Annotated in this window: 57 protein-coding genes and 1 riboswitch; of the genes, 42 read left to right on the forward strand and 15 right to left on the reverse strand. The window is 37.8% G+C overall.

The features are described from left to right. Positions 1 to 306: 306 nt before the first annotated feature. The 3 genes from ABH966_RS20445 to ABH966_RS20455 all read left to right on the forward strand — a co-directional run bounded on the left by ABH966_RS20445 (position 307) and on the right by ABH966_RS20455 (position 3,423). Complete coding sequence (locus ABH966_RS20445; protein WP_370081628.1) at positions 307 to 501, forward strand: hypothetical protein; 195 nt, start codon at positions 307 to 309, stop codon at positions 499 to 501. A gap of 632 nt (positions 502 to 1,133) precedes the next feature. Continuing rightward, the gene (locus ABH966_RS20450) at positions 1,134 to 2,705 is read left to right on the forward strand and encodes a flagellar assembly protein A (RefSeq protein WP_370081630.1); all 1,572 of its coding nucleotides are present in this window, start codon (positions 1,134 to 1,136) and stop codon (positions 2,703 to 2,705) included. Beyond that, a complete protein-coding gene (locus ABH966_RS20455) occupies positions 2,698 to 3,423 on the forward strand; it encodes a glycerophosphodiester phosphodiesterase (RefSeq protein WP_370081632.1) in 726 nt (241 codons plus the stop codon). Before ABH966_RS20450 ends, ABH966_RS20455 begins: the two co-directional genes overlap by 8 nt. A gap of 68 nt (positions 3,424 to 3,491) precedes the next feature. Here ABH966_RS20455 and ABH966_RS20460 read toward each other — a convergent pair whose 3' ends face one another. Then, complete coding sequence (locus ABH966_RS20460) at positions 3,492 to 3,728, reverse strand: DUF2627 domain-containing protein (RefSeq protein WP_132356638.1); 237 nt, start codon at positions 3,726 to 3,728, stop codon at positions 3,492 to 3,494. Between the two features lie 301 nt (positions 3,729 to 4,029). Between ABH966_RS20460 and ABH966_RS20465 the strand changes: the two genes are divergently transcribed. The 10 genes from ABH966_RS20465 to ABH966_RS20510 all read left to right on the forward strand — a co-directional run bounded on the left by ABH966_RS20465 (position 4,030) and on the right by ABH966_RS20510 (position 17,676). Continuing rightward, positions 4,030 to 5,124, forward strand: a complete 1,095-nt coding sequence (locus tag ABH966_RS20465; protein ID WP_370081748.1) for a Leu/Phe/Val dehydrogenase — start codon at positions 4,030 to 4,032, stop codon at positions 5,122 to 5,124. A 167-nt stretch (positions 5,125 to 5,291) separates the two neighbouring features. Further along, positions 5,292 to 6,719, forward strand: a complete 1,428-nt coding sequence (gene lpdA / locus ABH966_RS20470; RefSeq protein ID WP_370081634.1) for a dihydrolipoyl dehydrogenase — start codon at positions 5,292 to 5,294, stop codon at positions 6,717 to 6,719. Positions 6,720 to 6,765: 46 nt separating this feature from the next. Continuing rightward, complete coding sequence (locus ABH966_RS20475; protein WP_370081636.1) at positions 6,766 to 7,782, forward strand: thiamine pyrophosphate-dependent dehydrogenase E1 component subunit alpha; 1,017 nt, start codon at positions 6,766 to 6,768, stop codon at positions 7,780 to 7,782. Then, positions 7,782 to 8,765, forward strand: a complete 984-nt coding sequence (locus ABH966_RS20480; RefSeq protein ID WP_142507157.1) for an alpha-ketoacid dehydrogenase subunit beta — start codon at positions 7,782 to 7,784, stop codon at positions 8,763 to 8,765. Before ABH966_RS20475 ends, ABH966_RS20480 begins: the two co-directional genes overlap by 1 nt. Positions 8,766 to 9,142: 377 nt before the next feature. Further along, positions 9,143 to 10,486 (forward strand): dihydrolipoamide acetyltransferase family protein, encoded by a 1,344-nt coding sequence (locus tag ABH966_RS20485; protein WP_370081638.1) that lies wholly within the window; start codon positions 9,143 to 9,145, stop codon positions 10,484 to 10,486. 132 nt (positions 10,487 to 10,618) lie between these two features. Beyond that, entirely contained in the window at positions 10,619 to 12,316 is a 1,698-nt protein-coding gene (locus ABH966_RS20490) for a methylmalonyl-CoA mutase family protein (RefSeq protein ID WP_370081639.1), read from the forward strand. Continuing rightward, positions 12,313 to 14,466, forward strand: a complete 2,154-nt coding sequence (gene scpA, locus ABH966_RS20495; protein WP_370081641.1) for a methylmalonyl-CoA mutase — start codon at positions 12,313 to 12,315, stop codon at positions 14,464 to 14,466. Before ABH966_RS20490 ends, scpA begins: the two co-directional genes overlap by 4 nt. Beyond that, positions 14,466 to 15,563, forward strand: a complete 1,098-nt coding sequence (meaB, locus tag ABH966_RS20500; protein WP_370081643.1) for a methylmalonyl Co-A mutase-associated GTPase MeaB — start codon at positions 14,466 to 14,468, stop codon at positions 15,561 to 15,563. The genes scpA and meaB overlap by 1 nt, the downstream gene beginning before the upstream one ends. A 190-nt stretch (positions 15,564 to 15,753) precedes the next feature. After that, on the forward strand, positions 15,754 to 16,194 hold the full coding sequence (locus ABH966_RS20505) for a BrxA/BrxB family bacilliredoxin (RefSeq protein WP_370081645.1): 441 nt from the start codon (positions 15,754 to 15,756) through the stop codon (positions 16,192 to 16,194). 504 nt (positions 16,195 to 16,698) lie between these two features. Continuing rightward, positions 16,699 to 17,676 (forward strand): aromatic acid exporter family protein, encoded by a 978-nt coding sequence (locus tag ABH966_RS20510; RefSeq protein ID WP_370081647.1) that lies wholly within the window; start codon positions 16,699 to 16,701, stop codon positions 17,674 to 17,676. A 20-nt stretch (positions 17,677 to 17,696) separates the two neighbouring features. Here ABH966_RS20510 and prli42 read toward each other — a convergent pair whose 3' ends face one another. Continuing rightward, positions 17,697 to 17,792: a stressosome-associated protein Prli42 gene (prli42, locus tag ABH966_RS20515; RefSeq protein ID WP_370081649.1), complete on the reverse strand. Its 96-nt coding sequence runs from the start codon at positions 17,790 to 17,792 to the stop codon at positions 17,697 to 17,699. A 125-nt stretch (positions 17,793 to 17,917) separates the two neighbouring features. On the opposite strand from prli42, the gene mce reads away from it, so the two are divergent. From mce to ABH966_RS20530, 3 genes are all read left to right on the forward strand, one after another. Beyond that, positions 17,918 to 18,331: a methylmalonyl-CoA epimerase gene (gene mce / locus ABH966_RS20520; protein WP_337989624.1), complete on the forward strand. Its 414-nt coding sequence runs from the start codon at positions 17,918 to 17,920 to the stop codon at positions 18,329 to 18,331. 5 nt (positions 18,332 to 18,336) lie between these two features. Further along, positions 18,337 to 19,884, forward strand: coding sequence for an acyl-CoA carboxylase subunit beta (locus ABH966_RS20525; protein WP_370081651.1), 1,548 nt, complete (start codon positions 18,337 to 18,339; stop codon positions 19,882 to 19,884). Between the two features lie 150 nt (positions 19,885 to 20,034). Beyond that, the gene (locus ABH966_RS20530) at positions 20,035 to 21,000 is read left to right on the forward strand and encodes a hypothetical protein (RefSeq protein ID WP_370081653.1); all 966 of its coding nucleotides are present in this window, start codon (positions 20,035 to 20,037) and stop codon (positions 20,998 to 21,000) included. A 112-nt stretch (positions 21,001 to 21,112) separates the two neighbouring features. On the opposite strand, the gene ABH966_RS20535 is transcribed toward ABH966_RS20530, so the two are convergent. The 5 genes from ABH966_RS20535 to ABH966_RS20555 form a co-directional block, all read right to left on the reverse strand. Continuing rightward, a complete protein-coding gene (locus ABH966_RS20535; RefSeq protein WP_370081655.1) occupies positions 21,113 to 21,418 on the reverse strand; it encodes a hypothetical protein in 306 nt (101 codons plus the stop codon). 280 nt (positions 21,419 to 21,698) lie between these two features. Beyond that, positions 21,699 to 22,457 (reverse strand): amino acid ABC transporter ATP-binding protein, encoded by a 759-nt coding sequence (locus ABH966_RS20540; protein ID WP_370081657.1) that lies wholly within the window; start codon positions 22,455 to 22,457, stop codon positions 21,699 to 21,701. Continuing rightward, positions 22,454 to 23,131, reverse strand: coding sequence for an amino acid ABC transporter permease (locus tag ABH966_RS20545; RefSeq protein WP_370081659.1), 678 nt, complete (start codon positions 23,129 to 23,131; stop codon positions 22,454 to 22,456). Before ABH966_RS20545 ends, ABH966_RS20540 begins: the two co-directional genes overlap by 4 nt. Positions 23,132 to 23,154: 23 nt before the next feature. Beyond that, positions 23,155 to 23,940, reverse strand: a complete 786-nt coding sequence (locus ABH966_RS20550; protein WP_370081661.1) for a transporter substrate-binding domain-containing protein — start codon at positions 23,938 to 23,940, stop codon at positions 23,155 to 23,157. Between the two features lie 37 nt (positions 23,941 to 23,977). Then, positions 23,978 to 24,835 (reverse strand): MurR/RpiR family transcriptional regulator, encoded by an 858-nt coding sequence (locus ABH966_RS20555; protein WP_370081663.1) that lies wholly within the window; start codon positions 24,833 to 24,835, stop codon positions 23,978 to 23,980. Positions 24,836 to 25,396: 561 nt separating this feature from the next. Between ABH966_RS20555 and ABH966_RS20560 the strand changes: the two genes are divergently transcribed. The 4 genes from ABH966_RS20560 to ABH966_RS20575 all read left to right on the forward strand — a co-directional run bounded on the left by ABH966_RS20560 (position 25,397) and on the right by ABH966_RS20575 (position 28,733). After that, a complete protein-coding gene (locus ABH966_RS20560; protein WP_370081665.1) occupies positions 25,397 to 26,512 on the forward strand; it encodes a M20/M25/M40 family metallo-hydrolase in 1,116 nt (371 codons plus the stop codon). Between the two features lie 25 nt (positions 26,513 to 26,537). Beyond that, positions 26,538 to 27,026 carry a chemotaxis protein CheW gene (locus ABH966_RS20565; RefSeq protein ID WP_053483746.1) on the forward strand — a complete coding sequence of 163 codons (489 nt, stop codon included), beginning with the start codon at positions 26,538 to 26,540 and terminating at the stop codon, positions 27,024 to 27,026. A 266-nt stretch (positions 27,027 to 27,292) separates the two neighbouring features. Further along, positions 27,293 to 27,499, forward strand: coding sequence for a DUF6366 family protein (locus tag ABH966_RS20570; protein WP_370081667.1), 207 nt, complete (start codon positions 27,293 to 27,295; stop codon positions 27,497 to 27,499). Positions 27,500 to 27,716: 217 nt separating this feature from the next. Then, positions 27,717 to 27,805: riboswitch (cyclic di-GMP riboswitch) on the forward strand. Positions 27,806 to 27,848: 43 nt separating this feature from the next. Continuing rightward, positions 27,849 to 28,733, forward strand: a complete 885-nt coding sequence (locus ABH966_RS20575) for an amidase (RefSeq protein ID WP_370081669.1) — start codon at positions 27,849 to 27,851, stop codon at positions 28,731 to 28,733. A gap of 44 nt (positions 28,734 to 28,777) precedes the next feature. Here ABH966_RS20575 and nspC read toward each other — a convergent pair whose 3' ends face one another. The 3 genes from nspC to ABH966_RS20590 all read right to left on the reverse strand — a co-directional run bounded on the left by nspC (position 28,778) and on the right by ABH966_RS20590 (position 31,630). After that, on the reverse strand, positions 28,778 to 29,917 hold the full coding sequence (nspC, locus tag ABH966_RS20580) for a carboxynorspermidine decarboxylase (RefSeq protein ID WP_370081671.1): 1,140 nt from the start codon (positions 29,915 to 29,917) through the stop codon (positions 28,778 to 28,780). Continuing rightward, on the reverse strand, positions 29,914 to 31,143 hold the full coding sequence (locus ABH966_RS20585) for a saccharopine dehydrogenase family protein (protein WP_370081673.1): 1,230 nt from the start codon (positions 31,141 to 31,143) through the stop codon (positions 29,914 to 29,916). Before ABH966_RS20585 ends, nspC begins: the two co-directional genes overlap by 4 nt. Positions 31,144 to 31,423: 280 nt before the next feature. After that, on the reverse strand, positions 31,424 to 31,630 hold the full coding sequence (locus tag ABH966_RS20590; protein WP_370081675.1) for a hypothetical protein: 207 nt from the start codon (positions 31,628 to 31,630) through the stop codon (positions 31,424 to 31,426). A gap of 978 nt (positions 31,631 to 32,608) precedes the next feature. Here ABH966_RS20590 and ABH966_RS20595 point away from each other — a divergent pair. The 19 genes from ABH966_RS20595 to ABH966_RS20685 all read left to right on the forward strand — a co-directional run bounded on the left by ABH966_RS20595 (position 32,609) and on the right by ABH966_RS20685 (position 49,666). After that, positions 32,609 to 33,349, forward strand: a complete 741-nt coding sequence (locus tag ABH966_RS20595) for a tetratricopeptide repeat protein (RefSeq protein WP_370081677.1) — start codon at positions 32,609 to 32,611, stop codon at positions 33,347 to 33,349. Positions 33,350 to 33,834: 485 nt separating this feature from the next. After that, a complete protein-coding gene (locus ABH966_RS20600) occupies positions 33,835 to 34,305 on the forward strand; it encodes a flavin reductase family protein (protein ID WP_370081678.1) in 471 nt (156 codons plus the stop codon). 27 nt (positions 34,306 to 34,332) lie between these two features. Beyond that, complete coding sequence (locus ABH966_RS20605) at positions 34,333 to 35,811, forward strand: 4-hydroxyphenylacetate 3-hydroxylase family protein (RefSeq protein WP_370081680.1); 1,479 nt, start codon at positions 34,333 to 34,335, stop codon at positions 35,809 to 35,811. 22 nt (positions 35,812 to 35,833) lie between these two features. Next, entirely contained in the window at positions 35,834 to 36,589 is a 756-nt protein-coding gene (locus ABH966_RS20610) for an IclR family transcriptional regulator (protein WP_370081682.1), read from the forward strand. Positions 36,590 to 36,615: 26 nt separating this feature from the next. After that, positions 36,616 to 37,176, forward strand: a complete 561-nt coding sequence (locus tag ABH966_RS20615; RefSeq protein ID WP_370081684.1) for a 3-hydroxyanthranilate 3,4-dioxygenase — start codon at positions 36,616 to 36,618, stop codon at positions 37,174 to 37,176. Next, a complete protein-coding gene (locus ABH966_RS20620; protein ID WP_370081686.1) occupies positions 37,161 to 38,192 on the forward strand; it encodes an amidohydrolase family protein in 1,032 nt (343 codons plus the stop codon). Before ABH966_RS20615 ends, ABH966_RS20620 begins: the two co-directional genes overlap by 16 nt. Further along, the gene (locus tag ABH966_RS20625) at positions 38,167 to 38,628 is read left to right on the forward strand and encodes a RidA family protein (RefSeq protein WP_370081688.1); all 462 of its coding nucleotides are present in this window, start codon (positions 38,167 to 38,169) and stop codon (positions 38,626 to 38,628) included. Before ABH966_RS20620 ends, ABH966_RS20625 begins: the two co-directional genes overlap by 26 nt. An 80-nt stretch (positions 38,629 to 38,708) precedes the next feature. Continuing rightward, on the forward strand, positions 38,709 to 40,175 hold the full coding sequence (locus tag ABH966_RS20630; RefSeq protein WP_370081750.1) for an aldehyde dehydrogenase: 1,467 nt from the start codon (positions 38,709 to 38,711) through the stop codon (positions 40,173 to 40,175). A gap of 14 nt (positions 40,176 to 40,189) precedes the next feature. After that, positions 40,190 to 40,969 (forward strand): 2-keto-4-pentenoate hydratase, encoded by a 780-nt coding sequence (locus tag ABH966_RS20635; RefSeq protein ID WP_370081690.1) that lies wholly within the window; start codon positions 40,190 to 40,192, stop codon positions 40,967 to 40,969. 17 nt (positions 40,970 to 40,986) lie between these two features. Next, a complete protein-coding gene (locus ABH966_RS20640; protein ID WP_370081692.1) occupies positions 40,987 to 41,877 on the forward strand; it encodes an acetaldehyde dehydrogenase (acetylating) in 891 nt (296 codons plus the stop codon). Next, positions 41,870 to 42,883: a 4-hydroxy-2-oxovalerate aldolase gene (dmpG, locus tag ABH966_RS20645; RefSeq protein WP_370081694.1), complete on the forward strand. Its 1,014-nt coding sequence runs from the start codon at positions 41,870 to 41,872 to the stop codon at positions 42,881 to 42,883. The genes ABH966_RS20640 and dmpG overlap by 8 nt, the downstream gene beginning before the upstream one ends. Beyond that, positions 42,883 to 43,653: a 2-keto-4-pentenoate hydratase gene (locus ABH966_RS20650; protein ID WP_370081696.1), complete on the forward strand. Its 771-nt coding sequence runs from the start codon at positions 42,883 to 42,885 to the stop codon at positions 43,651 to 43,653. The genes dmpG and ABH966_RS20650 overlap by 1 nt, the downstream gene beginning before the upstream one ends. Before the next feature lie 12 nt (positions 43,654 to 43,665). Continuing rightward, entirely contained in the window at positions 43,666 to 43,851 is a 186-nt protein-coding gene (locus ABH966_RS20655) for a 2-hydroxymuconate tautomerase (protein ID WP_370081698.1), read from the forward strand. 43 nt (positions 43,852 to 43,894) lie between these two features. After that, positions 43,895 to 44,941 carry a TRAP transporter substrate-binding protein gene (locus tag ABH966_RS20660; protein WP_370081700.1) on the forward strand — a complete coding sequence of 349 codons (1,047 nt, stop codon included), beginning with the start codon at positions 43,895 to 43,897 and terminating at the stop codon, positions 44,939 to 44,941. A gap of 18 nt (positions 44,942 to 44,959) precedes the next feature. After that, complete coding sequence (locus ABH966_RS20665; RefSeq protein ID WP_370081702.1) at positions 44,960 to 45,445, forward strand: TRAP transporter small permease; 486 nt, start codon at positions 44,960 to 44,962, stop codon at positions 45,443 to 45,445. Continuing rightward, positions 45,442 to 46,722: a TRAP transporter large permease gene (locus ABH966_RS20670; RefSeq protein WP_370081704.1), complete on the forward strand. Its 1,281-nt coding sequence runs from the start codon at positions 45,442 to 45,444 to the stop codon at positions 46,720 to 46,722. Before ABH966_RS20665 ends, ABH966_RS20670 begins: the two co-directional genes overlap by 4 nt. A 169-nt stretch (positions 46,723 to 46,891) precedes the next feature. Further along, positions 46,892 to 48,088 (forward strand): MFS transporter, encoded by a 1,197-nt coding sequence (locus tag ABH966_RS20675; protein WP_370081706.1) that lies wholly within the window; start codon positions 46,892 to 46,894, stop codon positions 48,086 to 48,088. Between the two features lie 265 nt (positions 48,089 to 48,353). Further along, positions 48,354 to 48,986 (forward strand): LysE family transporter, encoded by a 633-nt coding sequence (locus tag ABH966_RS20680; RefSeq protein ID WP_370081708.1) that lies wholly within the window; start codon positions 48,354 to 48,356, stop codon positions 48,984 to 48,986. Between the two features lie 257 nt (positions 48,987 to 49,243). Next, positions 49,244 to 49,666 (forward strand): hypothetical protein, encoded by a 423-nt coding sequence (locus ABH966_RS20685; protein WP_370081710.1) that lies wholly within the window; start codon positions 49,244 to 49,246, stop codon positions 49,664 to 49,666. Positions 49,667 to 49,826: 160 nt separating this feature from the next. Here the strand turns inward: ABH966_RS20685 and ABH966_RS20690 are convergent, their stop codons facing one another. Continuing rightward, entirely contained in the window at positions 49,827 to 50,873 is a 1,047-nt protein-coding gene (locus ABH966_RS20690) for a Cj0069 family protein (RefSeq protein WP_370081712.1), read from the reverse strand. Between the two features lie 152 nt (positions 50,874 to 51,025). Next, entirely contained in the window at positions 51,026 to 51,952 is a 927-nt protein-coding gene (locus tag ABH966_RS20695) for an EamA family transporter (RefSeq protein ID WP_370081714.1), read from the reverse strand. A 110-nt stretch (positions 51,953 to 52,062) separates the two neighbouring features. Here ABH966_RS20695 and ABH966_RS20700 point away from each other — a divergent pair, with 110 nt between their 5' ends. From ABH966_RS20700 to ABH966_RS20710, 3 genes are all read left to right on the forward strand, one after another. Then, positions 52,063 to 52,950 (forward strand): AraC family transcriptional regulator, encoded by an 888-nt coding sequence (locus ABH966_RS20700; RefSeq protein ID WP_370081716.1) that lies wholly within the window; start codon positions 52,063 to 52,065, stop codon positions 52,948 to 52,950. A 658-nt stretch (positions 52,951 to 53,608) separates the two neighbouring features. Further along, the gene (locus ABH966_RS20705; protein ID WP_370081718.1) at positions 53,609 to 54,091 is read left to right on the forward strand and encodes a MarR family winged helix-turn-helix transcriptional regulator; all 483 of its coding nucleotides are present in this window, start codon (positions 53,609 to 53,611) and stop codon (positions 54,089 to 54,091) included. A 1-nt stretch (position 54,092) separates the two neighbouring features. Beyond that, complete coding sequence (locus ABH966_RS20710) at positions 54,093 to 55,130, forward strand: beta-carotene 15,15'-monooxygenase (protein ID WP_370081720.1); 1,038 nt, start codon at positions 54,093 to 54,095, stop codon at positions 55,128 to 55,130. Between the two features lie 121 nt (positions 55,131 to 55,251). Here ABH966_RS20710 and ABH966_RS20715 read toward each other — a convergent pair whose 3' ends face one another. The 3 genes from ABH966_RS20715 to ABH966_RS20725 all read right to left on the reverse strand — a co-directional run bounded on the left by ABH966_RS20715 (position 55,252) and on the right by ABH966_RS20725 (position 57,666). Next, positions 55,252 to 56,364, reverse strand: a complete 1,113-nt coding sequence (locus tag ABH966_RS20715) for an ABC transporter permease (protein WP_370081722.1) — start codon at positions 56,362 to 56,364, stop codon at positions 55,252 to 55,254. Continuing rightward, entirely contained in the window at positions 56,357 to 57,055 is a 699-nt protein-coding gene (locus ABH966_RS20720) for an ABC transporter ATP-binding protein (protein WP_370081724.1), read from the reverse strand. The genes ABH966_RS20715 and ABH966_RS20720 overlap by 8 nt, the downstream gene beginning before the upstream one ends. A gap of 146 nt (positions 57,056 to 57,201) precedes the next feature. Then, a complete protein-coding gene (locus tag ABH966_RS20725) occupies positions 57,202 to 57,666 on the reverse strand; it encodes a hypothetical protein (protein WP_370081726.1) in 465 nt (154 codons plus the stop codon). Between the last annotated feature and the right edge of the window lie 5 nt (positions 57,667 to 57,671).

The following is a 57,671-nucleotide window of genomic DNA, read 5'->3' on the forward strand; positions in this document are numbered from 1 at the left end:
GGCAGTTACAATTGTTTTGTGTAACGAAAGCGAAGCGGCAGTTACAAATGTTTTGTGTAACGTAAGTGAAACGGCAGTTACAAATGTTTTGTGTAGCGAAAGCGAAGAATCAGCAACAACACACGACTGAGTGATCAACATTTTGCTGCTGCCGCTACGTTAGCACTACGCTTTCGCGCAAAAAACATTTGCAGAGCACAAAGCCGATTCCATACCCAATTATGCCGAGGTATAATTGATCGGTCAACAATACTGTTGATCGTTTATCTTTGCTTAAACGTATATAATTATATTGGGTGATAACATATGAAAAGCGTAAACTTACAGCTTGACGAAAATAATTCGTTAGAAATAACGCAGATAGAAGAAAATTTATTTGAGGTGCGACTTGGAATTAATGGAAGCATTAGTGTGTACTATATGACACGTGAACAACTCCTTAATTTTGATCAATTAGGCGCTCATATTCGCATTGAGGTTATTCTAGAGGATGATCTGTAAACATATTTCAACTCTATTCGAAACCTATATTAGTAGTTGATAAATGTTTTACAAGACATATTCACAGAAGTGAGCTTCAGGAAGCCCACTTCTTCAGAGGTGGGAGGAATGAAGTGCTTTAGGTAGCGCTACCTGCCTTCGTTAAAACTTATTGCCAACACAACATCGGTTGTGTAAATAAGAAAGTCTTATGGAACGGAAGATAAATCAAAGATGTTGTACACAGGACATGGCAACACCATCTGTGGAGAGCTTTGTAACGCTTCTCTTAAGTACATAAGAACCCCACTGCTTTAGCTGTGGGAGTAGTCAGTTAGTATTGAAGGCCTAATGTATGTTTGTGAAAATTATGACAGATACATTATGTATTATTTTAATTTATTAAAGATTTTGTGAATTTCCTGATTAATAACAGTGGGATTTGTCCGATTAATGAAGGTAGATTTTCGAATCTGAGTAAAAACATACCTTTCTATAGTATAAATCGACTAATTTTGATGTGAAAATTAAAAGAAAATATGAATGTATTGCTTACAAAGTATGGGTAAAATCTTTCTTGGTAGTGACAATTGTCTCTAAACAAATGTAAATAGATTGTATATACTTACAGTTAGAGGGAAGGAGGAGGTAACTTGATTCTAGTTCGTAATGATAAATTCGAAATAACCGAAGAAAATGGCAAGGTCTATATGCTTACTTACAGTGCCGGTTATCCATTAAAAGAATTTGATAGTATTTTACGTAGTCATCCCCGACTTAAATTATCAAATTTTTCAATATTAAAAAATGTCTTAGCAACAGAAAATACTAGCCCTGTTGAAATTGGACGCTGGCTTCCAAATGTTGAAGCAGAAATTGCACGAGATAAAATGTCTGCCTCAATATTTGTATACGAAACACACGATTATATACTAGAGAATAAAGAGAAATTAACTCAACAAATTCTGGAAACAATCGAGAACGAAGGAATTGATCATGGAATATTAGATTTTGATATTTCTAAAATTGATCCAGGAAAAGCATTTTTAATTGCACAAGGAACACCACCTGTAGCAGGAACAGATGCACAAATTACATACTTACCTAAACCAGAGAGAAAGCCAGTAATTCGCGAAGATGGGAAAGCTGATTATTATGACATGAACTTTATTTCTGAAATTTCAGAAGGTTCTTGGCTAGGTGAAAAAGTCCCTGCGACATTAGGTAAACCAGGAAAAAATGTACTAGGCGACATTATGGCTGCTGTACCAGGTCGTGATTCTCCTATACGATACGATAAAAAATCAGCTTATGAAGTGGAAGAGGATGGGAAAACTGTCATCCGTTCTAAAATAGCTGGTGTATTAGATGATGTCAAAGGCATGATCGGTGTTAATAGACATTTGCCAATTAATGGGGACGTTGGCGTTGAAACAGGGAATCTCGAATTTAATGGCTCATTAAGCATTAAAGGAACAGTTACATCAGGCTATACAGTCATTGCTACTGGAGATATTTCCATCGAGGGTGCTGAAGGTGTAAGCGGTGCCAAACTTATTAAATCCATTGAAGGCGACGTTTATATTCGTGGAGGGATTTTTGGTTTAGGCTCAACTATTGTAGAAGCAGGCGGCAATATTTTCGTTAAGCATGTCAATGAAGCAAATCTAGTTGCAGCTGACAGCATTCATATAGGATTTTATTCATTAGGATCACAGCTCTCTGCGCATTCGATTTTTGTGGACGAACGAAAAGGGAAAATTATTGGGGGCCGTGCAGTAGCTAAGAATACAATAGTCACTGCCATCTCAGGAAATCGTTTAGAGCGTCGAACGGACTTAATCATTGAAAGCGTTAATAAACAGGAAAGATACTCTATTATGCAAGAGAGGGCTGCACAGCTTAAGTCGCTACAATCAGAAATCTCTGAGCACGAGGGAAAAATTAAAAGCATATTGCCTTTCCTTGATAAAATGTCTAAGGAACAGATAGCTACATTTGAGGAAACAAAACAAAGCTTAACAAAATTGAAAGCGGATGCAGTAGCAATCGATCGTGAGGTTAAGCTAATAATGGATGAAATGCGTCATGCTGGAAAAGAAGAAATTATTGTGACGAAGGAAGCTCATCCTGGTACCTATATTCAAATTGGCAAAAAATCATCCTTATTAAGTAAGATGACAAACGGTAAATTTCTTATTGAATTTGGTGAGTTAAATGTCTAGGGAATCGTTCATTCCTGTATTTGCACATCGTGGGGCTTCAGCGTATACACTTGAAAATACTTTGAAGGCTTTTGAAAAGGCTTTAGAGCTAGGAGCAGATGGGATCGAATTAGATATCCAGCTTTCAAAAGAAGGTATTCCGGTTGTGTATCATGATCCACAGCTGTCAAGATTGGTTGGCATCAATAAGCATGTGAACGAATGTACGGTAGAGGAGCTAGTAAGCTTTAAACTTGGGAAGCCTTGGAGGCGATTATTTTCAACGTATAAAATCCCGACGTTTGACGTAGTTTTAGCTTGGGCAAATTCACAACAGCTACCCCTTAATATCGAATTAAAATCAACAATTCTAGATAATAAAAGCGCACTTATTCAAATGCTTCAAGGGCTTACTTTGCCAGTTGGCAGTCATTTTTCATCGTTTCACTATGAGCTTCTGGAGATTGTGAAACAATCTAAGCCGGACTATGAAACAGCACTTATAGCAACAAAAAAATTAAAATGGGATTTGCTTAGTGATTACAAAGCTATTGACAGTGTTCATATGCATAAAAGGTATTATAAACCAAGATATTTAGAGGCCTGTGTAGCGAGTAATAAAGCATGTCGTTTTTATGCAATAGATGGGGATGAAACATTTTTATTGAATCCGCATCCTTCTGTAATTGGTTGGATTACTGATTTTCCTGATAAAGTAATTGCGAAACAGCAACGTTAATCATTCTGATGAATGAAGATAAAAATAGCTATCCAATAAGTCTTTTGGACTTAAAAGGATAGCTATTTTTATTTTTTTTGGAAGCGTGGAGCCACTTTTCCATTTTTTCGATCGCGGTGGAGTAAGAATCCTGCGAAAAAGCCAAAGCCTATAACAAAGAGAATAATGCCAACGACGAATTGTAGCCATAAAAATGGGAAAGGTGAGATGAGCTTTCCAAATAATGTATCACGCATAAATTTAATGCCACCTGCAGCCATAAGACCTGGAATAAGCATTACAATAAATGCAGCTAAACGAGCCATGCATGTCCCCCCTTATTCCTAATTTTAATTGTACCTGTGGATATTGGAATGTCAAGGAAGCTATGTAACTGGAGTACCCAACAACTAGTAAAGACATACTAGATCAGTTGTAACTGAATGTTTAGAAAATTCTTAATTAAACAAGAAAGTGTAATAATAGTTGATAAATTGTGAAATTGTGAGTATTGTAAAAATAAATGGAGCATTATTATCCATTGTTAAACAATTTTTGAACATTTATTATACTGAATTGGAATGGGCATTTGGGGATGCACTTTCTAAAGCAAAGGGGCGAGTTTTCATGGAAATCTTCAAGTATATGGAAAAGTATGATTATGAACAATTGGTATTTTGCCAAGATGAAGCATCAGGGTTAAAAGCGATTATCGCTATCCATGACACAACACTTGGGCCAGCACTAGGCGGGGCACGTATGTGGACATATGCATCAGAAGAAAATGCGATCGAGGATGCATTACGTTTAGCACGAGGGATGACCTATAAAAATGCTGCAGCTGGTTTAAACCTAGGCGGAGGAAAAACGGTCATTATCGGTGACCCATTTAAAGATAAAAATGAAGAAATGTTCCGTGCACTAGGACGTTTCATCCAAGGGCTTAATGGTCGCTATATTACGGCAGAAGACGTTGGTACAACAGTGACAGATATGGATTTAATGCATGAGGAAACAAATTATGTAACGGGAATATCTCCGGCTTTTGGTTCATCAGGAAACCCATCTCCAGTAACTGCTTACGGGGTATACCGTGGTATAAAAGCATCGGCAAAAGAAGCGTTTGGATCTGATTCACTAGAGGGGCGTACTATTTCTGTACAAGGTCTGGGCAATGTAGCCTACAAGCTTTGCGAATATTTACATAATGAAGGTGCAAAACTTGTTGTTACAGATATTAACCAAGCGGCAATTGATCGAGTTGTGAATGATTTTGGTGCGACTGCTGTGGCACCAGAGGAAATCTATTCACAGGAAGTTGATATTTTCTCACCTTGTGCATTAGGAGCGATTTTAAATGATGAAACGATTCCGCAACTAAAAGCAAAGGTTGTCGCAGGTTCTGCTAATAACCAGCTACAAGATTCTCGCCATGGTGATTATTTACATGAATTAGGGATAGTGTACGCACCTGATTATGTGATTAATGCAGGTGGAGTAATAAATGTAGCTGATGAATTATACGGATATAACCGTGAGCGTGCGATGAAGCGTGTTGAAGGCATTTATGATAGTATCGAAAAAATCTTCGAGATTTCTAAACGTGATGGTATACCGACATATGTTGCAGCTAATCGTTTAGCAGAAGAACGTATCGCTCGAGTATCGAAGTCTCGTAGCCAATTCTTAAAAAATGAAAAAAATATTTTACACGGTCGTTAAGAACCGATTATTCGTTGAGAGAAGTCGCATTGTCGACTTCTTCTAACTTTATAGTAAATTAATAGATTTAATAGTTTAAATGAATTTAAACGGCAAGGACAGATCACTTATCTTAGGTACCAAAGGGACAAGATGCTTTAGCATTTTTCTCATAAGGGGGAATCCATATGGCTCAAAATTATGATGTTGTCATTTTAGGCGGAGGTACAGGTGGCTATGTTGCAGCAATTCGAGCTGCACAGCTGGGCTTAAAAACAGCTATTGTTGAACGTGAGCGCCTAGGTGGAACATGCTTGCATAAAGGCTGTATACCGAGTAAGGCCTTACTTCGAAGTGCAGAAGTGTATCGTATGGCAAATAAAACAGCTGCTGAATATGGTGTTGATATTGAAGGCGTTACATTGCAATTCGACAAAGTGCAGGCGAGAAAGCAAACGATTGTTGAGCAATTGAGCCAAGGTGTGAATACACTGATGAAAAAGGGCAAAATAGACGTTTATCAGGGAACAGGGCGAATTTTAGGACCTTCTATTTTCTCACCAATGCCTGGCACTATTTCAGTTGAAATGAATAATGGCGATGAAAATGAAATGCTAGTTCCAACAAATGTGGTCATTGCCACCGGGTCAAAGCCAAGAGGAATGGCCGGACTAACGGTTGATGGTAAATATGTGATGAACTCTGATCATGCGTTGGAAATGGAAAATTTGCCAAAGTCATTGTTAATTGTCGGCGGAGGAGTTATTGGAATTGAATGGGCCTCGATGCTTTGTGATTTTGGGGTTTACGTAACGGTCATTGAATATGGGCCATCCATTTTACCAGCAGAGGATGCAGACATTGTAAAAGAAGTAACCAAGCAGCTTGAAAAAAGAGGCGTCCGCATTGTGACTAACGCCCGCTTAGATACGGGGACCTTTAAAATTGAAAATGATAACGTTTTCATTTCTGCAAAAGTCGATGATAAGGATGAATTATTTGAGGCTGATAAAGTATTGCTTTGTGTTGGACGTGAAGCAAATACACAAGGTATCGGATTAGAAAATACTGAAATAGAAGTTGAAAATGGGTTTATCAAAGTCAAGGATTCGTATCAAACGAAGGAATCACATATGTATGCCATAGGGGATGTTATCGGTGGCTTACAATTAGCTCATGTTGCTTCGCATGAAGGGGTATCTGCGATTGAGCATATTGCAACGGGTAAAACAGAGGCACTTGATGTTCTAAATGTACCAAAATGCGTTTATTCTTATCCTGAGGTTGCAAGTATTGGCTTAACAGAGAGTGCTGCTCGAGAGCAAGGTTATTCATTGAAGGTTGGTAAGTTTCCATTCAAGGCGATTGGAAAAGCGCTAGTTAATGGAGAGACAGATGGCTTTGTGAAAATGATTGCCGATGAAGAAACGAATGATATATTGGGTATTCATATGGTAGGACCACATGTGACAGATTTAATTGGAGAAGCATCGCTTGCTAAATTATTGGATGCAACGCCGTGGGAAATTAGTCAGGCCATTCATCCACATCCGTCACTAAATGAGGTACTAGCGGAATCAGCGTTAGCAGTGGATAATCGCGCCATTCATTTTTAATTTCTCTTTTGGTAGCGAAAGTGAAACGTCGGGAAGGGGTGTTCGTATGCAAGGTGTTCAAATTAAGCATGAGGATTTAGGTTTATCAAAAGAAGATGTACTTGCAATGTTCGAAACGATGTTAATGGCGAGAAGACTAGATGAACGTATGTGGTTATTAAACCGTTCTGGTAAAATTCCGTTTGTTATTTCTTGTCAGGGACAGGAGGCAGCACAAGTAGGGGCAGCCTTTGCTCTTGATCATAATAGAGATTATATTGCACCTTACTATCGAGATATGGGAGTTGTTTTACATTTTGGCATGACACCAAGAGAATTGATGTTATCCGCATTTGCTAAAGCAGAGGATCCAAACTCGGGTGGGCGTCAAATGCCAGGTCACTTCGGACATAAGAAAAATCGTATTCTAACAGGCTCTTCGCCAGTTACTACACAAGTTCCACATGCGGTGGGAGTTGCTCTAGCAGGTCGTCTACAAAAAGAAGATTTTATTACTTTTGTTACGCTTGGTGAAGGTTCTTCTAACCAAGGTGATTTCCATGAAGGTGCGAATTTCGCAGGCGTGCATAAGCTGCCAGTAATTATAATGGTAGAAAATAATCAATATGCAATTTCTGTGCCTGTAGAACGTCAATTAGGCTGTGCAAAAGTATCAGATCGCGGTATTGGCTATGGTATGCCAGGTGTTACGGTTGATGGAAAATGTCCGTTACAAGTTTATAAGGTTGTGAAAGAAGCAGCTGATCGCGCACGTAGTGGTGAAGGTCCAAGTTTAATAGAAACAGTGACTTATCGCTTAACGGCTCATTCTTCGGATGATGATGATCGTCAATATCGAACTGCCGAGGATATAGCAGAAGGAAAGGCAAAGGATCCAATTTTGTTGTTTGAAAAGTACCTTATGGATGCAGGAGTTATGACAGAAAAACTACGTGCTGAAATAGAAGAACGTGTCATGGCAGAGGTGAATGAAGCAACAGATTATGCAGAAGCTGCTCCGTATGCAACAGCAGAGCATGCTTTGAAATACGTATATGCACCAGTGGACGGAGGTGATGTGTAATGGCAGTGATGTCTTATATTGATGCGATTACATTAGCGATGAAGGAAGAGATGGAACGTGATGAGCGTGTTTTCATTTTAGGAGAGGACGTTGGTCGCAAAGGCGGGGTTTTCAAAGCAACAGCAGGTCTTTACGAGCAATTTGGTGAACATCGTGTACTTGACACGCCACTTGCTGAGAGTGCAATTGCAGGTGTTGGTATTGGTGCTGCAATGTATGGGATGCGCCCGATTGCCGAGATGCAATTCGCTGATTTCATCATGCCTGCCGTTAATCAAATTGTTTCTGAAGCAGCAAAAATCCGCTATCGTTCAAATAATGACTGGTCTTGCCCAATGGTTATACGAGCACCATTTGGCGGCGGTATTCACGGAGCGCTCTATCATTCGCAGTCTGTAGAGGCACTTTTTGCAGGAACACCAGGATTGAAAATTGTTATACCATCAACACCGTATGATGCAAAAGGCTTGTTAAAAGCAGCGATCCGAGATGAGGATCCAGTACTGTTTTTTGAGCATAAGCGTGCATATCGACTCATTAAAGGTGAAGTTCCTGTCGACGATTATACATTGCCCATTGGTAAGGCAGATGTTAAGCGGGAAGGGGAAGACGTTACTGTCATTACGTATGGTTTAGCTGTCCATTTTGCATTACAAGCGGCAGAGCGCCTAGCAGCAGATGGTATTTCAGCGCATATTCTTGACCTACGCACGGTATATCCACTTGATAAAGAAGCGATCATTGAAGCGGCTAGTAAAACAGGTAAAGTTTTACTAGTTACCGAGGATAATAAAGAAGGTAGCATTATGAGTGAGGTTGCAGCAATTATTGCAGAGCATTGTTTATTTGAGCTCGATGCACCAATTCAGCGCCTTGCAGGACCAGATGTTCCAGCTATGCCGTATGCACCAACGATGGAAAAATATTTTATGATCAACCCTGATAAAGTAGAGCGTGCGATGCGAGAACTTGCAGCATTCTAATATAGAAGAGCTTAAAAGTTTATACCTCTGGCGGATCTACAAAATTTGACTGGAAGTAAAACGTTATCTACTCATTGTAGTAAATAGAAGCTTATGAAAAGTTAAAATCCGTGTGATTGTTTATCTACGCGTCATAGCCTAAAGCTTATAAATATCACAGGTATTTTAAGACTCTTCATAGAAAGTTTGGGATGACATTTCTTAGAACGTTATGTCATGTATATAACTTGATTGGAGTGGAGACTGGACGCCCCCAGGAAAGCGTCCGGTCGGAACGGAAATCAACCCCCACTTTATTGTGATGAGTTTATTATAAATATGATAGTAATTTGATAGATACAAATACACCTAGGCATAATTGATGGGGGGAATAGATGATGGCTATTCAAAATATTACAATGCCACAGCTCGGCGAAAGTGTAACAGAAGGTACGATTGAAAAATGGCTTGTCAAGCCAGGTGATACGGTAAAAAAATATGATCCATTAGCAGAAGTTGTAACAGATAAAGTTAATGCAGAAATCCCGTCTTCTTTTGAAGGAGTCATTACAGAGCTACTTGCAGAGGAAGGGCAAACGTTACCAGTTGGTGCAGTCGTTTGTTCCGTTGAAATAGCAGGCGACAGTGAGTTACCACCTCCGCCTCCGCCGAAAAAATCAGCGGTAAGTACAGCAATTTTAAATGCAGGTGTACAAAAGAAACAGGAGGCTCAGCAGCCAACTACAGCAACAGTAGCCCCACAAAAAACAGTTCGACAGGATAAAGTGCGTTATTCACCAGCTGTTCTTCGACTTGCACAAGAGTATGAAATTGCACTTGATCAAATCACAGGTACTGGTGAAGGGGGACGTATAACAAGAAAAGACTTAATGAAACTGATTGAAGCAGGAAATGTGCCAACTTCTCTAGTGGAAACACCGCCTGCAATCGATTCAGCCGTTCCGCAGTCAGTACCTGTTGTGGTACAAGCATCACAGGAGAATACTAAACCAGCCACACCGACACAACCAATTCAAGCAGGCGATATTGAAATTCCGGTAACAAAGGTGCGCCGTGCTATTGCCAATAATATGGTACGAAGCGTTCATGAAGTGCCACATGCATGGATGATGATGGAAGTAGATGTAACAGATTTAGTAACATATCGTGATAGCATTAAGACAGAGTTTAAGCAAAAAGAAGGCTTTAATATAACGTATTTTGCTTTCTTCGTAAAAGCAGTTGCTCAAGCTCTAAAGGAATTCCCGATGATGAATTCCATGTGGGCAGAAGATAAAATCATCCAAAAACATGACATAAATATTTCCATTGCAGTCGCAACAGATGATGCACTATTTGTTCCTGTAATAAAACACGCTGATGAAAAGTCAATTAAAGGTATTGCTAAGGAAATTCATGAGCTTGCAGTGAAAGTTCGTGCCGGAAAACTAACGATGGATGATATACAAGGTGGTACATTTACGGTCAATAATACGGGTGCATTCGGCTCTGTACAGTCGATGGGCATCATTAATTACCCACAAGCAGCTATCCTCCAAGTGGAAAGTATTGTAAAAAAACCAGTTGTTTTACCGGGCGGAATGTTCGCTGCACGAGATATTGTGAATTTATGTTTATCTTTAGATCATCGCGTTCTTGATGGACTTGTTTGTGGTAAATTCCTCAATAGAGTAAAAGAAATACTCGAAAATGCAAATAAATCTTCGACGTCAGTCTACTGATGACTTCTCGGAAACCTGTTATATAACGGTTTCCGATTTTTTTTTGCTTTTCGAGTCGCAATTTGTCATGTAGAATAACAAATAGAAACTACTAAGGGGGGAAGCTGATTAAGCGTCCGCATGTCAAACAACATGAAAAATATTGAATTTGAAAAGCCGTCCTATTCAGAATGGCAAGATGCAGCAATCAAGGCTTTAAAAGGGAAATCATTCGAGTCTCTTTTAACGAAAACAAGTGAAGGTATTACATTAGAACCTCTTTACACCCAAGAAAGTTTAGTAGCAAAACTTGGTGAAGAACTTGATAAACAAGTTGCTACAATCCGTTCCCTACAAAATAACGAAGCATTTCGAGTGGCACAGCAAGTATATGCTGAAACAAGCGAGGCATTTTTTGCACAGCTTGATGATAGCTTAGCTCGAGGCAATGAAGTAGTAACAGTTGATAGCCGTGTGAATTTTGAATGGACTGAAGAAGTATTGGCACAATTAGCGACTTATTTCTCTGAATATTCGTTTAAAATTACGGTTGAAAATTCAAATGACCCATTATTAGCAGTGTTCGACAAAATAGCAATTGATCAGCGAGAAGCTGTAAAAGGTTTCATCGTATCGAAATACCCTATCTCTATCACTTTAAATAATTTCCCGAGCGTGCGCTCAATCGGTGCGGACACGACGGTTTATCATAATGAAGGAGCAAACGCAGTACAAGAGTTAGCATATGCACTTGCATTAGCCGCAAAATACGCAAATCAAGAAGAAAGCTTTGAAGCGTTCGCGAAGAAATTTTATGTATCCTTTGCAGTGGATACACAGTTCTTTACAGAAATTGCAAAACTCCGTGCTTTTAAAGTACTTTGGAAAGCGTTCTCATCCGCATATGGAGTATCTAATGGCGTAAAAGTTCCAACTATTGCTGAAACATCATTAAGAAGCTTCTCGAAGCTGGATGTATATGTAAACTTATTACGTTCAGCGAATGAAGCTCTTTCAGGCTTAATTGGCGGTGCGGATGTCTTTACAGTTCACCCTCATGATGCATTAACGAAGCCAACCGATCAATCAGTTCGTATTGCACGTAATGTATCGTTAATCTTAAAAGAAGAAACAAATGTTTTAAAAGTTATAGATCCAGCTGGTGGCGCTTACTTTATTGAGTCATTAACAGCAGATTTTGTGAAAGAAGCTTGGGCATTATTCTTAGAAATTGAAGCAGCTGGAGGCATCGACGCTTACACTGTATCTGGAAAGCTTATGGAGGAACTAGAAAAATCCTATCAAGCTCGTATCAAAGCGGTACAAACGCGTAAGCAATCATTAATAGGTACAAATATTTATGCTAATCCAGCAGATGTGCTTGAAAGCGAAACAAACCTAGCGTTCGCAGAAATTAAGCGAATTGCTAAACCTTTTGAGGAATTACGTGAGGTAATGACTGCGGCAAATGTGCAAACGGGAATCTTATCATTAGGTACACTTAAAAGCTCAAAACCACGTGCTGATTTCGTGTCTGGCTTCTTAAACACTGTAGGTCTAGTTCCAGAAAAAAGCGAACCAGTTGCTACGGCTGAAGAAGCATTAGCTTGGTTAAACGCTACAGAAGCAACATATGTGGTAATTGCAGGTAATGATGACGATATAAAAGAATTAGTACAAGCAATTTTAGCAGGCAAACCAGCTAACGTCATTGTTGACGTTGCAGGTAAATTTAAAGACGAAGAAGAAGCTTGGTTAGCAAATGGCTTAAACGGCTTTATTTTCGCAGGACAGAACATCATCGAAAAATTAAACTCAGTGTTCGCTAGCATGAAGGAGGTCCAACGATGAGCAAGCCAAATTTTAGTGCAGTTGAAATCGAAAAAGTTTTAGCAGCAGAAGCTCCTCAAGCGTCAGAAGAAAAATTCATGACCAATGAAGGAATCGAAATTAAAGATATATACACAAAAGAAGATATTAAAGAGGCAAAACATTTAAATGATGTAGCAGGTATTGCGCCAAATACGCGCGGTCCATACCCTACTATGTATGTAGCTCGTCCTTGGACTGTTCGCCAATATGCAGGTTTCTCAACAGCTGAAGAATCAAATGCATTCTACAAGCGTAATCTAGCGATGGGTCAAAAAGGTCTTTCTGTTGCCTTTGACTTAGCAACTCACCGTGGCTATGACTCAGATCATCCTCGTGTAACAGGGGATGTTGGTAAAGCTGGCGTAGCGATTGACTCTGTAGAAGATATGAAGATTTTATTCGACCAAATTCCTTTGGATCAAATGTCAGTTTCTATGACAATGAATGGCGCTGTATTACCAGTTCTTGCATTCTATATCGTTGCTGCTGAAGAGCAAGGCGTTACACCAGAGCAATTAGCGGGTACGATTCAAAACGATATTTTAAAAGAATACATGGTTCGTAACACATATATTTATCCACCAGCAATGTCGATGAAAATTATTGCAGACATTTTTGAATATACAGCGAAATATATGCCGAAATTTAACTCAATTTCGATCTCTGGTTACCATATTCAAGAAGCGGGAGCAACAAATGACATCGAGCTTGCTTATACATTAGCAGATGGTCTTGAATATGTTCGTACAGGGCTAAAAGCTGGAATCGATATTGATGCCTTTGCACCGCGTTTATCATTCTTCTGGGCAATCGGTATGAACTATTATATGGAAGTTGCAAAAATGCGTGCTGCACGCCGAATTTGGGCACAAATGATGTCAACGTTTAATCCGAAAAATCCTAAGACATTAGCACTTCGTACACACTCACAAACATCTGGTTGGTCTTTAACAGAGCAGGATCCATTTAATAATGTGGCACGTACACTATTCGAAGCGAATGCGTCTTCAATGGGGCATACACAATCCCTGCATACTAATGCACTTGATGAAGCGATTGCGCTACCGACTGATTTCTCTGCACGTATTGCACGTAATACACAGCTGTTCCTACAAGAAGAAACGGCAATGACAAAGGTTATTGATCCATGGGGCGGTTCATATTATGTGGAAAAATTAACAGACGAAATTACAAAATCTGCGTGGGCATTAATTGAAGAAATCGAAGAACTTGGCGGTATGGCGAAAGCGATTGAAACAGGTCTTCCGAAAATGAAAGTCGAGGAAGCTGCGGCAAAACGTCAAGCGAAAATCGACTCTAAAACAGAAACAATCGTTGGTGTAAATAAATATCGTTTAGAAAAAGAAGAACCTATCGACATTCTTGACATTGATAATACATTAGTTCGTCAAAAGCAAATTGAACGTTTAGAAGCAATGAAGGCAGCTCGTGATGAGGCAGAAGTACAAAAACATCTAGCTCGATTAACGAAAGCGGCGCAAGATGGTGAAGAAAACTTATTAGCAATAGCGGTTGATGCAGCGCGTGCTCGTGCTTCTTTAGGTGAAATCTCTGATGCAATCGAAGTTGTTTCAGGTCGCCATAAGGCAGTAATTCGTTCAATCTCTGGCGTTTACTCTGCAAACTTCTCAGATGAAGAGCAAATTGCTGAAATGAAACAAATGACAGAGGAATTCCTTGAGAATGAAGGTCGTCGCCCACGTATTTTAGTAGCGAAAATGGGACAAGATGGACATGACCGCGGTGCGAAGGTTGTGGCAACGGGATATGCTGACTTAGGTTTTGACGTAGATATTTCACCATTATTTATGACACCTGCTGAAGCAGCTCAAATGGCTGTGGAAAACGATGTTCATGTCATTGGTGTATCTTCATTAGCAGCTGGTCATAAAACGCTAGTTCCTGAATTAGTAGCAGAGTTAGAAAATCTGGGCCGCGAAGATATCATTATTATTGTTGGAGGCGTGATTCCAGCACAAGATTATGACTTCCTTTATGAAGCTGGCGCAGTAGCGATATTTGGACCTGGTACAGTTATTCCTGTATCGGCACAAAAGATTATTGAGGAGATTTACAAACGTTTAGGCTATGAGGAAGTGTCTGAATAATGGACAAAAACAAAGGAATGCCTGAAAGTGCGCTATTTGTTATGGACGGAGTAGAGGCAACTCACGACGGAATGCAATATGGTACACCGAAAAAATTCCGAAAGAAAAAAGCTGACAATGTAAACATACAGGAGCTTGCACGAGAAGTACGTGCAAGCTCTCGTACACACTTGTCAAAAGCCATTACACTCATTGAAAGTTCAAATGCAACACATAAAGTGCAAGCACAAGAACTGCTACAAGAGCTTCTACCACATACAGGAAACAGTGTCCGTATTGGGATCACAGGCGTTCCTGGTGCGGGAAAGAGTTCGTTTATTGAGGCTTTCGGAACGATGCTTTGTGAGATGGGGAAAAAAGTGGCAGTCCTTGCGATTGATCCAAGCTCTTCTTTATCGGGAGGAAGTATTTTAGGCGATAAAACTCGAATGGAGGAGCTCGTGAGAAAGCCTAATGCATTTGTTCGTCCCTCTCCAACAGCAGGTACCCTAGGGGGTGTTCATAAAAAGACACGTGAAACGATGCTTGTTTGTGAAGCGGCTGGCTATGATGTCATTTTAATAGAAACAGTTGGTGTTGGACAAAGTGAAACGTATGTCCGTGGTATGGTTGATTTCTTCTTGCTGTTAGTTTTAACAGGTGCCGGGGACGAGTTACAAGGCATGAAAAAGGGCATTATGGAGTTAGCGGATGCCATTGTTGTTCATAAGGCTGATGGTGATAATGTTCGCCTTGCTAAAAAAACGGTATCTGAGTATAAGCAAATTTTACATTTCTTACAGCCTGCTACTCCAGGTTGGATGTCTACAGCAATGCCGGTAAGCTCATGGGAAAAACGTGGTCTCGACAAAGTATGGAGTACAATAGGGGAGTTCAGACAAATCGTTGAGGCAAATAATTACTGGTCAATTAGACGCCAAAATCAGACGAGAGATTGGTTCCAATCGATGATTACCGACCAATTAATCGATATGTTTTATGGTAATCCAGAACGTAAAGCACAGGTGCAACTTTTAGAACGTCAAATTTTAAATGGACAGCTGACAGTCACGCAAGGTGTAGATCGTTTGTTTAGCGATGAACAATCACAGAAATAATATGATCCTTAATATGAGCAACTAGGTGCACAAATTCGTCACTAACTGCTATGATAGGAGATGTATGTGCGTCGACTATCTAAAGCTAGTAAGTTTAACTTCTTTCAGCTGAAAGAAGTTAAGGCTTCCGGAAGTAATTATGCCGGGGCATGATTGATGATGACGCGAACTTGAAAGGAGCTATCGCTATATGAATATGGATTACGATTTATTTATGCAAGAAATTTTAAAAACAGCACGTGCAGAAATTGAGGGTGCTGGTTATGAGCAGCTTCGCACGCCAGAAGCTGTTGAAGAGGCGTTTGCTCGTCCAGGTACAACATTAGTCATGGTAAACTCAGTATGTGGCTGTGCAGGCGGTATTGCACGTCCAGCAGCAGCACAATCCGTACATTACGATAAACGTCCAGACCATCTTGTAACGGTATTTGCTGGTCAAGATAAAGAAGCAACTGCAGCTGCTCGTTATCACTTCGGTGAAGATCATTTACCATCTTCCCCATCATTTGTGTTATTAAAGGATGGACAAGTAGTAGCAGAAGTTGGACGCTATGAAATTGAGGGACATGACCCAATGTCAGTAGTAACAAACTTACAAGCAAACTTTGAGGAATATTGCGACGAACTTTAATTTTATTCATAGAAATAAAAGAGAAGCTATTCTATAAGTAGGAAGCCCCGCAGTTAGAAAACATCTGCGGAGGCTTACTACTTAGCCATGATAGATGATCCCCGATTTGCATGACTTCATAGATAATCTTCTTTTATATTCAAGATACTAGTCAATTGGCATTCGGAATATTTGAAATATTGGGCATTATTGTGGTGAAACCCATTGTTTTTCTAAAACTATATATTGCGGCTCATCGCTAAAAGTTGTGGGTGACATTTGTAAAAACCTATTCAATGAATATTAGTTGATTGGAGTGGAGGCTGGGCGACTCCTTGGGGAAAAGCGGCTCATCGGACGCCCCCAGGAAGCTTTGCTCTGTGCGAAAGCGAAGCGACAGCAACAAAGCGCCCAGCCGGAACGGAAATCAACCCCACGTTATGGTGATGTGCCTATGTTTGTAGTGATATATAGCCTTCAACACATTTGTAAAATTAGAGTACTGAAAGATAGGAGGCAGTCGACTTGAAGAAGTTTTCAATCGGCTATCGTACATTAAAAACGGCATTTGGTGCAGCAATCGCTATTGCCATTGCCCAATACTTTGAATTAGCTTCTTATGCATCTGCTGGTATTCTAACAATATTATGTGTACAGCCAACGAAGAAAAAATCTCTTCATGCAGCTTATACAAGATTCGTCGCAAGTATTATCGGTATGCTTTATGCATTTTTGAGCTTTGAGCTATTTTCCTATCATCCGCTTACATTAGCATGTATGTTAATTGTTTTTATACCAACAATTGTGTCATTAAAAGTAGCAGACGGCTTTGTCTCAAGTGCAGTAATTATCATGCATATTTATGCAGCAAAAAGCTTTTCATGGGCACTTGTTTCTAATGAATTCGCATTAATGGCAATCGGTTATGGTACAGGAATAGCTATAAATATGTATATGCCAGACATTCAAAAGGAATTAAATTACTATCGAGTTAAAATTGAGGAACTTTACAGTAAGATTTTTTTAGAAATTGCCAACTATTTAAGAGAAGGCGATACATTGTGGGATGGGCAGGAAATTATAGACGCGATAAAAGCATTAAATAGTGCGAAATCCCTAGCGTTTAAAGATGTTGAAAATCATTTTACGAGACGTGAAAATGACTACTACGTGTATTTTGATATGCGTGAACAGCAGCTAGAAATTATCGATAGGGTTCTTCCAAAAATAACGGCACTTCCTGTTATAGTACAAGAGGCAGTGATCGTCGCTGACTTTTTACAAGACCTCGGTGAGCATGTTCATTCAGGAAATACGGCTAGTCATTTTAGGGAGAAGTTAGAGCAAGTAAAGCTAGATTTCGCCCAATTACCTTTGCCAAAAAATCATGAGCAATTTCTAGCACAAGCAGCACTCTATCAATTTCTAGAGGAAATGGATCGATATTTAGAAATTAAGCAGTCTTTCAAGGGGATAAAGGTAAAGAAAGAGCGCCCGCAGTAATGCGGACGCCTAGCTTTTCATTACACAAACATTGATAAGCCGAATGCTAGAGATGAAATTACCATGATTGCAACCATCGTATAAACGACGATTTTTTGAAATTTTTTATTACTCATATGCTCGTTCGCTCCTTCTTTTCTTATAAATAGTTTATCAAATCTGAAAAATTTCTCAAGTAGTAGAGTTTTGACGAAAAAGTCTGTAAAATAGATTATGTACCATAACAGAAGGAGATGTCACCATGGAGAGAGTAGATCATATTGGGATTGCAGTGCGTGATCTTGATGAACGCATTACATATTATACAGAAACTTTAGGCTTAAAGCTGCTGAAAGTGGAAGAGGTAGAATCTCAACAGGTTCGTGTTGCATTCATTGACGCGGGTAATGTAAAAATTGAGTTATTAGAACCGATGAGTGAAAAAAGTACTATTCACGGATACATCGAAAAACGTGGAGAAGGTATTCACCATGTAGCTTTCGGTGTAACAGGTATTCGTGAGCGTATGGCTGAGCTTCGTGAAAAAGGTGTCCGCCTTTTATCTGAAGAGCCAGGACCAGGTGCTGGTGGTGCAGAGGTTGCTTTCATGCATCCAAAATCATCTTTCGGTGTGTTATATGAATTATGCGATAAAAGTGGAAAAGGGGATAAGTGATCAGTATGGATATGTTCGACAAAATTAATGACTTGTATGACCGTAAGACAGTAATTGAACTTGGTGGCGGCTATGAGCGCATCGAGAAGCAACATGATAAAGGCAAATTAACTGCTCGTGAGCGTATTGAATTATTACTAGACGAAGGTACATTTTTCGAGATCAACCCATTCATTACACACCGTACAGTAGACTTTGGCATGGACAAGATGGAAGGTCCTGGTGATGGTGTAGTAACTGGTTTCGGTAAAATTAATGGACGTCCAGTATACTTATTCTCTCAAGATTTCACAGTATTTGGTGGAGCACTTGGTGAAATGCACGCCAAAAAAATGGCAACAGTAATGGATTTAGCCGCAAAAAATGGTACACCATTTATCGGTGTTAATGATTCAGGTGGCGCTCGTATCCAAGAGGGTGTACTTTCACTTGATGGTTATGGTCATATTTTCTATCGTAATGCAATCTACTCTGGGGTAATTCCTCAAATCTCAGTTATCATGGGACCATGTGCTGGTGGGGCGGTATATTCTCCAGCAATTACAGACTTCATTCTAATGGTTGATAAAACATCTCAAATGTTTATTACAGGACCGAAAGTTATTGAAACAGTAACAGGTGAAAAAATCTCTGCTGAAGATTTAGGTGGTTCAAAAGTAAACAACGCTGTAAGTGGTAATGCACACTTCCGCGCACCATCTGAAGAAGAAGCTATTGATCAAATTAAAAAACTATTAAGCTACTTACCACAAAATAATAAAGAAAAAGCTCCTCGTCAAGCACGTCCAGAGGGTGATGACTATCGTCCGGAAATCGTGGATGCTGTACCGATCGAAACAACTCGTCCTTATGATGTACGTAAAGTAGTTGAGCAAATAGTGGACGAAGGCTCATTTATGGAAGTTCATGCAGAATTTGCGAAAAACGTAGTAGTTGGTTTTGCGCGAATTGCTGGTGAATCAGTTGGTCTTGTATGTAACCAACCTAAAGTATTAGCTGGTGGGTTAGACATTGACTCTTCAGACAAGGCTGCTCGTTTCATTCGTACTTGTGATGCTTACAATATACCAATTATCACATTTGAAGACGTTTCTGGTTTCTTCCCAGGCGTTAAACAAGAGCATGGCGGTATCATTCGTCACGGAGCAAAAATCCTTTATGCATATTCAGAAGCAACTGTACCAAAAATTACAGTGATTCTGCGTAAAGCATATGGTGGTGCGTACGTTGCCCTTAACTCTAAATCAATTGGGGCAGACTTAGTATTTGCTTGGCCTAACGCAGAAATTGCTGTTATGGGTGCAGCAGGTGCAGCTAACATTATCTTCGCGCGTGAAATTGCAAAATCAGAAGATCCAGAAGCAACACGTGCAGCGAAAATTGAAGAATATAAAGAAAAATTCGCAAACCCATACGTGGCAGCATCTCGTGGTATGGTAGACGATGTTATCGACCCACGTGATACACGTATTAAGCTAATTCAAGGGTTGGATATGTTATCGAACAAACATGAAACACGTCCAGAGAAAAAGCACGGAAACATTCCTCTATAAAAAATGTACAAGCCTAGTATCCATGAGGATTACTAGGCTTTCTTTTTGACTTGAACTAATTTTCGATTATAAAAGATCTATTAAAAATGACAGATAATTGAAACATATCCACGTTTCATCCGTACATATATGTAAGAGGAGTTGAGATAAATGGAATGGAAACAATTACAAAAAGAGCAAGAAATGATTTATGCACAATTAAGAACTGCTAGTAGGTTAAGTGAACAAAAGGATTTAATTGAAAGGCAAATCGAGCGTGCACAACAGGAAAATTACAAACATTCTAAAGCACTCAATCAAATTCGTTTGAAACTCGATAAGTTAGAAGGTTTTTCTTTTATGAATATGATTCGTACGTGGACAGGGCAACAAGATGAGCTACGTACTGAAAAAATTGATGAAGCAGCTATTCTTGAATTAAAAATAAATGAAGCAAAGAAGATGGAACTTGATTTGACAGATGATTTACGGCAAATAAACACTAAACTTACTCAAATAAATGAACAAGAGTTGCAAGAAGCTTTAAGCCAATTAAATGCTAAAAAGAAAGGCTACTTCCAAATACATGAACCTGAACAGGCAAAAAGGCTTGAACAATTAGCGCATGAAGAAATGTTAACGAAACAACTTATTATGGAGATAGAAGAAGCAGAAGAAGCTGGTGAAGCAGCACTTACTAAGCTTGGACAAGCTGCTGAGTCCTTGCATTCTGCAAGTGGTTATTCAGCGTGGGATACGTTTTTTGGTGGAGGTCTCATTGCTACACATTTAAAGCATGATGCACTTGATGAGTCCGAAAATTATCTTCATAATGCTCAAATTGCATTACAGCGCTTCCAAAACGAACTACTGGATGTGCAAGATATGTCAACGAAATCGTTAGCAGTTGAAACAGATGGATTTGTAAAATTTGCGGACTATTTCTTTGATGATATTTTTTCAGCTTGGTCTGTCCATTCTAAAATATCTACCGCAAGAGAGCAGGTTTCTCGTGTACAAGATGATGTACATAATACGATCTTGCGTCTACAGGATAAACATAATAAGGCGGATGACTATTTGCAGTCACTACATAAAGAAAAAGAAGCGATCTTTCAAAACGTAGATATAAAGTGATCTGTGAAAAGACTCTTCCTTTAAACTAGTAATAACATAAACGGCAGAAAAAAACGCTCAGTAATCTGAGCGTTTTTTGTGTGTAAAGTCCCCATTTGATTGACGAAGCTTATTAAGTATCACCGTAGTATTCTGCAAAATGTAAAAATCCAAATTTCCTCACAAGAAAGTTTCTTAATTCACCTTGAGTAGCCTTTTCTATTGGAGGATTTGTTAGACTGTATGCTTTGGCATTTAATTCTGCAAATTTATCTTTATCTACTTCATTATGCTCTTTATCTTCAATAATTCCTGAAGAAATTGCGGCTTTTGGATAACCCATTAAAAATATATGTGTCCTTAATGCCATACTTGGTGTTGAATGCAACAATATAATGACAACTAACAAAGAAACAATAATAATAACTTTTTTCTTCAAGTCACCGCTCCCAAAAAATTGACGTTAATAATCTATAAAATATTTTAACACAAATTTCCTGTTTTCCTTCGAAAAGGTAGTTCGCTTCAAAAAGCTAACTACCTTAGATAAATTTTATCTTTACTCTTGGTGATTTACGTTTCCGTAAAGCGGGGGTAATTTCCGTTCCGGCCCGGACGTTTTCCCAGGGGCGTCCGATGAGCCGCTTTTGCTGTCGCTTCGCTTTCGCACAGAAAACATTCGCTAGCGCTTCGCTTTATGTGGGAAACACCTAACATTATTATTGATTTAAAATCTTGCTTAAGAATGACTTTGTACGTTCTTCTTTTGGGTTCGTGAAAATAATATCTGGTGAGCCTTCTTCTACGACATAACCACCATCCATAATGACAACGCGATCTGCTACATCACGAGCAAATCCCATTTCATGTGTAACGACCACCATTGTCATTCCTTCACTTGCTAACTTTTTCATAACTTGAAGAACCTCATCAACAGTTTCTGGATCTAATGCTGATGTCGCTTCATCAAATAGAATAACTTTTGGTGACATTGCTAATGCGCGCGCAATGGCAACACGTTGTTTTTGTCCACCTGATAAACTCGCAGGATAGACATTTGCTTTTTCTTGCAAGCCAACTTTTTTTAGTAAATCGAGGGCGATTTTATTGGCATTTTCTTTTGACATACCTTTAAGAGAAATCGGAGCCATCGTAATATTTTGTAACACGGTTTTATGATGGAAAAGGTTGAAGGATTGGAAAACCATGCCGATTTCTTGACGCAATGTGTTTAGCTTGGCTTGGCTAATATCAATGAGCTTGCCATTGACTTCTTTTTTCCCGATGGCATTTCCATCAACAACAATCGAGCCACCTTCATATGTTTCTAAATAGTTTATGCAACGTAATAACGTACTTTTACCTGAACCTGAAGGACCTAAAATTACGACGGTTTCGCCCTTATCAACTGCTAAATCAATGCCCTTTAACACGTGGTTTTCGCCAAAGGATTTTATTAAGCTATTAATTTTAATCATCGTAAATCTCCTCCTACACTTGTTTTTTTCTCTAGGAAGAGTCCTATATATCCAATTAAGTTGTTAACAAGATAGTACATTACAGCCACCACAATTAATATCTCCATTGTGCGGTATGTGTCTGCAATTAATAAGTTTGATTGACGGAATAACTCTACTACCGTAATGCTGGATAGTAGGGAAGAGTTTTTAGTTAAGGAGATTAACTCATTCGTCATAGGTGCAAGCATACGTACAGCTGCTTGCGGTAAAATAATTTTTTGCATCGTTTGGAAGTGCGAAAAACCTAATGAACGACCAGCTTCCATTTGCCCCAATTCGATCGATTGAATTGCTCCACGAATGACTTGCGAAACGTATGAACCGCTGTACATACCTAAGCCGATAATCCCTACAACCCAAGCTATTGTTTCAATGCCGAACAGTAACGGTAAACCGTAGTAAAGTAAGAACAATTGCACAAGCAAAGGTGTACCGCGGAACCAAGATAAGTAAGCCGACGCTAAAAACTTGATGACCAAATTTTTAGACATTTGCCCGAATGCAATCAGAATGCCGATAATAATACTTAACACAAAACCTGCTAATGTATACAAAATTGTATATTGAAGACCTTTTAGTAAAAGAGATAGTGTCTCCCATTCAAATAAAAAAGAAAAATCTAGTTGGCCCATAGGTCTCTCCTACTTTCCTTGAATTATTCAAACCATTTCTTTGTAAGTTCGTCGTACGTACCGTTATCTTTTAACGTTTGTAATGCTTCGTTTACAGCCTCACGGAATGCTGTATTGTCCTTGCGAATACCGAAACCGTAGAACTCTTCTGTAAGTGTATTTTCTAACACTTTCATTTTGCCGTGTTCTTTAATGTAAACTTTAGCTGCGGGTAAGCCTGTAACAACTGCATCTACTTTGTTTGACTCTAACTCTAAAAACATTTCAGTATTTTTCTCTACTTTTACTAAGTGAATGTCTGGGTAGTTTTTTTCTAAAAATTCAGTAGATTTAGTGCCGATTTGTACAGCAACCTCTTTACCGATTAAATTATCAATGCTTTGAATTTCTTTGTTGTCTTCCTGCACCATAATTGATAGGCCACCAGGGAAGTAAGTATCAGAAAAATCAATTGTTTTTTTACGTTCATCTGTAATGTACATGGCAGAAGCAATCATATCGAACTTTTTCGCTTGTAAGCCTGGAATTAAACCTTTAAATTCTGTATCAATAAACTCTACTTTGTCTGCGCCCAATTCTTTAGCGATAGCTTCAACTAATTCAATATCATAGCCTTTGAATTCGCCACCTGATTTATATTCGAAGGGTTTAAATGTTGCATCCGTACCTACTTTTAATACTTTAGTTTCTTTAATGCTCTTTAATACTTTATCTTCTGTAGCGCCTCCAGAATCATTTCCTCCACATGCTGCTAGCACTAGCGTTAACGCTGCAATGATAAATACTAAACTTTTACGTAGTTTAAACATGTTAACTTCTCCTTTCTTTTAGTCGGAATCGGGTAAGTTACTCAGAAATAAAAAATCCTAATTCCTTATATAAGTTTTCATTGTTTGCTTTTCTATGTTTGAATTGTTCTAGATTATTTGATGTGATTTTGTCCAACAAAATATTTAATAAACAAAATGCAGCTGAAAGTGAATCGTACGTGTCTGTGTACGTAACAGGTGCAACAAGGTGCACATCGCAAATTTTTGATGTTCGTAAAGCATAGCTATCTGCAAAAGTAATATAAGAGATTTCATGATGCTTAATAAATTGTAATAAATCAACTACATCTTTTGAATAGCGCGGATAGGCAAATAACATGACCATTGTATTTTCTTTGTCAATGGTCAAAAGCCGTTCATACAGTTCCATATTCACATTTGTATGCAAGTAAACTTCAGCATGAATTTTTCTAAAATAAAAATAGAAATAATTAGCGATCGTTACGGCTGTTCTTGTGCCGAAAATATGAATCGTTCTTGCCGTATACAATTGTTGTGCTACGGCAGTTGTACTAGATTCTGAATAGTATTTACTTAAGTTTTTAAGGCTTTCATATTCGCGGTCGATGATACTTTGAGCTGCTTTATCGAATTGGCTATCTTGTTGTTCACTAAATACATTGGGTAATTCTTGCAAGTCTTTCAGTAACTCAGAAAAGGAGTTGTAGTTTAATAACTTAGCAAAACGAATAACAGCTGGTTGACTCACGCCTACATTTTTAGCAATTTTTGATGAAGTCATAAAAATTACCTCTTGTAAATGATTGTTGACATAACGAGCTATCTTAACATTATTGGCGGATGCTTGCGTGCTAAATTGAACCTCATTCAGCTGTTGATATAAATTAAGAATTCGTTCTACTTTGGATATCATGCTATGACCATCTCCTCCTTAAACGATTAATTTTGTATAGAAAAATTCATCTTTCATATGTCGTTGAATATTTTTATTCGACAATATATTTCAGAATATACCATAATGTTCTGTAATACGATAGTAATTTTCAGAAAATTTAGTTTTATTTTTCTTTTCGTTTAATAGTTTAATAACTCTAGAAAAAGTATGTTTATACTGTTTGAACGTATGATATGTAACGGTTTAATAGATTTCCTCTCAGTGTTAATTGGACCTCAAGTTAATCGTTTATTATAAAAAAATTCATTGATTTTGTTGTCGATTTAATGGGCTAATCGACATTAAATAATTGGATATAATTGGGATAAAACATAACAGATCCCATTTTAAAAGAACTAATTATAGCAATTATCAGGAGTTTTACCCGTCTATAATTTGTAAATTTTATTGAAAAGGATAATTGCAACCATCGATTTAAAAACAATGTAATCGTTTTATTTTCCCAAACGCAGCAGTATGCTAAAATATAGAAGATAACTATGACGTGGAAAAACACGTAAACTAAGGGAGTCCTACAACATGACAAGTCGTTTAGTAGAAGAGTTTTTTGAGCTCGTACAAATCGATTCAGAAACAAAACATGAAGAAGTGATTGCGCCGATTTTAATCGACAAATTAACAACGCTTGGTTTTACAGTAGAACAAGATGATGCACATACTCGTAACGGGCATGGAGCAGGTAATATACTTGCTACGCTAAAGGGTTCATTAGATATCGACCCAATTTATTTTACTTCTCATATGGATACAGTTGTCCCGGGGAAAGGTATTAAACCTTCTCTTCGTGAAGACGGCTATATCGTTTCAGATGGTACAACAATTTTAGGTGCTGATGACAAAGCTGGTATCGCCACATTATTTGAAATGGCTAAACGCTTAAAAGAGCAAAATATTGAACATGGTGATATTGAATTTATTATTACAGCTGGCGAGGAAAGTGGGCTTGTTGGTGCTAAAGAGTTAGATCCTTCTAAAATTAAAGCGAAATACGGCTTTGCTGTAGACAGTGATGGCAAAGTAGGAGGAATTGTAACAGCAGCTCCATTCCAAGCGAAAATTTCCGTTAAAATAATTGGGAAAACAGCACACGCTGGTGTTGCTCCAGAAAAAGGAATTTCAGCGATAACAGTTGCTTCCAAATGTATTGCACAAATGAAGCTAGGTCGATTAGATGAAGAAACAACAGCAAATATTGGTCGCTTTGAGGGTGGTCAGGCAACAAATATTGTGTGTGACGAAGTAACAATTCTTGCAGAGGCTCGTTCGATCGACAAAGCGAAGCTAGATGCCCAAACGAAGCATATGCAGGAGACGTTTGAGCAAGTTGCAGCTTCATTAGGTGCAAAAGCTGAAGTTGAAGTGAAGCTAATGTATCCTGGATTCCGTGTAACAGAATCAGATAAAGTTGTTCAAGTGGCAATGGCGGCTGTACACAACATCGATCGTACGCCAAAGCTTGGTATTTCAGGCGGAGGTTCCGATGCTAATGTTATTGCGGGCTTTGGCATCCCTACAGTAAATCTTTCTGTTGGGTACGAGGACATTCATACAACAAATGAAAAAATCCCAGTCGAAGAATTAGAAAAATTAGCGGATTTACTTGTTGAAATCGTCAAAGAGTCTGCGAAAAAATAACCACAAAAATCGAGGATGTGAACGAATGGAAAGTGTAAAGGCAGTAGTTTTTGCTTGTGGTACAGAGGAATATGCAGTGCCTGTGGAACAAGCGATTTCGATTGAAAAGTTAGAGCAAGTAACACCGATTCCTCACTTACCTAATTATCTTCTAGGCTTCACAAGAATTCGTGGCGAGCTAGTCCCTGTGCTTGATTTTGAGCGTATTCTATATAATCGTTCTTCTAATGCTGCAACAGCACGGATTATAGTGTTGAACACGGATGTTGTGAATTATGGATTACTTGTAACAGAAGCTCGTGAAATTCTTGATTTTGATGAGTCAGTATTAAAGCAGATGGGACTTGTCAATTATTCAAAAACACGCTACTTTACAGCTGTGGCTAATCTTGAAAATCGTATGATCACATACGTTGACCCGAAGATACTTGTGAATTCATTAGAAGGTATACGTGAAATAATAAATTATTTACACAAAATGCTTGAAAATGAAAAAGAAAACGTAGAGGCATAAGTTTTTGTAGGATTAAATAATTCAATACAACACTTCATGTTGATGTTTTAGACAGAATTACAAATATGTGATTCTGTCTTTCTTTTTAAGTGGCTTCCAAAAGGGAAACTGAATACTCTATGTCGAATATTAAGCTTATCACCAAAACGTGTCGTTGATTTCCATTCCGACAGGTCACTTTCCTTGGGACGTCCGATGAGCTGCATGACAAAGCATAATTATGCATATATCTTTTAATAATTCGTTTTTGAGGAGGTATTTATCATATGGATTCAAAGAAAACGGAAACACCTGAAGAAAAAAGAGAGCATTTAAAACAAAGTGAATTAAAAAACAATCCTACTGGTTCTTTAAACGATGGGATAAATAGGGGAACTAGCGGAAATTTAAATGGTATGGGTTGGAAAGAGACGGTCGTATTAGTTTTAGTGTTATTGATAGGCTACATTATATACAAATTGTTTTTCAGTTAAAGATATCGAAAGGAATCGATATCTAATTTTGCATTTCATCATTCTCAATTGCTACTTCATCATCTTGTTCACCTTCATTATTACTGCTACGTTTTTATACTAATATAGTACAAATAACCTGTGTTCTTATTATCTTATTAGAAAGTTATCAATAAAGTTATGCGTTTTACCTACAGACATATTCGTACTAACATCGTATTATGTTAGGTAAGAAAAATACTGTAAAAGGCAAACTTCACCGAAAGGGAAGGACGCAAAGCCATGAGTCTAAACACTATTGTAGTGCATGATTGTCAGGTTGCCAGGTTCTGTTCTATGAGCCTCGGTAAATAGAATGGAGATGTAATATATGGTAAGTCGTTCACTAAAAGCAATCATTGCTTTTATAGTAACAATTGTAAGTACGCTAGGATTAACAATGGGGAAGGTAGACGCAATGGCCATGCAAGATAAGGCTACTTGGTTATGGGATACGACAAAGATTGTCGAAGATGAATCAGGGGTACTCTCATTTTTAGAAAGCAAAGATATTAATAAATTATATTTACAAATTAATAGTGATATAGCAAGTAACTATTACAAAAGTTTTATTGATAAAGCAATGGCAAAAGGTATAAAAGTATATGCGTTGGATGGTTCTGCAAGCTGGGTTTCAAAGGAGGGCTATAAAATGCAGGATCAGCTGTTTGATTGGTTACGTACATATAATGAAAATGCAGCAGCAACAGAGCAATTTTCTGGAGTTCATCTCGACGTAGAGCCGTATTTAAATAGTGGTTGGAGCTCGAACCAAGTAAAAACGATTGAATCCTATCAAGTGCTTCTTACTAGAGCGAAAGGGGATACTGATCGATTACATTTGCCATTGGAAGTGGATATGCCATTTTGGTTTGACGAAATTACATACAAAAACCAATTTGGACAAGGGTTACTAGCTGATTGGGTGATTGACCAAGTGGAAAGTGTTTCGATAATGGCTTATCGAGATGCTGCTAAAGACATTATAAATATTGTTGAACATGAAATAAACTATGCAAAAAAAGTAAAAAAATCAATTATTATTAGTGTGGAAACAGGTGCCTCTGATGAAGGGAAAAATATTACCTTCTATGATGATGGAGAAGCCTATATGAATAAACAGTTAGCACAAGTCCATCGACATTATGCTAATAAAAAAGGTTATAATGGTTTTGCCATTCATCATGTTGATAGTTGGATGAATATGCAGCCATAAAAAAATCCTCTCCATCTATAAGTTGGAGAGGATTTTCTTTGGCCTTATGAAAGTCGGCCGCTATAGTCTTCAAATTTAAATTCACGAATGACTTTAATGCCTTCTTCATCGTTATAAGAAACGATTGATGGAAGATTTACACCATTAAACATATGATTTTTCACCATTGAGTAATGCGCCATATCTGTAAATACTAAACGATCGCCTGGTTGTAAAGGTTGTTCGAATGAATAATCACCAATTACATCACCAGCAAGACATGTAAGCCCGCCTAGGCGATATGTGTAAGCTAGTTCATTTGGTTGACCAGAACCGATGATCATTGGGCGGTACGGCATTTCTAGAACATCTGGCATATGGCAAGTTGCCGATGTATCTAAAATTGCTAGGTCCATACCGTTTTTCTGTACATCAAGAACCGTTGCTACTAAATAGCCTGTATTAAGTGCAACAGCTTCACCGGGCTCTAAATAGACGAGAAGGTTATACTTGTCTTGAATGTAATTAATGATATTCACAAGCTTTTCTACATCATAATCATCACGTGTAATATGGTGACCTCCACCAAAGTTTAACCATTTCATTTGATGTAAAACATCACCAAATTTTTCTTCGACAACTTGTATAATGCGCTCTAACGTATCTGAGTTTTGCTCACACATTGCATGGAAGTGTAAGCCGTCAATACCGTCAAGCTGTGACTTGTCGAAGTTGGCTAATGTTGTGCCAAGACGAGAATTCGTGTAGCAAGGATCGTAAAGTGCTGTTTCAATTTCAGAGTACTCAGGATTGATACGAATACCACATTCAATTGTTTTACCAGCAGACTTTACTTTGTCCTTAAATTGATTCCATTGGTTAAATGAATTAAACACAATATGATCAACATAGCCAAGAAGCTCGTCCATTTCATGTTCCACGTAAGCTGGTGCATAGACATGAACTTCTTTGCCCATTTTTTCATAGCCGAGTTGAGCTTCAAATAATGAGCTAGACGTAATTCCTGCTAAATATTCACCCACTAATGGGAATGTGGAATGCATTGAAAACCCTTTTAAGGCAAGTAAAACACGGCAACCTGTGCGATCTTGAATCGATTTTAAAAGTTCTAGATTTTTTGTTAATAATCGTTCATCCACTACGTAAGAAGGGGATGGAACTTTTGAGAAATCAATTGGCTTCATCGACTTAATTCCTTTACATCTAACTCAAGGTCAAGTAATTCTGGATTATGGCTTTCTTGCCATGGTAGACCCCATTTATTTAGTGCATCCATGAATGGATCTGGATTGAAATCTTCGACATTCCAAACGCCAGGTTTACGCCATTGACCGTTCATCACTAGCATTGCACCAATCATTGCTGGGACACCAGTTGTGTAGGAAATTGCCTGTGAACCAACCTCGTTATAGCATTCCTCGTGGTCACATACATTGTAGACATAATAAGTTTTTTCCTTACCATCTTTTAGACCGCGAATAATACAACCGATGTTAGTTTTTCCTTTTGTACGTGGTCCAAGTGATGCTGGATCAGGCAGTACAGCTTTTAGGAAGTGAATTGGTTGAATCATTTGTCCTTCAAATTCAATAGGCTCGATAGAAGTCATACCAACATTCTCTAATACTTTTAAATGTGTTAAGTATTTTTCAGAGAATGTCATCCAGAAACGGATTTGCTTTAAGCCTTTAATGTTTTTAGCAAGTGATTCTAGTTCTTCATGGTATAAAAGGTAAATATCTTTTGGTCCGATTTCTGGTAAGTTATAAACCTCTTTTTTCTCAAGTGGTGCAGTTTCAATCCACTCGCCTGCTTTCCAGTAACGACCATTCGCTGTAATTTCACGAATGTTGATTTCTGGGTTGAAGTTTGTAGCGAAATGGTAACCGTGATCACCGGCATTTGCATCCACAATATCTATGTAGTGGATTTCATCAAATTCATGTTTTTGTGCATGAGCTGTGAAAACGCCCGTTACACCTGGATCAAAACCGCTACCAAGTAAAGCAGTTAGACCAGCTTTTTCGAACTTCTCTTTATAAGCCCATTGCCATTTATATTCAAATTTTGCCGTTTCAGGTGGCTCGTAGTTTGCAGTATCCACATAGTGTACACCTGTCGCTAAGCAAGCATCCATAATCGTTAAGTCTTGATAAGGTAGTGCTACATTAATAACAACTTCTGGTCCGAAGGCTTTAATAAGCTCAATAACCTCTTCCGTATTGTCTGCGTCTACCTGTGCGGTATGAATCTTTGTTTTTCCGCCATCTAGTTTTTCTTTTAGAGCGTCACATTTTGAAACAGTTCTACTTGCGATACAAATTTCCTCAAATACGTCCGAATTTTGAACACACTTGTGTACCACAACACTGGCTACTCCGCCAGCTCCTATAATCAATGCTTTACCCAATTGTCTACCCCCAAATTCAAATTAGTATTGTCAAACAAGCTGATTATACAGAAAATTGAATTACTACTCAATCATTCTTTTTAAATTTTCTACAAAATTTTTTATTTTTCAACAATAATTCGGCGTATACAGAGGGGAATGCCACGAAAAAAGAAGCATTTCGTGAAAAGAAATTCCCTCAACTACTGATGTAGAAAAGGGGGAAATCGCTTTTTTGTTCAATGGCAGTGTTCGAAAAAATCTGGGATGACTTCAAAACTATAGTTTGAAACCACCCAAGTTATTTAGAAAAACGATTCGATATTTGTTGTTTTTCATCCCCCCATAAATAAAAAAAGATCAGAAGTAATGTGCTTAAAAATCCCATCACAAGGGCATATGTGCTGAGGGCCACATCTACTTGACTTTGCATAGCGTAAATGAAAATCGCTCCTAGTGTTAACAAATTTCCAATAATAAGCGATACAAAATGAATTCGTCTATTCATAGCACAAGCCCTCCTATATCTAATTTACTTGTTCTCAAAAAGTGAAAATACACTTCAATTATCTCACAATTCAGAACTTTATCCAATGTTTTTTTATCTGGGGATTATCGTAACAGATGTATGTGTTAGCGGAGGAAGGCACGAGTTAGCGGCGAAAAGCCACGAGTTAGCGGCGGAAAGGCATGAGTTAGCGGCGAAAAGCCACGAGTTAGCGGCGGAAAGGCATGAGTTAGCGGCGGAAGGCACGAGTTAGCGGAGGAAGGCACGAGTTAGCGGCGGAAAGACACGAGTTAGCGGCGGAAGGGCACATGTTAGCGGCGGAAAGGCACGAGTTAGCGGCGGAAAGACACGAGTTAGCGGCGGAAGGGCACATGTTAGCGGCGGAAAGGCATGAGTTAGCGGCGGAAGGGCACGAGTTAGCGGCGGAAAGGCACGAGTTAGCGGAGGAAGGCACGAGTTAGCGGCGGAAAGACACGAGTTAGCGGCGGAAGGGCACATGTTAGCGGCGGAAAGGCATGAGTTAGCGGCGGAAAAGCCTGAGTTAGCGGCGGAAGGCACATGTTAGCGGAGGAAAGCCATGAGTTAGCGGCGGAAAGCCCAGTTAGCTTCGAAAAGCCATGAGTTAGCGGCGGAAAAGCACGACCAAGCGGCAGAAACCTACGACCAAGCGGCAGAAACCTATGACCAAGCGGCGAAAAGTCTCCATCAAGCGGCAAAATGCACGATTAAGCGGCGAAACCCCGTGCCGAGCAACGCGAGTGAAGCGGCTCATCGGACGCCCTCGAGAAAACGCCCAATCGAAACGGAAATCAACACTCGCTATGTGATGAACCATATTGTTATCAGATTTTTAATGTGGTCATTCAGCTCTGAATTAAAAGAATTGTAGAAAAATTATTTCTATTTAGTTTGTTTTAGATTTAAAGATGGTAAAATACCTATAATACTTTTCTTTTGGTGAAGGTGAGGATTTTAATAGTGATTAAACAGTTTGATGAGCAAGTACAACAGATAAATGAATTATTTTTAAATGGTCATGTGAAAGAAAGCTATCAATTAGCCAAAGCACTGTTAGCTAATAGTGCGTTTACAGAACATGAATCTTTTCCAACAATTCAACAACACGTCGCATTGTTGGAAGCGAACGGTTATGCAAATATGCCTATTCCTTCTGCTGAAAAAGGGAAGCAAAGTGTTGAACGAACAGATGGCTCCTATCCAGAGCGTGATGTACTCGCTGCATATCTAGGAAGTGAGGATGATCAGCAATTCGGTAAAGTAGTAGATGAATTATTAGCTGGATCGGTCGAGGCGCAAGCGAATGCTTACTATACTATGGCTGAATATTTTGCTCTTGCTAAGGAGCATGATAAAGCACTTGTGCAATATGCGGAAGCGATAAAACTACAGCCAAATAAAGCTCTTTACTGGGGAGCATTCGCACAGTTTTTGAGTCGAAATGAAGGCAGTCCGTATTTGGCATTACGTCTTATTGAAGAGGCTATTCAGTTAGATGGCATGAACCCTCGCTGGTACTACATTCAAGGAAATATTTTTTTACAGCTAGTCGCAGCTACAAAAAATTTAAGCTATTTACCTGCTCTAGAAGAAGCATGGGAGGAGGCTAAAAAGCGTTGCTCTGCCAAGCAAGTAGCATTAAAAGTGGACATTGCGAAATCCAATGACGTGCTAGCGCAATGGAAAAAGCAAATGTTCTAAAAGAAAACATACTAACATTAGTAGTACAAACTAAGACAATGGTTTGTGCTACTTTTTTTATTGTAGAAAGTGAAGAAAGGTCGATCAGTTTTTGTGGACAAGTATGAGTCCATATTAAAAACCGACCAACTTCGCACCCTTATTTTAAATAATAAAAACTAAATGGATGAAGCCATCTCTATAGGAGTTCTTCCCTTTTTGCTCATAAACGTAGAAGTGAATAGACTGAATTTTCGCGAAAATAAAAATGATAATAAAGTTTCAGATAAATAGATTTAAAGCAGAAAAATATCATATAAATCAGCGGATTATCAAATCGTAGATGGTCATTATTTTATCTGAATAGAAAAATACTGATTTTTGCAGAAAAAATAAGTTTAAAGCAGAATATAATTTTGTTCGATTTCACTATTTGAAATATAATGCATTTCAAAGAGAAGAGAAGTTGTTATGATTCTAATAATAAATAAAAGGAGGTGCTGTAAATGGAAACAAAATTACTTAGACAAACATTTGGGAAATTTCCTACAGGTGTGACGGTGGTTACTTGGTTTGATAGCGCGGGTATTAATGGAATCACAGTGAACTCATTTACTTCCGTTTCGTTAGAGCCAGCTCTAGCACTAGTATCTATCGATAAAAAAGCAAATTCTTTATCTCAAATGAAAAACAAAGCTTTTACAATTAATATTTTAGCAGATCAACAGGAGTCCATTGCATGGCAATTTGCAGGACGGAAGCAAGAAGGACTTGAAATTACATGGATTAAAGACGGTATAGCTCCGAAAATTGAAGGTGTGTCTGCTTTTATCGAATGTAAACCATGGAAAGAAGTAGATGCAGGAGATCATGTGTTATTTATAGGAGAAATAATAAATTTTGGACGCACCGAAAGGGAAGCGCTTACATTCTTTGAAGGCAAGATGGGCTCGACAAAACAGCTAATACAACAATAAATATTTCGGAGAGGGGGATTTTCAGTTATGGGAATCAGAACAGGACAACAATATATAGATGCATTAAAGTCAAGAAAACCGGAAGTATGGCTAAATGGCAGTTTAATAGAGAGTGTTTACGATGAACCCTATTTTCATCAACCAATCCAAGAAATTGCAAAGTTATTTGATTTACAACATGATCCAAAATACCAAGAAGATTTAACGCATGTTTGTGAAGAAACAGGTGAACGTGTAGCAACTTCATTCCTATTTGCTAAATCTTATGAAGACATCATGAAACGTAGTAAAGCTTTTGAAGTTGTAGCTCGACAAACATATGGCTTGATGGGCAGAACACCAGATTTTTTAAATACAGTGGTGACTTCATTAGCACAAAATTCTTGGTTCTTAGCGAAATACAACCAAGATTGGGCTAAAAATATTGAAGCTTATTATCGCCATTTACGTGATAATGATGTGTTCTTAACTCATGCAATTGTGAACCCGCAAAATGATCGAAGTAAATCATCGCATCAGCAGTCAGATATGTTTACACATTTAGGTGCAGTAGAAGAACGTCCTGAGGGATTAGTCGTCCGCGGAGCAAAAATGCTAGCAACATTAGCAGCACTTACGGATGAAGTGATTGTCTATTCATTCCCTGGATTTGCACAAGGAGATGAGCGATATGCATTGGCTTTTGCCGTACCAATTGATGTGAAAGGATTAAAAATTATTTGTCGTGAACCAGTTCAAGATGGTACACGTTCAACATTCGATCATCCGCTGGCTTCTCGCTATGAGGAAATGGATGCTCTACTCATTTTTGAAGATGTATTAGTACCATGGGATCGTGTATTTTTATACAACAACGTTGAAGCTGCGAACTTGCTGTATCCAATGACAGGTATTGCAGAACAGCCAGCACATCAGTCAGGTGTTAGAGGATACATCAAACTTGCATTTGCTGTAGAGGTGGCTTGCAAGGTTGCTGATTCGATTGGTGTAGATCAATTTTTAAATGTGCAACGTGACCTCGGTGAATTAGTGCAATCTGTAGAAGTCATCCGTGCATTGCTTCGAACAGCAGAGCATGAATTTACAATTACAGAGCACGGTGAAGCTCGATTAAATCCAGATGCCTTAGAAACAATTCGCGGCATGATGCCTGAAATGTATCCGAGAGCAATTGAAGTAATGCAAACAATTGGTGCAGGCGGTTTACTTATGATGCCAACTGAAGCAGATTTCCTAAATCCAGAACTCCGTCCAAGCATCGATCGCCATTATGGTGGACGAGAAGGTGTAGATGCAGAACTAAGAATGAAAATCTTTAAGCTAGCTTGGGATCTATGTGGTGAAGGGTTTGGTATGAGAGCACTTCAATATGAACGCTATTATACAGGGGATCCTGTTAGGAAACGTGCTATTTACTACAATAAATTTAAGAAACAGTATTCTTTTGATTTAGTTGATTCAATTCTTGCTAAGAAAGAAGAAGTAAGAGAGAAACAAATAATTTAAATTGAACTTGGAGGTGAAGGATTTGATTTCATCAGTAAAAAAAATCACACGCATTATCGATTTATTTTCGGATGGCGAACCATCTTTGAGTAATAAAGAAATTGCAGATAAGTTAAATTTACCTCCGAGTTCAGTCCATCATTTCTTAAAAACAATGTGTAAAGAAAGTATCCTCTTGCAAGGCAGTGATAAGCGTTACCGATTGGGCTGGAAAATTCTTGAGTGGAGTAACAAAGTTATGTATTCCCAAGATATTAATTTTGAAGCAGGACCCATTATAAGTAATTTGATTGCGCGTTTTAAAGGTACTTCTCATATTGGGATGTTTGATAATGGGGAAGTTCGATTTGTCTACAAGGCCATGTCTCCACATGTGGATGTAGTACCAACGTTTGTCGGGATGACTCGTTATCCTGCTTATTCAACAAGCATCGGAAAAGTATTGTTAACGTATAATCCGGCATTTATGATACCGATGATGGAAAAAGGAATGTTTAAACAAACGACCAATACCATTACTTCTGTGGATGACTTGAAAAAGGAGCTTGAAGTGGTATATAAAAACGGCTATGCCATTAGCGATTTAGAAAATGAATCGAATACTTATGGAATTGCAGCACCTATTAAAACCTATAATGGACAGGTTGTGGCGGCTCTTAACTTAGTAGGTGAAAAAAGTTATATGAACGGTAAGGAGAAACATGCGATTGTTCGTGAAGTAATTCGTTCAGCAGAAATGATTTCGAGACAAATAGGCTATATGACAATTAATTATTAAATCTAAAAAACAGGAGGAATTCAAATATGTCAAATTCAACGCAAGTAAGCAAATTACAAGCTCGTTCTCAAAACCTTTTAAAAATCATTGAGGAGAACAAGAATTTACTAAAACCGCCAGTGAATAATAAAGTACTATGGGAAGACTCTGAGTTTTTAATTATGTTAATTGGTGGTCCAAATGCTCGTCGTGAATTCCATGTTGACCCATCAGATGAACTATTCTATCAAATTAAGGGTTCTTGTTTTGTAGAGGTTATTAATGATGAAGGTAAACGTGAAGTAATTGAAGTGAAGGAAGGCGAAATGTTCATGCTACCGGCAAACGTTCCTCATTCACCGCACCGTATAGCAGACACATATGGAATTGTCGTGGAGAGAAAGCGCAAAGAGGGCGAGTTAGAAGATTTAGTATGGCTATGCAGTGAATGTGACCATGAATTGCATCGTGTACGCATTCAAGTAACAAACATTGGTAAACAAATTGCAGAAGGTATTGATCACTTCAACTCTTCTAAAGAATTACGCCAATGTGATAATTGTGGACATGTAATGCCTGAGACGGTGAGTGAATGGCAATGCGAATAGATTTCCATACACATATTTATCCAAAAGATTTACCGAATTTTGCTATTAAGTATGAAAATGAAAAGTGGCCTGTCCTAGAGCAAAAATGTTCTTGTGGAGCGGATATTATGGTAAGTGGTAAAGTGTTTAGGGAAGTGACCGATCAAGTCTGGGATGCGAAAAAACGCATTGAGGATATGGATAATGAGGGTGTGGATATGCAGGTTATTTCACCTGTACCTGTAACATTTTCTTATTGGGCTCCTATTGAACAAGCAGTAGAGCTTGCACAATTCCAAAATGATTTTATTGCAGAGGTTGTTAAAGAACATCCAGATCGATTCATCGGCCTAGGAACTGTACCGTTGCAAGATGCAAAAGCGGCAATTGTTGAGTTAATACGGTGCAAGGAAATGGGGCTAGCTGGAATTGAGATCGGTACCAATATAAATAGAGAAAATTTAGACAGCGAGTATTTACTTCCATTTTTTGAAGCGGCAGAACAATATGAAATGCCACTATTTATTCACCCTTGGGAAACCTTAGCTCAAGATAGAACACCAAGACATAATTTTTTATATACAATCGGCATGCCAAGTGAGACAGCTTTAGCAGCAGCAAGCTTAGTGTGGAGTGGCGTAATGGAAAAGTGTCCGAATTTAAAGGTTTGTTTTGCACATGGTGGCGGATCATTCCCTTACATTCTTCCACGTCTAGATCAAGGTTGGGATGTTTGGCCAAATCTTAGACGTACAAAGTATCCTCCAAGCCACTATACGAAAAACTTTTACTTTGATTCATTAGTATATGAATCACAAAATCTACATTATTTAATTGAACGTTTTGGCCATGAGAAAATTATTATGGGATCAGACTATCCATTTTTACTGAGAGAAATTAACCCTGGGAAAATTATAGATGAGACCTTGGACTTGTCAGAAGAAGTACGTAAAGCAATTTTAGGCGAAAATGCTATGACATTTTTAAATGTAGAAAGGAGCAAGGTTTTAAATGGTAAATCAAGTGAAAACACCTGAAGAACGATTACAAGAACTTGGAATAGAGCTTGCTGAGCCTAGGGAAGCAGTTGGAAATTATGTTAGTTGCGTACGAACAGGTAATTTAATTTTTACATCGGGGCAAGGTGTCGATCAGTATCATGGCAAATTAGGTGAAGATTTAACAGTAGAGGATGGCTATGCAGCTTGTCGCCAATCAATGATTAACCTTTTATCTGTATTGAAATATGAATTAGGTGATTTATCGAAAGTGAAGCGTATTGTAAAAATTTTAGGGATGGTCAATTCTACACCTGATTTTATACAACAACCAAAAGTTATGAATGGTGCATCAGATTTACTAGTGGATGTTTTTGGAGAGCGAGGTAAGCATGCTCGTTCGGCAGTTGGAATGGCCCAACTCCCTAATAATACAGCAATTGAAATAGAAATGGTTGTTGAATTTTCAGAATAATCAAAAAAGTGACTTCAGGAAATAAGGTAAGAGACTCTTTTCCTTAAAGTCGCTTCATAATTGAGGGAGTGAGAAAAGTGATGCAACATGCAACGATTAAAACGAAAAGTATCAATTGCCGTAATTTCATAAACGGCGAATTCATTGAGACTACAGATGGGAAAGTATTTGAAAATATAAATCCTGCGACAGAAGAAGTCATTGGATGGGTAGCAGAAGCGACTAGAGAAGAGGTTGACGTAGCGGTACAGTCTGCAAAAGCTGCTTTGAAAGGAACATGGGGAAGATTCACTGTCAAAGAGCGTTCTCAACTTTTACGACGTATTGGCGACCTCATATTAGAAAATGTTGAAGAACTCGCTGCTTTAGAGGCAACCGATACAGGCAAGCCGTATCATTTAGCTTTAGAAATGGATATTAAACGTGCGGCACATAATTTCCACTTCTTTGCGGATTATGTTACTTCACTTGGGAATGAATCTTACAACCAAGACAATATGGCACTACATTATTCAGTGACACGACCAGTAGGTGTTGTGGCCATGATTAATCCTTGGAATCTACCATTACTACTTTTAACTTGGAAATTAGCCCCTTGTCTAGCGGCAGGTAGTACTGCTGTCATGAAACCGGCGGAGCTTACACCAATGACAGCTACTCGCTTGGTTGAATTGTGTCAAGAAGCGGGGGTACCAGACGGTGTTGTAAATTTAGTTCACGGTTTTGGTGGAAATTCAGCAGGTGCATTTCTATCGGAACACCCTGATGTAGATGCTATTACATTTACGGGGGAAACCAAAACAGGTACCACTATTATGAAGGCTGCCGCTCCTACATTGAAAAAAGTCTCATTTGAATTAGGCGGCAAAAATCCTAATATTATTTTTAAAGATTCGGACCTAGATGAAGTTCTTACGACAACGCTAAAATCGAGCTTTATGAACCAAGGGCAAGTGTGTCTCTGTGGTTCTCGTATATATGTAGAACGTGATATTTATGAAGAATTTGTTGAGAAATTTGTAGCGCGCACAAAAGAATTAAAGATAGGGGATCCATTTGATGCAACGACAGATATCGGCTCTGTTGTAGGGAAAGACCATTACGAAAAAGTAATGGGTTACATTCAAACTGCGAGAGAAGAAGGTGGCAATATTCTTACAGGCGGTGGTCGCCCAGCTAATATAGATAAAGGCTATTATATTGAGCCGACAATTATTACAGGATTAACGGATCAAGATCGTTGTGTACGCGAAGAAATTTTTGGCCCGGTTGTTACAGTATTGCCTTTTGATACAGAAGACGAAGTGATTGCACGTGCAAATGATACAAATTACGGCTTAGGCGCAACTATTTGGACAAATGATTTAAGACGTGCACATCGTGTTGCAGGTCAAATTGAGTCAGGAATCGTTTGGGTAAATACATGGTATTTAAGAGATCTTCGGACACCATTTGGTGGTATGAAGCACAGCGGAATCGGGCGTGAAGGTGGCGCACATAGCTTTGAATTCTACTGCGAGGTCTCAAACGTAACAATTAAATTATAACATGGGGTGATAGCATGGTAGTGAATCTAATTGAATGGTCTAACAAATTACTAGAAGCGGAAAGAACACGCATTGGAATTGCGCCAATTACTCAATCAATTAAAGATATTTCATTGAAAGATGCTTACTCCATTCAACTTGAAATCATTAATGAGAAGTTACTGAACGGCCATAAAATTACAGGTAAAAAAATTGGTTTGACATCATTAGCAATGCAACATCTATTAAACGTAGATGAACCGGATTATGGGCATCTTTTATCGAATATGGAAATTACAGAAGGAAAAACCGAACGAACTGGTTATTTAAAGCCAAAAGTGGAAGGTGAAATTGCGTTTGTATTCAAGTCTCCATTAAAAGGACCTAATGTGACTGTTGAGGAGGTACTAGAAGCAACAGATTATATTGTAGCTAGTCTTGAAATCGTGGATAGTCGCATTGCCAATTGGCAAATAAAATTGCTAGATACAATCGCAGATAATGCTTCCTCTGCAAAATATGTACTAGGTCAAGTGAAACGCGAGGTCTTCAATGTTGACTTACCAGCAATCGAAATGCAGCTTTATAAAAATGGAGAGTTTATGAATGAAGGTAAGGGAGAAGATGTTTTAGGTAATCCGGCAAGCTGTGTTGCATGGCTTGTGAACCGTCTAGCAGATTTCAACATTGGTATTGAAGCAGGAGAAGTTATATTATCCGGCGCTTTATCGGCAGCATTGGATGCTGAACAGGGTGATAAGTTTACAGCAGACTTTGGTGAACTATTAGGTACAGTCGAGCTAGAGTTTGTGTAAAGGGAGGCAAAGCTACCATGACAAAAATTAAAGTGGGCATTATTGGATCAGGAAATATTGGTACGGATTTAATGGTGAAAATTCAACGATCTCCGTACATAGAAATGTCAGTACTTATTGGTATTGATCCTGAATCAGATGGTTTAAGACTTGCACAAGAGGCGGGTTTTCAGACGATTTCCAATGGTATTGAAGGATTTCTAGAACAACCACATTTGGCTGATATTTTATTTGATGCAACATCAGCAAAAGCACATATTGCACATGTGGAAGCTTTACAAGGTTTAAACAAAAGATTAATAGATTTAACCCCAGCGGCTGTAGGTCCATTTGTTGTACCGACAGTGAATTTGACAGAGCATATTGAAAAGCCTGTTGTAAACATGATTACGTGTGGGGGTCAGGCGACGATACCAATCGTCAATGCTATTAGCCGTGTACAAAGCGTTGCTTACGCTGAAATCGTTGCAACGATTGCTTCAAAAAGTGCAGGTCCAGGAACACGAGCTAATATCGATGAATTTACAGAAACAACATCAAATGCAATCGAGCTGATTGGCGGAGCAAAAAAAGGTAAGGCAATTATTATTTTAAACCCAGCAGAGCCACCTTTACTCATGCGTGATACGGTATTATGTCTACTTGAAGATGAAGCTAATGCTGAAGAAATTATAGAATCCGTAAAAAATATGGTCGCAAATGTAAATGAATATGTACCAGGCTATCGTTTGAAGCTAGATCCAATTGTAGATGGAAAGAAAGTTACGGTATTTATTGAAGTAGAAGGATTGGGAGATTATTTACCGATCTACGCTGGAAATTTAGATATTATGACGGCTGCTGGGTTGAAAGTGGCTGAAGAAATTGCAAAAACAATGCACTTAAGGGAGGTGGAAGTGTATGAGTAAGATCTATTTAACAGAAGTTGCACTTCGTGATGGTAGTCATGTAGTTGCCCATCAATTTTCTTCTGAGCAAGTTCGTTATGTAACGAAGCAATTAAGTGATGCAGGTGTACCGTATATCGAAGTCACGCATGGAGATGGTTTAGGAGGCTCGTCACTTCAATATGGGTTTTCTAAAGAGCACGATATTCAGTTAATAAGAGCGGCAGTAGAAGTTGCTGGAGATTCTAAAATAACAGTTTTACTTATCCCTGGAATTGGCACGATACATCAATTGAAAGAGGCTTATGAAGCTGGTGCTCGAGTTGTTCGTGTCGCAACACATGTAACTGAGGCGGATGTATCAAAGCAACATATTGAAACAGCGAAAGCACTAGGTATGGAGGCATTTGGTTTTTTAATGATGTCACATTCTGCATCACCTGAAAAAGTATTAGAGCAGGCATTGTTAATGGAATCATATGGAGCTGATGCTGTGTATGTCACGGACTCAGCGGGAGCTATGCTACCTTCAGATGTACAGGATCGTATTCGTCTATTGCGTACTAATTTAAACATTGAGATTGGTTTTCATGCGCATAATAATTTGTCTCTAGCTGTTGCCAATACACTTGTAGCGATTCAAGAAGGTGCTACGCGTATCGATGGTAGTATCTGTTGTTTAGGTGCAGGTGCAGGCAATACACAAACCGAGGTATTGGTCGCTGTATTAAATCGCATGGGTATTGAAATAGGCATAGATTTATACAAAATGCTCGATTTGGCTGAATATGTTCGTGCCAATATTTTGCCACATCCTCAAGATATTACGACAGGTAGTTTAGTAATGGGCTATGCTGGCGTATATTCGAGCTTTTTACTTCACGCAAATATAGCCGCTGAAAAAGTGGGCGTCGATGCTAGAGATATTTTAGTAGAGTTAGGCAAATTAAATGTTGTAGGTGGACAAGAAGATACAATCATTGAAGTAGCACAGAAAATCGCACAACAGAAAGTGGGGAGCGTATAGTGTCTTTATTTGAATATGCAGAGCGAGTAGCGGAAGCACAAGCAACAACAGAGGCAATTGAAAAGATTACCGAATCAAAACCAAATCTTACAGTAGAAGAAGCATATGAAATTCAGAAAATTAGTATGGAAAAAACGATGACAGCTGACAATCGGTTTATCGGTTGGAAAATGGGCCTAACGAGCATTGCTAAACAGCAACAAGTGGAGGTGAATTCTCCAATTTATGGGCGTTTAACTTCAAAAATGAATCTTAGGGCAAATGAGATTACAGCTTCTGAATATATCCATCCACGTGTTGAAGCAGAGGTGGCCTTTGTTTTTAAAAAAGAGCTACAAGGTGCGGATTTAACACCTTTAGAGGTTTGGGATGCGATTGAAAATGTATTTCTAGCACTTGAAGTAATTGATAGCCGCTATAAGAACTTTTCATTTACATTACCTGATGTAATAGCTGATAATGCTTCTTCATCAAAAATATGGTTGAGTGCGCAAGCGTTTTCACCATATGCATGTGATTGGGCTTCTACAGAAGTTATTTTGAAACAAAATGGAGAAGAAAAATTACATGGTACAGGAGCAGCGGTGCTAGGTCATCCAATTTATTCAGTCATCGAATTATTAACGATGTTAGCAAAAGAAGGTAGGGGGATTTTACCTGGTCAACTAGTTTTAACAGGTGGCATAACTGATGCAATTCCAGTAAAAGCCGGTGATGAAGTAGAAGCAGACTATGGGACACTCGGCAAACTAACATTAGTTGTGAAGTAGCGAGGACTAAGTATGCCAATTGTTCAAATTCAGTTGTTAGAAGGACGGTCTGTGGAGCAAAAGAAAGAAATTATTCAGGGAGTAACAGCTGCCATTGTTCAAACGGCACAAGTTCCAAAGGATAGTGTACGCGTTATTTTAATAGAAGTATCACCCATTCATTGGGGAACAGGTGGAAAGACGAAGGCGGAGCAATAACAAATGCAACATAATAAATCAAAAATAGAGGGGATATTTTATTATGAAAAAACCGCTAAAGTTTACGCTAGTTAGTTGTTTACTAGCACTTTTATTTGTATTGGCAGCTTGTAGTAACTCGAACGCAACAAAGGAAACAGACAACAAATCAGCTGAATCAACAAATAGTTCGGGTAGAGATATTCCGGAGATGAAATTTAAGCTTGCACATATTACATCAACAGATCATATGTGGCATAAAGCAGCTGAAAAATTTAATGAAGAATTAAAGGCACGTTCAGATGGCAAGATGGAACTTGAAATTTACCCTGCGAGTCAATTAGGTACTGAAGCAGATATGGTACAACAAGTAGAAGCAGGCTCAATAGACTTTGCTTTTATTACAGCCGCGTATTTAAGTGCACGTACACCTGAGATGTCCGCGTGGTTCGCACCGTACACTTTTAAAAATTTACAAGAAGCATCTGATGCAAGTCATACGGATATTGCACGTGAAATTTTAGGGAAAATAGAAGGAACTGGCTTAAAAGGGTTAGATTACTTATTCGCTGGTCAACGTACGATGGTATTCAAATCAAAAGAAGTTAAAAAAGCTTCTGATTTAGAAGGTTTAAAAATGCGTGTAACACCAAGTCCGCCGCTTCAAATATTCTATAAAGAAGCGGGAGCTGCGCCAGAAGGTTTACCATTACCAGAAGTATATTCAGCTTTACAGACAGGCGTTATTGACGGAATGGATATGGACTTAGATGCGACAATCACAAATAAATACTCTGAAGTAGCCAAGTATGTAGCTGTTACAAACCACATGGTATGGCCATCAATTGTCGTCACAAATGAGAGGATGCTTGATGGATTATCTGAAGAGGCTCAAAAAATTATTAACGATTCCTTACAAGCAGCAATAGCTTATGCAGTAGAAACTCGCTCTGGACAAGAAGAAGAATTCAAAAAGGAACTTGCCAGTCAAGGAATGACTGTTTATGAGTTAGGTGCAGATGTATTTAAAGAGCAAATCGAAGCTTTCGATGCCGAGTACAGTGCGAAATCAGATTTGATTAAACAGTTTATCAAAGAATTCCGTAAGTAAATTAGGGGGAATGGCTAAATGGCGAAAATTAGTCAAGGCATTACTAAAATCGAAGAATTTCTGATGACCATTTTAATGGCTGCTCTAGCTGTCTTAATGATATTAGCTGTTATTTTTCGTTATTTTTTAAAAGATCCCATCCCTTGGGCTGGTGAAGTTTCGATTTTCTTATTAATATGGACTTCGTTTATCGGAGGAAGCTGGGGCCTGAAATATGGCACCCAGGCTTCTGTTACATTTTTATACGATGCTGTATCCGAGCGTAATAAGAGAATATTGAGGATTATTCAGGATTGCATCATGATTGCATTCTTATTTATATTAATCTATTACTCTTATAAATGGATGATGCACCCATCTATGTTGCTACAAAAATCTAGCTCATTGCAATTGCCAATGTGGATTCCATATAGTGCAGTATCTGTTGGATTAATTTTTGCAGCAATTCATCTTATTTCACATTTGATTGACACAATTATGAATAGAGAGGGAGAAAATACATGACATATATTGTACTCGTAATTTTCTTTCTTTTACTTATAATTGGTATTCCAATCTCGATGGTGCTTGGTATTACGACAGTTATTTATTTCATATTAAATGGTCAGATGACATTATTAAATTCTACACCATTACGTATGTATTCAGGTCTTGAAAATTTTGGACTATTAGCGATTCCGTTATTCATGTTAATGGGGGAAATTATGAATGAGGGAGGAATTACAACGAGGCTTGTTCAATTTGCTCGTGTACTTATCGGGCATTTTAGAGGAGGATTGGCCTATGTTACAGTTGTTGCTAATATGTTCTTAGCATCAATTTTAGGATCAGCTAATGCCCAAGCTGCGATGATGAGTAAAGTAATGGTACCGCAAATGGAAAAGGAGGGTTATAAACGTGAATTCGCAGCGTCTATAACGCTAGCATCTTCTATTATCGCACCTATTATTCCACCAAGTATGATTTTCATTATTTATGGTACGTTATCAAGTACATCGGTTGGTGCTTTATTTATGGCTGGAATTGTCCCAGGGATTATTTATGGACTTGTTTTTATTTTAGTTATTTCTTATATGGGCTATAAACAAAATTTCCCGAAAAGTGAACGTGCTTCGTGGACAGTTATTAGAAGCAATACATTACAAGTAGTTCCAGCACTATTAATACCAATTACAATTGTTGTAGGTATTTTAACGGGTGTATTTACAGCAACAGAATCTGCTGCTATTGCTTGTTTACTAGCAGTAATTGTAGGTTTATTTTTCTATAGAGAGTTAGATATTAAGAAGCTCCCTAAAATGCTGATCAATACGGTGACAAATACTGCAACGGTAACGTACTTAATTATTATGGCAAATATTTTTGGATGGATGATTGCATTTGAACGGATTCCACAATTGTTAGTAGAAAGTATGTTAAGTATTACAGAAAGTCCATGGGTATTCTTATTATTAGTGAATTTAGCATTGTTAATAGTCGGCATGCTACTAGATGGAATTGCAGCATTAATAATTCTAGTACCTGTAATGATGCCACTCGTAATAGCATTTAATATTGACCCGGTGCATTTTGGAGTCATCATTTGTATTAACTTAACGTTGGGCTTATTAACACCGCCAGTAGGTACAGGACTTTTCATAGTATCATCGATGGCGGATGTGAAATTCGAAACGCTAGTAAAGAATGTTTTTCCATTTATAGTTATTTCATTTGTCGTACTATTATTCCTGACATATATTCCGGACCTTGTATTATTCGTACCAAAATGGTTGGGGGTGTAGGGAGTATTTAGTTAAAAGTATTTAGGTATATTAATTTTTACAAGGTAATGGCAAAAGTGGTGGTTAAATTTAGCTAAAAAACAAATCTGAAAAGTTCTATTACTTTATTAGGTAGAAATAAATCTTTGCGAATGTGCTCATTAAGAGTAAAAGGTGGTTTTGATAAATTATGCAACAGATGAAATTTATCGCAATGTGGATCATCATTGCTCAATTTTTAACTGCCTTTGTTGGGAGAAGCATTAGCCCTTTAATGTTCTATATTAGTGCTGACTTATCACTGAATAAAGGGCAGTTAGGATTCCTTCCAACTGCCCTTTTTATTGGTCAATTTATAGCAACGTTGATAATTGGGTATTTAGCAGATCGATTAAGTACCCGTAAAATGATGGTTTGCTTGATGACTGTTGTTGGAACAGGCTTTTTAAGTTTTGCTTGGATAGACAATTATTCGTTGGCCTTACTATTTGTTGTACTAGCAGGGATGGGTTATGGAGGAATGCATCCTGTCACAAATCGTTTTCTTGTGAATACACTTCCGGTAAATAAAGTTTCATTACTAATGGGTGTAAAACAGATGTCTATCACACTAGGGTCAGCAGGCTCGAGTGTTGTGTTGATTCCGTTGGTAGCGTCCATCGGTTGGCGCTACACATTGTCGGTTGCAGCAGTATTATTATTATTGTTTAGCTTCATCATACCTTTTGTATTAAAGACAAAAGAAGATTCACAAAGTGAGATGGCTACTAAGATGCCTTTACGTCAGCAGTTACGCATTTTCTTTCACTCAAAATGGCTATTTTTTACGAATAGCTCTGCATTCATATTAATGGGTGTTCAAATTACATTTAACACGTACATTATATTATTTTTGTATGAAATAAAGGACTGGTCAATTTATAGTGCTGGAATATGCTTGGCTATCTCTGAAATAAGTGGGGCATGCGGGCGAGTGTTGTGGGGTATTATTAGTGATAAATTTTTTAATAGAAATCGATGGGGCGTATTGTTAATCATTACAATGCTGAGCACAATTGGGATAACCCTTATGTACTTTATACATTCCTCTAGTTTAATAGTTATATGTATAGCTATTGTAGGTTTTTCTCTTGCTGGCTTTAATGGTATATGGATGACGCTAGCTGTTGAAAGTGTGGAAAAATCTATGAGTGGTTTTGCAAGTGGATTTAGTATAATGGTTGCATCCATTGGTGTATTTTTAATTCCACCTATTTTCGGTTCACTTGTAGAATATTGGGGTTATTCGGGAGGTGGGATGTTTTTACTTAGTTTATTTGCTTGCTGTGCAATATTGATGGTAATTGCTCTGTTAACTGTAAAGAAAGTCAACATTCAAAACGGCTAACTGACCTGCATCGTCCTGTGACATTACCGAAATGACTGACAGCGTCCAGGGCGCAAATCAAACTCCGGATGTAATTATGCCAAAGCGAATTAAATGGCAATAAGAATAGATTTCCCAATAATATCATACAAATAGATTAACTAAGTATCAGTATATAAAAAATGAATATTTATTAGTGAAAATAACATTTTATGTATTTTTATGCTACAATACAATTATAAACGGACGTATGAAACTTATCTTATTGCATGAAAGAAGTGTTTAGTTGAGTCTATATGTAGCGTATGTATTGGTAGGACTTGCGATTGCCATGCCTGTTGGGGCTATTACAGTAGAAATGACAAAGCAAGGACTAAAAAATGGCTTTATGCATGGTTGGGCTGTCGGTCTTGGTGGTATGACAATTGATTTTGTATTAGTTTTTGCATTGTATATGGGATTAGCGTCCATTTTAGCAATGCCAATCATTCAAATTCCTATGTGGATTATAGGAGCGGGCTTTTTATTCCTTTTAGGGCTGGACTCTATAAAAAATGCTGATCATGATATTACGCTTGCAGGAGAGAAAGTGACAAAATCATTTTTTACTTCTTATCGTAATGGTTTACTAGTTGCAATCTCACCTGGAAATCTAGTATTCTGGGTAAATGTTTTCGGTGTTGTACTAGCTAAATCATATGGGCAAGGACAGTCAGCAAACTTTTTAGTGATTGCGGCAGGGGTTCTCAGTGGCATATTGCTGCATGATATTGGTTTGATGACCATTGTTTCAGTTACCCGTAAAGCAATGAGTCGTAAGTTCATTAAGTCGCTTACGATGGTTGCGGGCGTTTTATTAATAGGCTTTGCCGGATATTTTATTTATGAATTTATACAAGCCATTAAGATTTATATATAAAAAGTGCGATCCTTATATTATCTTAGGGTGACAACCTTCAAACGTATGTAAAGAAATGAGACTAGGACAGAACTCGTTTATTTTGAAAAATAACAAAAAGAGATAATAACTTTTCTGCTTCATCAAAGTGAATTTTCATCTAAAATCAAAGAAATGTTAGACCGATTATATCTAGGTCTAACATTTTTCTTTTTGTCTCAGCTCATTTTTTATGAGGAGTTAAATAAAAGTCACTCTAAAACAAGGAGTATGTGAAAATGAGTATAGCAACCTATATTGGTTTAAATTTTCCAGTAAAACTTAATGAGTATTATACGGAGGATGAAGTTGAAATTGATTATGTTTTCTCGGATGAAGAAGATCGTGATGTAGTTAAACAGAAGCATTTTACTACGCCTTATATTTATGAAGTTTATGAGAAAGGTAACCCTATTTGGCAAATGAATGAATATCAAAAGATTCATTCACCACATAACTATGAAAATTCCAAAAAGACTTTTCTCTATTTATGTCACTTACTAAAAGAGTTGCTCCCACAAGGTGATTATTGTGAAGTTTATATTTGTTGGTTGGGTGAAGAAGATGAAGAGCGTGAGGGTGAGTTGAAAATTGATTTAAATAATCCACAGATTGAAGCAATAGATATTTATGAAAAATACTTTATCCGAATAGAAAACTAAAAGTCCAACTCAAAATAAAAATAGTATGTATATAAAAAGAGGATAACCAGCCTCTATAATAGACTAATTATCCTCTATTCCTATACCCTTATATAATCAGAAGATCGCACTTTTTTATTTATCCCACATTAACGGGCAGTAATGAAGAAGACCGGTTTCACTATGCTGAAATCTCGGTATTTTCATGGATACAAGCTAAAATTTCTTCTGCTACTTGATGTGCTAAAGAAAGTTCAGAAGTGAAGCCTACACATGAACAATTCATTTCCCCTAAAATATAGCAATCTTCGCCAGCTTCGTTTGTATCAAGCATGAAATCGGCAGTCCATAGGAGCGGTAAATCATAATTGCCCAGTAAACTAGTTACGAGTGGTAGTTGTCTTAAAAAGTTTTGGACAAGCTCTTCCCAGTCTTCTGGTGCATCATAACGATAGTGCGCACCTGAAAATAGTGTTGCACTAAATGCGTCCTCGGAATCTGCCGGTTTTTTATGTACTACGTTAACTGGTTTATTTCGTAACATAAATAAGCGGATTTCGCCTTCAGTAATACGCGGAAGGAAGCGCATATCAACTAGCATGCCATTTGGACCAGTAATATATTGCTCACAGAACGTCATGAAATCGCTTAGTTTCCAATATTCCACATGATTATCCTTTGCTTCTGTACATTTAATCTCCGCATCAAGTGTTACTTCTGTAATTCCCTCAGCAAGGGGTTCAACCAGTTTTACTCGCCATATACCTTCTCCTGTCGATCCACGATTTTGCTTTAGGACGCGTTCAGTAATAGCAAGAGAAGTAGGGAACTGAGCTTTAAATGCTTCAATTGTATAATAAGCAAATGTATCATCAGGCACTAAATTCGTTGAGGACAGCTTTGATAATGCATCTTTAGAACCATAACCAATCATAGAATCAGGGTGTGGCATACCAATGACACCTGCATTACATAGTTCACGCAACATATCGAAGTACTCTTGTTCATGCTGTAAGTTTCCTGGATTAATACGTGATACATAGGCAATACCTTGCTCTTTGACGTAATTAAAAATTTCCTCTTTTTTTGTAACATCAAAGAAAATGACTTCTGCATCCTGTCCACGTTGTTTTAGCGCATTCACCATTGGCATTGTATCTTGTCGATAGCCGTCAGGGCCTTTATCTGTGCCACCACGAACCTCGAAAAAAATAACCTTTTTGTCCATAAAAATACCCCCTTGAATGATGATATTTTCAGTATAATAGACAGTTAAGGAAAAAAGATATATATAATATGTAAATTTTATGTGGAAATTCATAGTTTATAAATTTTACATAGGAATTTACGACTAATACTTTCGGAATTATCCTAGATTGGTTAAGCCTTCCTGACGATTCTTTTCTGAAAAACTGTAAGATATAATATCATGCAGAGAATTAGCATTGTCCCAATTAACTGAAAGCTCCCAAAGGCAATTTTAAGCCATAAAACACTTGTGATAACAGCTGTTAGAGGCTCTAGGCTACCAAGTAAACTAGTTTCTTTTGGCGATAAATAATGCAAACTTGCAATATAAAACCAAAATGCCAACATTGTCCCGAAAATTACGATAAACAGAAAGTAAGCGATTGTCGAAAATGCCCAGTTTGACAGATCAATTTGCCATGGCTGATGGAAAAGACTCATCACAATCCCGCCAATAAGCATTGACCAGCCTACAACTAACAATGAGTGAAACTGCTGTAAAAGTGAGAATGCATATAGCGTATAAAAAGCAGCCGAAAGACCAGATAATATCCCCCAAAATACGGCCATCGTTGGAACAGAAAGTGTAGACAACGAGCCATTTGTTAGTAATAAAAAAGTACCAATAAGTGTTAGCGTCACAGCTATTCCATCCTGCCTTGTCAATTGACTGTGCTTCGTGACTAAATAATAAGCCATAATAAAGAGTGGTGCTAAGTATTGCAATAATGTTGCTACAGCAGAGTTGCCTATAGCAATCGACATCATATACGTATATTGAACTGCCAGCATTCCAAGTAAACTAAATAAAATTTGTCTAAAAGCATTGTGCTTTGTTCGCCACATCACAAAAATAGACTCTTTACGATGTGTAATTTTATAAGCTGTGATGAGTAATAAGCCAGATAAAAGAAGACGACTGGAAACAAGCCAGCCAACTTCTATATTTTCCTGCTGAAATAGCTTTTGTGCGACGGTTCCACCAATACCCCAAAAACTTGCCCCTAGAATGACAAGAATAAAACCAAGCGTACGATTTTTCTGTGCAGATTGATTCATCTTAAAACATCTCCTAAACTATCAATATAAAGCAATTATAATGAATAGTAATCTAAAGAAATATCGATTTAATGGATTAAAAATATCAATATATTGAGGTGAACGAAGTAGTGACGTTAAAACATATTAAAATTGCGAAGGATTTACAAGAGCTAACGTTACATGGGACGAAGGAATTTCCAGTTGCCTTATATGAGACGGTTTTGCGATTAGATAATCTAGATTTTTTACCGTTACATTGGCATAAGGAAATTCAATTTGTTTATGTAAAAAGCGGTCTTGTGGAATACCGAGTAGGAGCAGATGTCTTTGTACTTGAGGAGGGGGAGGGACTATTTGTTAATGCATCAGGTTTACATGAAGCAAAGCCGTTTCAAGTAGAGATGGCTACAATTTTCTGTATTAACGTGGATCCCTTGCTATTAGGTGGACACAAGAACAGTATTTTTGCTACTAAATATGTACTGCCGTATATAACGAGTAATAGACTACCCTATGTAAAGCTATCAGGCCAATTGGCGCAAAAAGTAGAAATTGTGGCGAAATTACTGCAAGAGCAAGCCGTATTTTATGAGCTAAAGGTATGGAGAGAGTTATTAGCCATTTGGGAAACTATTTTGTCACAATCAATGCTAACAGAAGAAATACTTGATCCAGCAATTATTGTCCAGCATGAACGAGCAAAGGATATGCTTGATTATATACATGCTCATTATCAGGAGAAAATTTCTTTAGAAAATTTAGCTACACATGTTTTTTTAAGCCGTGCAGAATGTAGCCGTTTTTTCAAAAAAATGGTCGGCATGACACCATTCACATATTTACTACACTATCGTCTTCGTAAAAGTATGGAGCTATTACGTGATAGTGAGCAATCGATCACCACAATTGCTACAACAACAGGCTTTAGTACAGTAAGTTACTATATTGATAAATTTAAGAAATATACAGGATACTCCCCACATGTTTATCGTAAACAATTTTTTAATAAAGGATAGCAGAGTATAATCGCGCGAGGCAAGAGGGTATCCGTGGAAGAGAAGCGAATACCCGCGAATGAGAAGTGGATTTTCGAGCTTACAATGAATCGCTTCAACTTAATCATTAAATATGAAAAATTCCTGAAAGTTATTGGAAGTAGACCACACTGTTTATTTTTGAAGCATTAGCAAAAGTTGTGGATGACATTTGTTAAAACATAACCTTGCAAAAGTTGATTGGAGTGGAGACTGGGCGACTCCTTTGGGATCAGCAATAGAGGAACGAAGGCAAAAACCATCACATCCAGTGATGACGCCTTCGTGACCAACATCGTGCTGCTGACGCTTCGTTAGCACTACGCTTTCGCGCAAAAAACATCTGTTGGCCCAAGCGGCTCATCGGACGCCCCCAGGAAGCTTTGCTCTGTGCGAAAGCGAAGCGTCAGCAACAATTGTTTTATCTGCGTGAAAGCGAAGCGTCAGCGGCAATTGTTTTATCTGTGCGAAAGCGTAGCGACAGCAACAACAAAGCGCCCAGTCGGAACGGAAATCAACCACACGTTGTGGTAATGATCTTTATTATTGCTTATTTGACAATAATAACCACATACAATAAAGTAAAGTTAATAATAAAGATACCTTTACTATTAACTTTACTTAAAGGATGGATTTGGTGATGACAAAGGATGAAGAACTTATATATAAGCTTGTGGAGGAAATAAATGAAGCTATTTATTCGATGGATAGCCATTTCATAAAATTACATCATAATTTAATTAGTGATGAGTTATCCCCTAAGCAAATAATTCTTTTAGATTTTATTAAAAAAAATAGTCAAGTGACGATTGGACAGATTGCAAGTTATATGAATATAACGTCTAGTGCTGTCGGACAGCTAGTTAGTAAACTTGAAGAGCAGCAATACGTAACTCGGAGCATTAATCCAGAAAACCGACGTGAAATATTTGTAAATCTAGATACTTCAGGCATTACATATTTTGAAAGAGAAGAAGAAATAAAACGATTTATTATTTCAAGATATTATTCGAAGCTTGAGTTAAGTGAGGTCGTGCAATTAAAAGAGATTGTGCAAAAGCTCAATCAAATTGTATTAAAGGAAGGAATTATACATGAAATAAATGATAAGGGAGAGATTTAACATGGTTGCATTAAAGAAAAAGCAAAATATATGGCTAGCTTTTTTGTTACTCGTACTTGCTAGCAACTACACGCTTTATAACACAGGTTTTGGTATATCGATTTTACCAATTGAAACAAATGGAGTTGTTATTGGCTCATTAATTGATTTTGTTCTTGTAATGCCTGTTTTATTTCTATTGTATAAAGGAAAGTTTTCTTTAAAACAAGCGGTTATTTTAGCAGCAGCAGGTTGTATTGCAGCTCGTTTCATTATTCCAGTAGAACATTTGAAGCCGTTTGTTGCAGTAACTTGGGCTGGTTTTGCGATTGAAGGTACGCTTATCTTATTCGAAATTTTACTAGTTGCAACGCTTGTTCGTTACATGCCGAGAATTCTAGCGGATGTACGATCAACTACTTTACCAGATTTGTTCTCATTTCCAAAAGCAGTTGAAAAACATGCATCAAAGCATCCTATTATCCAAATGTTTTGCGCAGATTTTTTAGTATTTTACTATGCTTTTGCAAGCTGGAAGAGAAAAGAACGTTCTGGTTTAACTTTGCATAAAAACTCGAGCTATATTGCATTTATCATTATGCTAATCCATGGGATAGCCATTGAAACAATAGGGATTCATTGGTGGCTCCATGAAAAATCAATAGTTCTTTCTATTTTATTACTTATTTTAAATGTATACACTGTTCTATTTTTTATAGCGGATATGCAGGCCATTCGTTTAAACCCTGTCCATGTAACATCTGATAAATTGTATTTGTCTTTAGGATTGATGAAACGAGCAGAAGTTCGCTTTGAGCAGATTGAAGAACTTATTGAGGATAAGGAACAATTGGAAAGAAAATTATCCAAGGATACAATTGATTTTATAGCACGTGATTTTGAAGCGGCATATCCACAGTTTATTTTAAAAATGAAGGAGCCTGTGGAAGTGACTTTCATGTTTGGGCTGAAAAAACGTTATAACAATGTAGCCATTAAAGCCGACCAAGCTCAAGAATTTAGAAAAATGCTTATTCAAGGAATGGAAGATAATAAATAATAAACAACAGGTGCTAGCAAACAAAGCTGGCACCTGTTTAAATAGGGGATGATATTTGTTTAAACACATACCATTTATATAAAAGTCGGAACGGAAATCAACCTCACGTTATGGGCCTTATTTACAGGACTAAAATAATAATTAAAATAATAAGGACACACAATAGTGGGAGATCTACAAATCCCTTTAGCAATCGATTGCTAGCTGCCTGAATTTGTTCATTGGTTACTTGAAAGATTGACCAAATTTTATGCTCAAAAGTTTGCTGGATCACGGATTGCATCATTGAACGTAAAGTAAAATAAAGAATTCCAAGTACGATAATTTTCGCCCACGACGGAACAATAATAGTTAGACCGATACCCATTGATAAAAAACGCAGATAGCCGAAGAGATACTGTTTTTGGCGTAGCATCGTTTTACATACTAATTCCTCTATAAAATAATCAGAACGTCGAAACATACGCTTTGAATTTTTCCATAATAGGCGAGGCTTTTTTAATTTCGGTACTAACTGACTTCGAAGTTCAGGAGCAATCTCGAATAAAAGACTTTGCCATTTATAAAAAGCTGCTTGATCGAACTCCACTTGCTGATCAAAATGTTTAGTGCTATAAACAAAATGTCTATTATAATAGCTTGTGCAACAAACAAGAAGAATTACATAAATAAGTGCAGACAAAAGAGCTGGGACATATAAAAAGAAAACTGTACCGAGAATGCACATGAAAATTTTACTTACTTGCTGCTGCCATTTACGAAGCTTTAATTGTAAAAGTATGTTTGTAAAATTAGTTGTAAAAAGTAGTAGAAGTAAAATAAGTAATTCTAATATCGTTACATGATGAACGATTATAAAAATGGGCGCTAATAGAGCAAGGGCAGATCCAAGTAAAATTAGGTGCTTACTTAACGACCAATAAAGACCAGCTTGTTTTAACCGTACCATTTGTTTTCGGTTTTGGATTAAAAAAAGACGATCGGCTCGTTGTAAATAAGTACGAATCGTTTCAATTCGTGTAATAAGAAATAACAGTACAATTAAGAACACTAGCGGAATATGTATGACCCATGATGTACTTATATTTAAGATAAAGTCTTTATAAAGGAAAAAGCCTATGACTAGGGCTGGCACAACAACATATAAGGCGACTGTCCAATCAATGATGCTTGCCAGTAGTTTATAATTGTTGGAGCGCTCTAATTTTCTTCGTTGCTGCAATAAACTAGTCATGGTGATTTTCCTCAAGCAAGGTGTCGAAAATATCAAGAAGAGATGCTTTGTCATGGTTCACCGCTAAGCGTAACGATTCGAGTGTACCTTGCTGTAAAATTCGGCCATCATCAATCAAGATGAAACGATCACATATTTTTTCTGCTGTATCAAGTGCATGTGTACTCATTAAAATGGCGGCACCTTGCGCTTTTAATTCTTCTAATATCGTTAAGAGCTTACGCATTGCCTGTGGATCTAGCCCCATAAATGGTTCATCTAAAATATAAGTAGAATGCTTGTCGAGAAATGCTAAAATAAGCATCACTTTTTGCTGCATACCTTTGGAAAATGTTGTTGGATAATCGTGTAGTTTATGGTCCAAATGAAAAATTTTCAGTAATTCATTCGCACGATTTGTTAAAGAATTTTCTTTACCAGCTACACGCATGTAAAAATCGATATGCTCCCACAATGTGAAATACTCATACAAAATTGGTCTTTCGGGTACATAGCCATAAGTTCCTATTGTCACTTGACCATCGACTATTGGTAATACACCCATCATTGCTTGTAAAGTTGTACTTTTGCCTGCCCCATTAGAACCGATTAATCCAACGAGCTCACCACTATTTACTTGAAATTGAATGTTTGAAATAATAGCTTCATTTTCTATATAGCCACCTTTATGTATGTTAATATCTATTGTCATTCACTTCCTCTCTTTATTAATTTACGAATTAAAGTGGGAAATGTTTCAAGTTTTGAGGCTTTTATCGTTTAGAAGATGAGTTTACTGATAGAGGAATGAGGGAATTTAATAATGTTCAAAGGATCGTCTTTGCAATTGCCACCTACTTAATCTAGGTGGGCAATTGCATTTAATATATCTTCACACACCGCATCCCAAAATTGTTCCTGTACAGCATCACAATACACATATAGCTCTTTATTTTGGACATGCTCATATAGCTCAGAAATCATTTCTTTCTGAAAATGGAGTCGATGATTTAATGCTTCACGTTCTTCCTCAATACAAAACGATTTATAAATATCTGCGAGACGTTCAAGTTTTGCTAATTTTTGTTTCGTTTCCTCGTATTGTGTTTTGTGAAATCGCCCTACTGCGGTAGTCATAGAGATCTTTGCCCGATGCTCGGTATTTAACGTTCGCAATTCTTCCTGACGAATAGCCACACGATACCAAAATTCATATCGAATAGGTAAGTCTTTTAGCTCGTAGGTGAGCAAGGATTTTAAAATAAAACTAACATGCTCATAAGAATCTGTAGTCTTTTCTGATTCTTTAAAAATACCAAACATACAGC

The sequence above is a fragment of the Lysinibacillus sp. RC46 genome (assembly GCF_041262385.1).
GTDB lineage: Bacteria > Bacillota > Bacilli > Bacillales_A > Planococcaceae > Lysinibacillus.

Coding starts and splice junctions, on each gene's coding strand:
- ABH966_RS20715 (WP_370081722.1), bottom strand. CDS start 56,364: ATGACTAGTTTATTGCAGCAACGAAGAAAATTAGAGCGCTCCAACAAT.
- ABH966_RS20555 (WP_370081663.1), bottom strand. CDS start 24,835: ATGATATCCAAAGTAGAACGAATTCTTAATTTATATCAACAGCTGAAT.
- ABH966_RS20635 (WP_370081690.1), top strand. CDS start 40,190: ATGGTAGTGAATCTAATTGAATGGTCTAACAAATTACTAGAAGCGGAA.
- ABH966_RS20655 (WP_370081698.1), top strand. CDS start 43,666: ATGCCAATTGTTCAAATTCAGTTGTTAGAAGGACGGTCTGTGGAGCAA.
- ABH966_RS20620 (WP_370081686.1), top strand. CDS start 37,161: ATGGCAATGCGAATAGATTTCCATACACATATTTATCCAAAAGATTTA.
- ABH966_RS20460 (WP_132356638.1), bottom strand. CDS start 3,728: ATGGCTCGTTTAGCTGCATTTATTGTAATGCTTATTCCAGGTCTTATG.
- meaB (WP_370081643.1), top strand. CDS start 14,466: ATGGACAAAAACAAAGGAATGCCTGAAAGTGCGCTATTTGTTATGGAC.
- prli42 (WP_370081649.1), bottom strand. CDS start 17,792: ATGAGTAATAAAAAATTTCAAAAAATCGTCGTTTATACGATGGTTGCA.
- ABH966_RS20630 (WP_370081750.1), top strand. CDS start 38,709: ATGCAACATGCAACGATTAAAACGAAAAGTATCAATTGCCGTAATTTC.
- ABH966_RS20685 (WP_370081710.1), top strand. CDS start 49,244: ATGAGTATAGCAACCTATATTGGTTTAAATTTTCCAGTAAAACTTAAT.
- ABH966_RS20670 (WP_370081704.1), top strand. CDS start 45,442: ATGACATATATTGTACTCGTAATTTTCTTTCTTTTACTTATAATTGGT.
- ABH966_RS20665 (WP_370081702.1), top strand. CDS start 44,960: ATGGCGAAAATTAGTCAAGGCATTACTAAAATCGAAGAATTTCTGATG.
- mce (WP_337989624.1), top strand. CDS start 17,918: ATGGAGAGAGTAGATCATATTGGGATTGCAGTGCGTGATCTTGATGAA.
- ABH966_RS20550 (WP_370081661.1), bottom strand. CDS start 23,940: ATGTTTAAACTACGTAAAAGTTTAGTATTTATCATTGCAGCGTTAACG.
- ABH966_RS20465 (WP_370081748.1), top strand. CDS start 4,030: ATGGAAATCTTCAAGTATATGGAAAAGTATGATTATGAACAATTGGTA.
- ABH966_RS20720 (WP_370081724.1), bottom strand. CDS start 57,055: ATGACAATAGATATTAACATACATAAAGGTGGCTATATAGAAAATGAA.
- ABH966_RS20490 (WP_370081639.1), top strand. CDS start 10,619: ATGAAAAATATTGAATTTGAAAAGCCGTCCTATTCAGAATGGCAAGAT.
- ABH966_RS20455 (WP_370081632.1), top strand. CDS start 2,698: ATGTCTAGGGAATCGTTCATTCCTGTATTTGCACATCGTGGGGCTTCA.
- ABH966_RS20660 (WP_370081700.1), top strand. CDS start 43,895: ATGAAAAAACCGCTAAAGTTTACGCTAGTTAGTTGTTTACTAGCACTT.
- ABH966_RS20725 (WP_370081726.1), bottom strand. CDS start 57,666: ATGTTTGGTATTTTTAAAGAATCAGAAAAGACTACAGATTCTTATGAG.
- ABH966_RS20530 (WP_370081653.1), top strand. CDS start 20,035: ATGGAATGGAAACAATTACAAAAAGAGCAAGAAATGATTTATGCACAA.
- ABH966_RS20710 (WP_370081720.1), top strand. CDS start 54,093: ATGGTTGCATTAAAGAAAAAGCAAAATATATGGCTAGCTTTTTTGTTA.
- ABH966_RS20690 (WP_370081712.1), bottom strand. CDS start 50,873: ATGGACAAAAAGGTTATTTTTTTCGAGGTTCGTGGTGGCACAGATAAA.
- ABH966_RS20475 (WP_370081636.1), top strand. CDS start 6,766: ATGCAAGGTGTTCAAATTAAGCATGAGGATTTAGGTTTATCAAAAGAA.
- ABH966_RS20600 (WP_370081678.1), top strand. CDS start 33,835: ATGGAAACAAAATTACTTAGACAAACATTTGGGAAATTTCCTACAGGT.
- ABH966_RS20695 (WP_370081714.1), bottom strand. CDS start 51,952: ATGAATCAATCTGCACAGAAAAATCGTACGCTTGGTTTTATTCTTGTC.
- ABH966_RS20505 (WP_370081645.1), top strand. CDS start 15,754: ATGAATATGGATTACGATTTATTTATGCAAGAAATTTTAAAAACAGCA.
- ABH966_RS20675 (WP_370081706.1), top strand. CDS start 46,892: ATGCAACAGATGAAATTTATCGCAATGTGGATCATCATTGCTCAATTT.
- ABH966_RS20485 (WP_370081638.1), top strand. CDS start 9,143: ATGGCTATTCAAAATATTACAATGCCACAGCTCGGCGAAAGTGTAACA.
- ABH966_RS20605 (WP_370081680.1), top strand. CDS start 34,333: ATGGGAATCAGAACAGGACAACAATATATAGATGCATTAAAGTCAAGA.
- ABH966_RS20625 (WP_370081688.1), top strand. CDS start 38,167: ATGGTAAATCAAGTGAAAACACCTGAAGAACGATTACAAGAACTTGGA.
- lpdA (WP_370081634.1), top strand. CDS start 5,292: ATGGCTCAAAATTATGATGTTGTCATTTTAGGCGGAGGTACAGGTGGC.
- nspC (WP_370081671.1), bottom strand. CDS start 29,917: ATGAAGCCAATTGATTTCTCAAAAGTTCCATCCCCTTCTTACGTAGTG.
- dmpG (WP_370081694.1), top strand. CDS start 41,870: ATGAGTAAGATCTATTTAACAGAAGTTGCACTTCGTGATGGTAGTCAT.
- ABH966_RS20560 (WP_370081665.1), top strand. CDS start 25,397: ATGACAAGTCGTTTAGTAGAAGAGTTTTTTGAGCTCGTACAAATCGAT.
- ABH966_RS20525 (WP_370081651.1), top strand. CDS start 18,337: ATGGATATGTTCGACAAAATTAATGACTTGTATGACCGTAAGACAGTA.
- ABH966_RS20480 (WP_142507157.1), top strand. CDS start 7,782: ATGGCAGTGATGTCTTATATTGATGCGATTACATTAGCGATGAAGGAA.
- ABH966_RS20545 (WP_370081659.1), bottom strand. CDS start 23,131: ATGGGCCAACTAGATTTTTCTTTTTTATTTGAATGGGAGACACTATCT.
- ABH966_RS20615 (WP_370081684.1), top strand. CDS start 36,616: ATGTCAAATTCAACGCAAGTAAGCAAATTACAAGCTCGTTCTCAAAAC.
- ABH966_RS20640 (WP_370081692.1), top strand. CDS start 40,987: ATGACAAAAATTAAAGTGGGCATTATTGGATCAGGAAATATTGGTACG.
- scpA (WP_370081641.1), top strand. CDS start 12,313: ATGAGCAAGCCAAATTTTAGTGCAGTTGAAATCGAAAAAGTTTTAGCA.
- ABH966_RS20565 (WP_053483746.1), top strand. CDS start 26,538: ATGGAAAGTGTAAAGGCAGTAGTTTTTGCTTGTGGTACAGAGGAATAT.
- ABH966_RS20570 (WP_370081667.1), top strand. CDS start 27,293: ATGGATTCAAAGAAAACGGAAACACCTGAAGAAAAAAGAGAGCATTTA.
- ABH966_RS20540 (WP_370081657.1), bottom strand. CDS start 22,457: ATGATTAAAATTAATAGCTTAATAAAATCCTTTGGCGAAAACCACGTG.
- ABH966_RS20445 (WP_370081628.1), top strand. CDS start 307: ATGAAAAGCGTAAACTTACAGCTTGACGAAAATAATTCGTTAGAAATA.
- ABH966_RS20705 (WP_370081718.1), top strand. CDS start 53,609: ATGACAAAGGATGAAGAACTTATATATAAGCTTGTGGAGGAAATAAAT.
- ABH966_RS20590 (WP_370081675.1), bottom strand. CDS start 31,630: ATGAATAGACGAATTCATTTTGTATCGCTTATTATTGGAAATTTGTTA.
- ABH966_RS20575 (WP_370081669.1), top strand. CDS start 27,849: ATGGTAAGTCGTTCACTAAAAGCAATCATTGCTTTTATAGTAACAATT.